The organism is Pseudoalteromonas sp. C2R02 (genome assembly GCF_018860845.1).
In the GTDB taxonomy this organism is placed as follows: Bacteria; Pseudomonadota; Gammaproteobacteria; order Enterobacterales; family Alteromonadaceae; genus Pseudoalteromonas.
In genome coordinates, this window is record NZ_JAHKQC010000057.1 from 1 (window position 1) to 49,271 (window position 49,271).

A 49,271-nucleotide genomic window follows, 5' to 3' on the forward strand; every position below is an offset into this window, starting at 1 on the left:
ATAATCAAAAGATTTTGCTTGGTGACAATAGCGTTTTGGACCCACCTGATCCCATGCCGAACTCAGAAGTGAAACGAAACAGCGCCGATGATAGTGTGGGGTTTCCCATGTGAAAGTAGGACATCGCCAGGCTCCTAATTAGTAGAAATCCCAACTCAATGAGTTGGGCTTTTTGCGTTTTGGAGTTTAATATTATTCAGACTAAAGATGCCAATACATCAGGCTCCACTCTCATAATCACAAGAAAGCCGATACAGAAATGTATCGGCTTTTTTGTGTTTATAGGTTTTATATAATCAAGCACTAGACAGTCAGCAAGGGGGAATACTCGCTTACGTTTATATCTCACCAGCAGGCTATGCTCTATATAATTAGCAAAAACCTGATACAGAAATCTCTCAGTGCTATGTTTATAACTAGAAATTGTTTGTACACCTATTTTTATTGATAAGTTATTAATAATAAAAATAGGTGATTGAGAGTATAATGTAGAATGGAATTCGGGGACTTGCTTATAAAAGCTTAAACATAGTGATAGATCATAAAGAAATGAGAGGCTGCGCCTCCTATTACAAATAAATGCCATATAGCATGATTAAAAGGTATTTTCTTTTGCACATAAAATATAACACCTAAGCAGTAAATTAAGCCGCCTAATGCGAGTAGTGTTATCCCTTCACTAGCTAGGTTACTTTGTAATTGTGGTAGTACAGCAAGAGAAATAAACCCCATTCCTAAATAGGTAGATAGAGAAAGCCATTTAAATCGACTGCCAAATTTAACTTTGAAAATAATTCCTGCCAGTGCAATTAACCAAATGAGTGCTGTCATGACGTAACCAAGTGCACCATTCAAAGTTACTAACATTAGCGGAGTATAAGAGCCGGCTATTAATAAATATATAGCGCAATGATCTAATAGCTTAAATACCTGTTTCACTTTTTCATCACTAAAAGCATGGTACAAAGTTGATGCTAAAAACAAAATAATGAGGCTTGAACCATAAATGCTAAAGCTCATGATCTTAGTTATATTCTGTTGTTCAATCGCATTTATTAATAATAAAGTTAATCCAGCAACACTCAGTAGTGCGCCTATCCCATGGCTAACAGAGTTAGCCACTTCTTCTTTAATACTATAAGTTGCTATGACGTTCATACTTTTCCAAATAAATTTAGTACTTAAAAGTAGAGTTTTTTAATTTGAGTGTACAAGTGTACGCTCAAATTGTATTTAATGAAAGCTGAATATATTTTAAGTTTATTTAATTAAAAATAATTAGATGAATTTATTAAATGAGAGCTATTGAATGAATGTAATTTTCGTTTTTTATTAAATGCTGAATTGATTATCTATTTTATGGGAGTGCGCTGATTTATACGAAAAATTGACTGAATTAAAGTATAGACACTAAAACCCATAAGGGGTACATTTGTAATCACTGGATTACAGTTAAGTTAGTGAATAATTAACAAAGGAAGTTTATGATCTCTACAGCAACAATAAATACAGCTTGTATTGTTACATCAGATGAGACTCTGCATAGCAGCTCTCATAAGGTAGCTTTAACTAGCTTTATCGGTTTAATAGCAACCTGTTCAAATAAGGTCCTTAAACACAATAAGAGTGTTGATAATCAGCTTAATAAAATTGATGGAATATATTTTATTGATTTATTTGACTGTAATTGGATCAACAAAATACCTGATGATATTTTACAGTTAGCACAAAGGTCAAAAATTGTTTTATTTAATGTCCAAAATGACCAGTTATGTGAAAAACATTTATTGTTAGCGGGTTTTGAAGGTATTTTTTACCTTTCAGATAGACCCGATATTATATTAAGAGGGTTAAACCAAATTAAAAATAATGAACGTTGGTTTAAACGCTCATCAATGAATCATGCTTTTTCATATTTACTCAAGTCAAATAAAGCTTCAATATCACCTTCCAATAGCATTACAGGAAAATCTGTATTTCCAACGCTTACCAAACGTGAAAATACAATTATTAAATTAGTGACAAAAGGGTCTCAAAATCAAGAAATAGCTGATCAACTAAATATAAGTACAAATACGGTTAAAACCCATATTTATAGTATTTTTAGAAAGACCAAATCACGAAATCGTATTGAATTAATTACTTGGTCTTTACAATCATCAGGCCATTTAGACGCAGCCATTAATTAATTTTAAAAGTAGCAATTAAATGCTACTTTTAATCTCGGTTATTTATATTGGGTATGTTGTAATTATGAAACAGTAGTATCTTGTGCTTTCCATACACGTTTATCTAATCCTTTTTTAACTAATTCTGTAATTGCTTTTTCTAAGGCTTGTTTTACACAGATATGCATAGGTTCGTTGCTAGTATAGCCTGCCTCCGCTTCTGCTAAACGTTTAAAGCTGACATAACGAAAGAATCCAGCTCTTGCTTCAGTGCTCAGTACTGTCTTGCTGGTTGATACAGAAACAAGTACTTGCCCTGTTCTGACGTCAATAGCACGCATATATACTGAGATGACATCTTCTCTATATAACTCAGAAGCACCTATGCCAAAATATTCTGCACCAAATCCGCCCGTTTTAGTGTTTGAATCATAGCTTATAATTCCGCCTTCTAATAAGATTTTTGCTGTCGTCAGAGGCGGTAATTCAACTTGTTTATTATTTTTATTTGAAGCCCGAGTAATTTTTCGCTCAGTTAAAATATTTTGTAAACCTTCTCTTTCAACGGGTAAAAACCAATCAGAGTCACTGAGGGCTTGCATCAAAATAGAGGTTGCGCCTTGTGTTACTGCTGTTGAAAATGAACTTACATTTGCTTGCGGTTTATATTGGCCTGTTTGATCTCTAAACGCATATACTGATACAGGAATTGCGCCTTTAGGTTTAGGTAAAGACTTCAGTTCTTTAAAAGTTTCCGACTCTTCAATTTTTATTGCTGTCGTTATGTCAGGTGGTACAAGATTACTTAAACTACTGCAGCCAGATAATATTAAAGTAAGTGATAGTATGATTGTTTTCATTTTTATTCCCCATACCTAGGTATTTCGATAACTGTCACTTCACCCGTTATTGTATTTGTGATTTGTACAGTTATAGCATCGGTATTACTTGTCAGTACTAAAATTTCATAATCACCACTACTAAAAATAGAATCTTCTCCAAATAAACTACTATCACTCTCTTCACCAAATGCAAGATCTGTAATTTCTCTTACCATTTTACTGATATAAGCACGCTCAAGAGACTCTTGAAATTTTTCAGCGTATGACTTTTTGGCTACAGGTGCTTTGTGTTTATTTTGTGCACTTGCTTTTCCTAATAAAAAGCTGCCATTAAGAGGGTTACCACCAAAACTGGGGTTGATTGGTTTGTAAACTAATTCAGATGCCTTTGAATAAGGAGACGCTAAAAGAAGTATTATAACTAATGCTAAATATACCTGATTGATAATGAATTTTTTCATAACTACCATCCATTTGTTGCTAAGTCAGGATTACTTTGACTTAATTGGGATTGTGCCATTGCTTCTATTAGAATTAATACAGCCTGTTCTACGCGATCTTTAATTGGACTTTGTCGTCTACCAAGATGTGTCACAAATATATTTTTATTATTTAAAGTGACAGTTAAGCGGGTACCAGATCGTGGGATCACAATTTCTTTTATTACAACAACATGACCGTTAGTATTTGGTACATCTTGCCAAAGTTGACTAAAAGAAGTGAAAAACTCATGACCTTGACGGCTTCTTGTATTGTCTAATAGTAATCCGCCTATTTCTACTTCACTTGAAAGTACTGTTAAGGGATTAAAAAGAAGTATTAAAATAAATAATTTTTTCATAAGAGCAATAATTTAAAGGGGATTTCTCCCCTTTATTAAGATTTAATATTACTGTTGGATAATTGTAGCGCTATTCCAATCACCTACTTGAGTAATTGAAACACTACCAGAGGCACTAATAATAGAACCTTCAACGACATTACCTAAGCCTGTTTGGCTGATGTTTAATGTAATATCAGCGCCACCAATTAACATAGCATCACCATTACTACCGATAACTAAGTTTTCATCGCCAGCTTGTGCAATATCAATACTATGGCCACTACCTTCAACTAAAATATCAAGTGCGTTTAAATCACCGTCTTGTGCAACATTGATAGTATTATCATTGCTATCTAAGATTGTGCTCATATTAATAACGGCATCATTCATGTCTCCAGCTTGGCTTACAGTGATATCATTATTGTCAGCAGTTAACGCATTGTTATCAGCAGAAGCTTGAACAACAGCTACATTTTCATCACCGGCTTGGATAACATCAATATCGTTGCTATCGCCATTAAAGTTAACAATATGGCCTTCATTTAAATCACCAGCTTGCGTAACTGAAAAGCTATTATCTTGGCCTAAACCACCAATATATGCCGTATTTTCCATGCCAGCTTGTGTGAAGCTAAAGTTATTTTCATCACCTATTACATCAAATGTTGCTACATTATCATCACCAGTTTGATTTACAGAAACTTCATTGTCGGTGCCAGTGAAGATATTAGATGTAACTTCATTGTAATTACCGTCTTGGTCAATTTCGATTTCGTTTTCATCACCAGTTACTTCAGCAATCGTAATTCGATTGCGGTCGCCATCTTGTACAAAGTCTAACTCATTTGTATTGCCTTGAATATCTGTGACTTGAGTGACATTCCAATATCCGTCTTGTTCAACTTCAATCGTATTATCATCGCCAGCAACACTATCTAAATAGGTTTCATTCCATTGGCCTGATTGTTTTGTTTCAATTGTATTAGCATTACCATTCAGATTACTATTATATGACCAATGACCACCATCGCCTTGTTCCATGGTAATTTCATTATCATTACCTGTGATAGTGTTAATAGATTTATTACCTAGACCTAAATAGCCTTCACCTGCTTGAGTTAGTGTTAACGTATTTTCACTGCCCTCAATAGTTGTTTGTAATTGGTTATTGATACCTTCTTGGTTTATTATCTGTGTATTGCTTTTACCTAAAGCTGAGCTAATTGCAATATTATCAGACCCAATCTGAACTACTTCAGTTGTATTGTTTTCACCGTTAATCGTTGCACTTATGCCATTTAGATCACCTTCTTGTACTAAGGTAACGTCATTGCCAAAAACTGCTCCAGTATCTGATGTTTGCGATAAGATAATTACATTGCCAGCTGCATTTGCCATTAATTGTGTGTTTATTGGGTTAGCTGTTTTTTTTGTTTCTTTTTCTGCAGCGGTTGCTGAATGACTTGCACTTAATGCTACAAGTACAGCAGCTGTTATAATTGATTTTTGTAATTTCACCGTATTCTCCGTTCTAGTTTTAATATTGTGTAATATTGACTAGCATTTCATTGCCAATTTGATGAACGATAAAAGTTTGTTCACCTGTTTGTTTTATGTTGGCGATATTGGCGTCACCTTCTTGGATAACATCTACTAAATTACCGTCACCTTGTTGCAAGAGGTTGACTGTATTATTAGCGCCCGATTGGACTACGTTAGCCTTATTGTGCATACCGTTTTGAATAATGTTTATATCGTTAACCATATCCGCCGCTTGATTAACCATTACTTGGTTTTTTATTCCATATTGATTAATTACTAAGTGTTGAACACTGTTATTAATCGTTACTGCTAAGCTAGTTGTAAGGCTTAATGACAAAGGAGAGTCTTGTAAATCAGTACCAGAGATAAGGTCGTTTGCATGACAAAAAAATGAATTTATAAGAAGTAAAGGTGCCGTAATTAAAGCGATATTAGATTGCTTATAATGTATTTTACGATTGTTATTATTTTTACTTATTAGTTTCATTTTTCTTACCATCAAGTACTTCAGTTCGCTAAAAACTGTAATATCTTATATTCATTTTGAATATCACCTAAATTTTGTATTTATATTTTTTTGAATAATATTAATGGCTTGCATTGTTATAAATTTAAAGTGGATATTATTATCATAAAAAAGGGTGATATTTGTATTTTGAATTTACTTGGATATTTGGTACTAAAAAAGTGCTAAAAAACAACAGTCGGGAAATTATTTTATACCAGAAAAGTTGTGTTTTTAGTTTTTAGTCTAGATTTGTAAACTTGAATATGATTAAAGTGTAAGGGTTGCTCAATTCCATATATTTAAGTTTGTAAGTTTTAATGTGAAGGATCTGTTTAATAGTCCGTTAACTGGACAATATTATTATGGATTTAAACATGAAATATAAATTATCAGCGCTAACTTTAGCGTTAATTCCTGCATTAGCAAACGCTTCTGTTGAGATCAGTGCATCAAATCAAGACGCATACAAACATGATTCTTTAATCGTTGTTTATAAAAAAGAAGCGACAGCATCTAATCGCCGAGCTGTAAGAAATTTAGTATTAGCTAAAATTTCAGACATCAATAATGATGAAGTTGATGATAAATACAGTAATATTTTAAATGGTCGTATGGCTAACTATGAGCTAGATAAAATGTCTGTTAAAGATGCACTAGCTAAAGTTCGTAAAGATCCTGCAGTACTTTATGCAGAGCCTGATTACATTGTTAAAGCTAATGTTATGCCTGACGATAGCAGCTTTTCAGAGTTATGGGGTATGCATAATACTGGACAAACTGGTGGTGTAGATGATGCCGATATTGATGCTCCAGAAGCATGGGATATTTCTACAGGTGATAGCAGTATTGTTGTTGGTGTCATTGATACTGGTGTTGATCATACTCACCCTGATTTAATTGCTAATGCATGGGTTAATCCTGGCGAGATTGCAGGTGACGGCATTGATAATGATGGTAATGGCTATGTAGATGATGTACATGGTATTAATGCTATCACAAATGCAGGTGATCCTATGGATGATAATGGCCATGGTACACATGTCGCTGGAACAATTGGTGCATCAGGTAATAATGGCTTAGGTGTTGTAGGTGTTAACCATGAAGTTGCAATCACAGGTTGTAAGTTCTTAGATGCTTCTGGCTCTGGTTCTTCATCAGATGCTATTAAATGTATCGACTATATGGTTGATTTAAAAAATAGTGGTGTAAACCTTCGCGTACTGAATAATAGTTGGGGCGGTGGTGGTTTTAGCCAAGCTTTATCTGATGCAATTACCGCATCTGAGCAAGCAGATATCTTATTTGTAGCAGCTGCAGGTAATAGTGCTGTCGATAATGACGTAAATGATTCATACCCATCAGGTTATTCTCATGAAAGCATTTTAGCGGTAGCAAGTACGACTTCTAGCGATTCTATGTCTGGTTTTTCTCAATGGGGTTTAACAACAGTTGATATGGGTGCACCTGGTTCTGCTATTTTATCAACTGTGCCAGGCGGCGGTTATGATTCTTTCTCTGGTACATCTATGGCAACACCTCATGTTGCTGGTGCTGCTGCACTTGTACTATCAGTTAATCCAGACTTAACAACGAATGAGCTTAAGTCATTATTAATGAATAGCGGTGATGATAATGCTGCTTTAACAGGTAAGACTGTTTCTGGTAAACGTTTGAATGTTCATACAGCGTTATTAGATGCTGATCCGACTCCTGGATTTAAGCTATCAGTAACACCTGCTAACGTTAATTTAACGGCTGGTGAAACAGCAACTTATACGTTTGATGTTGGTTCAATTGCAGAGTGGGAAGGTGTTGTTTCATTAGCTCTGACTGGTAATTTAGAAGGTGCTGTGCTTTCTTCAACAACAGTGAGCCCAGGCGAAAGTTTCCAAGTAACAGTACCAACGACAGCTGATACACAATGGGGTGCTTATGAGTTTGAAGTGACTGCAACCAGTGGTGAGTTAGTAAAATCTAAAACATTAGGTTTATATGTTAACCCTCAAGGTTTAAATGATTTCACTTATACAAATGATACACCTGCTGCGATCCCAGATAATGCACCTGAAGGTGTCTCATCTGTATTAACAATTGCAGATGATTTAACGATATTTGATTCAAGTACATACCTAAACATTAGCCATACATATATAGCTGATTTAGTTGTTACTTTAACTTCGCCAGCTGGCACAACTGCAACATTACACAATAAAGCGGGCGGCAGTGCAGATGATATTAATCAAAGCTTCACTTCTTCGGCGTTTAATGGTGAGTCGACATTAGGTGATTGGACATTACATATTGTTGATACTTATGCAGAAGATACGGGTAGTTTAAATAATTGGTCAGTGTCTTTTTCTGCTTTAGGTGAAGTTGGCCCAGCAGCACCAAATGCTGATTTTGATGCGGCAGTTAACTACTTGAGCGTTAGCTTTACAGATACAAGTTACGATGCAAATAATGACATTGTAAGCTGGGGTTGGAATTTTGGTGATGCAAATACATCAACAGAGCAAAATCCAATGCATACATACGCTCAAGCGGGTACATATGACGTGACACTGACTACTACTGATGCTGAAGGCATGAGTGATAGTAAAACAATGTCAGTTGTTGTTTCTGATGTAGATATTGAGTTAGCTGTTAAGCGCGCTTATAAATCTCGTTTAGGCAACTTACGTGTTGATATTACTTACCAAGGAAGCCCTGCTGAGATGGTTGATGTTTACCGTAATGGTGAAAAAATTGCGACTGTAGCAAATAACGGTATTTACCGAGATAGAGAGCGTCGTGTTGAAGGTTCACAATTCATTTATAAGATTTGTGATGCTTCAAGCGCATGTTCTAATGAAGTAACTGTAAACTTCTAAATATAAATATATCAAGTTTCCCCAAAGGCCAGGTTATCCTGGCTTTTTTTGTTTTCAATTAGCGCTTAACTGGCATTTTTTATTGCTGATATAAGCTGATCAATATCATTTTCATCATTATAAATATGGGGTGAAATACGAATTCCTAAACTTCTACTATCAACACTAATATTGTTATTGTGCAGTGCAAGCAGAATGCTTTCTTGTCTATCTTTAAAATCTAAAATGAGCGTACCACTGCGTTTACTCTGATCTTTTGGTGATACAAATTCGCTATCAAACTCCTTTGCTACAAGATCTATCAATTTTTGATTATGTTTTCGTGATGTTAAAGCGCCTATATCTGAAAAATACTCAATGCTATGAGTTGCAATTGCAAATGGTGTAATAGAGGGGGTGCCGCCCCAAAATTTTAATGCACTATTGTGGTAATCAAAGTGATGAATATCAAATTCAAACGGATTCTCATGAGAAAACCAACCAACATCTTTAGGTTTGCACTCTTCTAAACGTTTTGGGTTAACCCATAAATAGGCTGCGCCAGGACCACCACATAACCACTTGACGCTAGAGCCAAGCATAAAATCGGGTCTTTGTTTTTGTAAATCTAATGGGAGTATACCCGCTGATTGTGCAATATCTAGAATTGTTAATATATTTAAATTTTGACACCGTGATAATATGTCATCTAGAGGGGCTTGCTCTCCTGTATTGGAATACGCATGACTAATAAACGCTAAATCAACATCTTCTGATAGATGAGATTGCCAAACATCTATATCGGTTATATCGCACTCTTTTGCTATAAACCTGAGTTCACAATGCTCAAGTAATGTTTTTTTAAAAGCAAAACCCATACTAGGGAAGTCGCTTTCGCTTAATAAAATAACAACAGATTTTTTTTGTAATACCTCTAGTGACATTAATACTTTTGTTAAAGCGCTAGAGAGGTTTACTTGTGGACAAAATTCAGTCATTGGCGCATTAAACATTTTTCCTAAAGCGTTACGAAAGTCGTCAATAATTGTTAGCCATGCACCCCAAGGTTCACGGCCACTATTTTGCCAAGGATCTAAAAAAGCATCTTGAAAAGCACTTTGTGCTGTTATTAAAGGGCGGCCAACCGAATGATTGAGTAAGTAATTAGTATTACTGAGTATAAAGTCATTTTTAAAATTCATGATTTAGTCTATACCGTATTTAAAGTTGCTTTAAGCCTTTGAATATCTGCATAACAGGTTCTTATATCTGTGCGGTTAAAGGCTGCGCGTTTATCTCGTAAATTTTCTAAGGTATTAAGCAGTACAGTTAACGGAGGTCCGCTGGCAGTCACCTTATCCATATGTTGCTGCTCCATGGTGATAGCGGGGTTGGAAATGTACTTATTAACCAATTGATCATGATGTTGAATCGCTGTTTGTCCATGTCTATCACATACTTTTAAGAATAGTTTAAGGTTCTCTTGATACCAACTTGCTTGATGATGTTGTGATTGCGCTAAAAAATCATCCATTAAACTCGTTTTACACATACACTCACGTAAAATACGCTGATCTTCTGGCATCATATATAAAAACTTATCTACTAACATTTGTGAGTAATCAGGATCATTGGCAAAACATAAACCTAATGACATATCTATTACATTTATACCTGCAAAATCACCTGCGTTAGCGCCTCGATATACTTGAGAGCCGACACGGTAAGGTTTGTAATATGGCCTTACTTGATAAAAAAACTCTTCTGTATCAAGTTTATTGAATAATGTTTTATTTGAATTAATAACGTCTTGCAGCGCTGTTTTTGCTACGTTTAATAAATCAAAAGTAATAGGATGAGAAATGCCCAAAGGTTGAATTTTTAGTAAGGCATCGGATGCACGTTTGTAGGCTAAAATAGATTTGGTATTGTAATCAACAAACAGTTTTTCACAGGCTAGGTCGGTAAAGCGTTTATAAATGCCATTAATAGATTTATTGTGAGTTGTTAAGTGCGCGGTTGCAAATCTAGGTGTGACTCCAATTGATGCACCTATATGCATCGCTAAAGCTGATGCTTCTATTAATGGGGAGCTTCGCTCTCTACTTGGTTCTGTTATTTCATGACGGCGACATGCGGCCATATATAAACCAACGTTACCTAATAAATCAAAAGCATTATCAAAACCTTCATCGGTATTGCCTTCTTTTAAAAGGGTTTTTATTAAAGCTTTGCCTTCTTGCTCCAGTGCATTTTTTTCACTTTTTCCTATACCTTCAATATTCGCTTTATCTTGTTGCTGCCAATATTGCGATTCTAGTGCGGAATTTAAAGTAACAAATCGTGTTCTAATCCAGTTATCGAAAGCTTGTGTATTATTGGTCATATTAGACTCTTTTTTATAAGCGGTGACTTATTAAAAGATAGCATGGCTACAAAATAGCATTTCATTAAAAATCACTTTTATTTTGCTTAAAAAGAGTGAAATAAGGTATAAATATTATATTAATTATCGAAATCCACTAAGAATAAAAATGAAAGCTGATTTAGATAAAACAGATTTAAGTATTTTGCGGATTTTACAAAAAAAAGGGCGTATTGCGATTTCACAGCTTGGTGAAAAAATCGGTTTGTCCGATACACCATGTCTAAGGCGAATTCGTAAATTAGAAAAAATAGGAGTGATCACTGGTTATGGTGTCCAATTAAACCCACAATCTGTTGGTTTAGATGTATTGGTTTATGCTGCCGTTAAATTAGCCGAAAGTTCAGATGTTTATGCACAAGGGTTTGAAGGTGCCATACTTGAATTTAATGAAGTAATTGAATGTTCAATTGTCTCTGGTGCCCATGATTATATTTTAAAGATAGTCGCGTCAGATTTGCATAGTTACGAAGTGTTTGTTAAAAAATCCTTAGGTAGTTTAAAGTATGTATCAAGTATTGAGTCAACAATTGTTCTAAAACAAACGTTAATGAGAAGAGAGCTTCCTTTGTGATTTGTGAAGTTATTTAGACATAACACTTTAGTTCTATATTTTTATTATTAGGTTTATATATTATTTATGAAGCATTTATCTTCGATTGCTCTGTGTTCATTATTGATTATTCTTATGCCTTTTCAGGCTGTGGCTACGCCTACATTTTGGGAATTCTTCAATAAACATAACTCAATTATGCTTTTAATTGATCCCAGAAATGGAGATATTAGACATGCTAATAACGCGGCTGTGCAGTTTTATGGCTATAGTCAAAAACAATTACAATCAATGTCTATTCAACAAATAAATACCCTGACTGCAAAGCAAGTTTCTGATGAAAGGTTACTAGCGGAAAAAGAAGGACGTAATTTTTTTATATTCAGGCATAGATTAGCAAATTTAGAAATTAAAACCGTTGAAGTGTATTCTGTGCCACTCAATTTTGATGGTAAAACTTTACTTTATTCTATTATCAGAGATATTTCTAAAGAAAGAGGATTAGAAACCGATCTGTGGCATTATCAAACTCAGCTTGAAAAAATGGTTGAAGTACAAACTACAGAAATTAAAAATCAAAATGAGCTCCTAATTTTAATTTTTTCCGCCGCTACAATATTTCTATTATCTTTAATTGTAGTGCTCATAATTGCATTACGTCATGTTAATTCATCTAGAAAAACACTGATACAAAATGAAAAAGAATTAAGACTTGCTGCAGGTGTATTTGAAACTGCAAATGAAGCTGTGATGATCACTAATACACACAATAAAATTATAAAAGTGAATAGTGCTTTTAGTGACATAACAGGCTATTTGGCAAGTGAGGTGATTAATCAAAATTTAACTCAATTTAAATTTACCTCGGAAGATGAAAGCTATTTAAAAAATATTTTTACCATATTAAAGAATCAAGGAAGTTGGCAAGGAGAACTTTGTAGCGAGCAAAAAAATGGTGAAAAATACTTACAATGGTTAGCTATATCAACGATGAAAGACCCTAATAATCGCGTTGAAGGATATGTTTTTTTATTTAGCGATATCACGCAAAGAAAAGCGGATGAGCAACGTATCTGGAAGCAAGCTAATTTTGATTCTTTAACAGGACTTGCAAATAGAGGTTTATTTATCGAGCATTTTTCTCGCAGTATTGAACGAGCCAAAAGAAAAAATAAGCTGGTGGCTTTACTTTTTATCGACTTAGATAGATTTAAATATGTAAATGATACCTTTGGTCATGCTGCCGGTGATTTATTATTAATTGAAGCTGGAAATCGAATTAATAAAAACCTCAGAAAATCCGATACAGTGGCAAGGTTGGGCGGTGATGAATTTGCTTTAGTATTACCTGATATAGATGAATTACATAGTGTCGAATCTGTCGTTAATAAGCTTTTAGCTTCCTTATCTCAACCATATGACTTAGAAGGTAAAAATGCTTTCATATCAGCAAGTATTGGTATAACAATTTACCCTGAAAATGGCACTGATACGGAAACTTTATTAAGAAATGCAGACAGTGCGATGTATAAAGCGAAAGAAAAAGGGCGTAATGCCAGTTACTTTTTTACCCATGAAATGGATGTTGATGCGCAGCGTAGAAGAGCGTTAGAGCAAGCCTTGCACTATGCACTAAAAAATAATGAATTGTTTTTAAATTTTCAACCTATTATTAATTTCGAAACAGGTGAAGTTACCAGTTGTGAAGCGCTGATACGCTGGAAAAATAGCGAGTTTGGCTTTATCTCACCGGATGAGTTTATTCCGTTAGCTGAAGATGTCGGTTTAATAATTCCCATCGGTGAGTGGGTATTAAAGGAAGCATGTAAAGTCGCTATGACTTGGGTTACAACTAGACAGGAAACCGCGCCATCGATTTCGGTCAATTTATCTAGTTACCAATTTAAAAAACAAGATATTACTCAGTTAGTAAAACAAACTTTATTTGAAACAGGATTGCCAGCCTCAAGACTCACATTAGAAATCACAGAAAGCTTATTAGTTAATGATGATGAATCAACATTGAGCCAGTTAGAACAATTAAGGGCGTTGGGGGTTTCATTATCTATAGATGATTTTGGTACAGGTTACTCATCATTAAGTTATTTGAAAAAATTTCCAATTAATTATTTGAAAATAGATAAGTCTTTTGTGATGGATCTCGTATTAGATAAGGAAAGTAGGGCCTTGATAGAAGGTATTTTATCTATGGCTAAAAGCTTACAATTAGAGGTGATTGCTGAAGGTGTAGAAACTCAAGCTCAAGCAGTGTTTTTGAAGTCGCGAAGCTGTCCATACGGTCAAGGTTATTTATATAGTAAACCTTTAGTAGACATCGCATTTCAGCAATATTTAGATCAAAATTAAGGTATAAGTTATGAGTCAAATATTAGATGATTTATTATCATTATTGGATTTAGAAACCATAGAGGAAGGGCTTTACCGTGGTGATAGCCAAGATTTAGGTTTTAAAGCTGTTTTTGGCGGACAAGTCATGGGGCAGGCTTTATCAGCTGCAAAGGAAACAGTTGTTGAAGAAAGGTTGGTACATTCACTTCATTCCTATTTTTTACGCCCTGGTGATGCCGCTAAACCTATCGTATATGATGTCGAAAATATTAGAGATGGTAAAAGCTTTAGCACGCGAAGAGTAAAAGCGATTCAAAATGGTAAACCGATATTTTATATGACAGTCTCATTTCATAATGAAGAGCCTGGAGTAACGCATCAAGCATCTATGCCTAATGTACCAGGACCCGAAAACTTACGTTCATCATTAGAGTTTTATCGCGAAAATGCCAATTTGATCCCTGAGAAAATAAGAGACAAAGTATTATGTGATAAACCGATTGAAATGAGGCCTGTTAATTTTCAAAGTCCATTTAAACCCGAAGTCACTTTAGCAAATAGGTATGTGTGGTTTAAAGCGAATGGTGAAATGCCAAATGATCCTCGCATTCATAAATACTTATTAGCGTATGCGTCGGATTTTGAGTTTTTACCAACCGCATTGCAACCACATGGATTGTCTTTTATGCAGCCAAATATGCAAGTTGCGACTATAGATCATGCGATGTGGTTTCATAGAGAGTTTAGAATGGATGAATGGATCTTATATGCAGTTGATAGCCCTTCAGCGAGTGGTGGCAGAGGGTTAGTAAGAGGTCAGTTTTTTAATCAGGATGGCGTATTAATAGCGTCAACTATGCAGGAAGGCTTGATACGTCAAAGGTAACTATCAGAATTGATATTGAAATATAAATAAAAATAGGGCAAATAAGCCCTATATTTATCAAATGCTACTTAATGAGTTAGTTAGCCTATGCACTTATCGTTATGTTGAGATGTAGTCAGTTCTATTGACTGTAAAACATTTGGTGAAAGTAAATGTGTAACAGCATCATAAAGCGCAAATAATTTAGTACCCGATTGAAAATCATTATTATGATCAACTTCTAATAATTCATTTTCTTTTAAGCCTAAAATAAAACTACTTAAAACCTTTTTATCAAAGAATTCAGGTGTTTTAATGCCATGTAACAAACTGAGCCTTTGCGCTAAGTTTTGACTACTGGTTTCTAATTTAGCTCGACTAATGCCAGATGATTTTGGAATTAAACCTAATACAACTGCGTATCTTTGCAAAGTGCAGTCAATAATACGGCTTAATAAATCTAACTGAAAATAGGCACTGCTAGAATCACTAATAAGAGATATACCGTTCCCAATGACTTCAATTAATCCTTGCGCATTTAAGTTATTTAAAATTGTTTCAACATAGTCATCGGCGAGTGGTTTTAAGAACCATTCAGCAGAAAATAAAGGATATAGTTTTTCTACTAGCGCTTTACAGCTTTGAATATCCGTTTTTTGTTGTTGCAAAATAAAACGCGCTAATAAGCTAGGTACACAAAACAAATGGATTACGTTGTTTCTGTAGTAGTTTAATAAGACTTTTTCTTTATCTTTAATCGCAACAATATCACCAAATGAATCTTGTAATAAGTTGAGCTTGTTTAATTTAAGTGCATGCTCAAGTAGCGCATGTGCATCTTCATTAGGTTGCGTTACTCTGTCTGTATAAGGTGCATTAGCTTGTAGGTTTAAATACAACTTTAATTGAGTAATCACTTCTGGTTTACTTAAAGCATGTTTATCGCTATTTAATAATATTAAAGCTAATAAATTGATAGAATTTAATGCCGCAGCGTTATTAATGTTCACCATGATTTCTTGTGATAAATCGCTTACTTGGCTCCCTAACCATTGCGGTTTGATTGAATCATCATCGCTAATTGAATCTCGCCAATTAGGTTGGTTATCATTTAAAAATTGATTCACATTGATAGGTTCAGCAAAATTTACATAACCTCGGCCATAATTTTTAAGGTTTTTAATGGCCTTAAAAATACCAAATACAGATTCGTTCTTTTTATTGTCACCAGCAAGTTCTTTTAGGTAAGTGCTTACTTCCATAACATGCTCATAACCGATATAAACAGGCACGATAGAAACCGGTCTATCTAAGTCTCTAAGCATAGCTTGTATCGTCATAGCTAACATGCCGGTTTTAGGTGCTAGTAACCTGCCTGTTCTACTGCGACCGCCTTCAGTGTAAAATTTAACTGAATGACCTTTGTTAAATAACTGGAAAAGGTATTCTTTAAAAATACTAGAATAAAGTTTATTACCTTTAAATGAACGACGAATAAAAAAGGCGCCACATCGTCTAAATATAGGTCCTGCAGGCCAAAAGTTAAGGTTAACACCTGCTGCGATATGTGGTGGTACTAACCCTTGTTGGTAGATCGCATGGGTTAATAATAAATAATCCATATGACTTCGATGGCAAGGGACATAAATTATTTCGTGACCTTTTTGCGTTAACTCATTAACTTGCTCAATATTTCTAACGTCAATGCCATTATAAAGTTTGTTCCATAACCAAGTTAATATTCTGGCAAAAACGCGTATCACTGCATCGTTATAATTGGCTGCAATTTCATTGAGTTGCTTTAAAGCGTTTTCTTGTGCTTTTTCATTACTGATATTCTTACTTTTAGCTTCATCTGCAATGGCTTTTTTGATGTTCTTTGAGGCTAAAAGGCCTCTAAATAGCTTATCTTTAGAAGGAAGCTTAGGGCCTGTTGCAGCAAGCTTTTGACGTTGAAAATGTGCACGTGCAACACGAATTAATTTATGAGGTAAATCATCGGTAGCATGTTTTTTATTGAGTAACTCTCTTGCATCAACAGCTTGGCTAAAGCGAATCATGTTATCTCTACCAGAAAATATTACAACGAGTAACTTTCTTAGCCAGCTAGGACTTAAAGAGTGCGATAATAAAGTACCTAAACCTGGCTTTTCTTTACCTGGATCTCTGCCCCATAATATGGTGACTGGAATAATTTGCACCGTTTGTTCTGGGTTTTCTCGCAAAGCTTTAAATATTATTTCACCTTGCTCTAACGCATTTGTTTTTTTTCTTTTTGAGCCAAATAAAGGCGCCGGATTTGATAATGGGATTAAGCTTGGCAGCGAGTAGTCACCTAAGATCTGATTTTTTCTTGGGTTAGGTAAACCTAGCTTTTTACATTGATGACCTAACGCAGCTAAATCGCTGTGAGAATTAAGTCTTGTAATGTAAAAGGTCGGCAAATTGGTTTTAAGGCCTAATTGTGAGCAAGGGTCTTCAGGAAGTAATTTGCTTTTTACAAAAATGCTATTTGTTAACTTTGCTAGAAAGTTAAATCCTGTATTTATAAAAGAAAAAAACGCCATTGGTCCACCTAAGAAAAAAGTTTGCGCAAGGATATCAGTAATTCAACATTTATTATAGAACTGGACAGACCATTAAGCTTTATCAAGAGTAAAATATCTTTTAAATACTTGTTTGCCATTTCAAAATAACTGTATATACTCACAGTAACATGTACTGTATGGAAACCCAGTTGTATGCGACCGTTAACAAAACGACAAACACAAATTTTAGAACTAATTAAGGTATTTATCAAAGATACCGGTATGCCTCCTACAAGGGCTGAAATAGCGCAATCTCTCGGGTTTCGTAGTGCAAATGCAGCTGAAGAGCATTTAAAAGCTTTAGCTAAAAAAGGTGTTATTGAAATGGTGCCAGGTGCTAGCCGAGGTATTCGCGTAGTTGAAGAAGAACAACCTGAGCAACTTGGTTTACCTTTAATAGGTCAGGTCGCTGCTGGTTCACCGATACTTGCACAAGAGCATGTTGAAAGCCATTATGAAGTTTCAGCTGAATTATTTAAACCTGCGGCTGACTTTTTATTACGTGTAAATGGCATGAGTATGCGGGATATCGGCATAATGGATGGCGATTTATTAGCGGTTCATAAAACCCAAGTTGCCAATAATGGACAGGTTGTTGTTGCTCGTGTAGGCGATGACGTAACCGTTAAACGCTTTGAAAAAAAGGGCAGCCAAGTACTTTTGCATCCTGAAAACGAAGACTTTTCTGATATTGTAGTTGATTTAGAGAGTGAGTCTTTTGACATTGAAGGTTTAGCGGTGGGTGTTATAAGAACAGCCGATTGGATGTAATATAAATTTACACTAACTCATTAACGCTAATATTATTGAATAAATGAATATTAGCGTTTTTTATTATTTTTAAAATCATATTGTTACAAACAAAACTCTTCAAATACAATTAATGCTAATAAAAATCAATTAAACACTGTTTTGCAATAATTAATATGCCTTTTTTAGGCTGTATCCCTTACATTTATGGCTTTCCACTAAAGCCCTCTTCTTGAATTTTTCTAATTAACTTACTGATTTAACAAATTTATCAAAAATATCTTTGTTATTTTTTTGTTAAAACTTGCACAAATAACAATCATGGACTATTTGGTTATAGAGCTGTTTAAAATAAAATTTATTTAAAGCGGTAATAAAAAATATATCAAAATAAATACCAATAATAATAGTGAAATGGCAAAAAGCATTTGAAGTTTAATTTAATTACCTGGTCTGAGGTGGTTTTATTCGATTGATATCTTAGCCATTTCTTTGCTTTAAGCATAAAAGGAGATGTCACATGGGTGTCGTGCGCTTTACCTTGTGGCTTATATTGCTTATCCCTCAATTAAGTTTTGCAAATAGCTCGCTTAATATGAGAACTGGAGTAACCGATATAAGTGAAAACGTTTATCAACTGCATATGATCATTTTTATGATTTGTTGTGTGATAGGCATAATTGTCTTTGGCCTGATGTTTTGGGCTATATTCCGTCATAGAAAATCAAAAGGGGCAAAGCCAGCCCAATTTCATGAAAGTACAAAAATAGAAATATTATGGACTGCAATTCCTTTTATTATATTAATAGGCATGGCAGTACCGGCTACTAAAGCATTGATTGCTATGGAGGATACTTCAAAAGCAGATCTGACCATAAAAATAACCGGATCTCAGTGGAAGTGGCACTATGAATACCTGACTTATGAAGGTAAAAAGGGAGATGTGGATTTCTATTCCATTATGTCTACTTCACAAGATCAAATTACCAATAAAGAAACTAAAGGCGAACATTATTTACTTGAAGTAGATAAACCTTTAGTGATCCCAACAGATAAAAAAGTACGTTTTTTAATGACTTCAGATGATGTGATCCACTCATGGTGGGTACCTGATTTTGCAGTAAAAAAAGATGCTAATCCCGGATTTATTAATGAAGCTTGGACCCGTGTAAATACCCCAGGTACATATAGAGGTCAGTGTGCAGAGCTATGTGGTAAAGACCATGGCTTTATGCCTGTTGTTGTTGTTGCTAAAGCGCCAGCTGAATTTGATGCCTGGTTAAGTGACAGTCAGAAAGAAAAACAAAATGCAGCTCAAGCTGATCAAGCTTTATTATCTCAAACTTTATCAAAAGAAGAATTAATGACTTTAGGTCAACAGGTTTATATGTCTAGCTGTGCCGCATGTCATCAGCCTACTGGGTTAGGGATTCCAGGTGTATTCCCAGGATTAAAAGCAAGCCCAATCGCTTTAGGCGATGTAAATGCACATATCGATGTGGTTTTACATGGTACGCCTGGGACGGCAATGCAAGCATTTGCGAAACAACTTACTTTAAAACAGTTAGCTGCAATTGTAACTTATGAGCGTAATGCTTGGGGTAATGATACGGGTGATTTAGTACAACCTAGCCAAATTAAAGCCAGATTAGGGGGTGATGAATAATGAACTCAATTACTCAAGATCAAAAAGATTCTCAAGAGCAAACAAATGCGCATGAAGGAGTGATCATATCAGATCATGATGATGCTCACGCAGAGGATCATCATGGTCCTGCTAAAGGATTTAAACGTTGGTTATATACAACAAACCATAAAGATATAGGATCAATGTATTTGATCTTTTCATTGGTTATGTTTTTAGTGGGTGGCACCATGGCTATGGTGATCCGGGCTGAGTTATTTCAGCCTGGTTTACAATTAGTCGATCCCCACTTCTTTAATCAAATGACAACTGTGCATGGTCTTATTATGGTGTTTGGTGCCGTCATGCCTGCTTTTGTTGGTCTAGCTAACTGGATGGTGCCTTTAATGATAGGTGCGCCAGATATGGCACTACCAAGAATGAATAACTGGAGCTTTTGGATTTTACCATTTGCCTTTGCTATTTTACTTGGATCATTATTTATGGAAGGCGGTGGCCCTGCTTTTGGTTGGACTTTTTACGCACCACTTTCAACAACATATAGTAATGATAATACCGCTTTATTCGTATTTGCAGTGCATATAATGGGTATAAGTTCAATAATGGGCGCAATTAATGTGATTGTTACCATAGTGAATATGCGTGCTCCGGGCATGACTTGGATGAAGCTGCCATTATTTGTTTGGACTTGGCTAATAACCGCATTTTTATTAATAGCAGTTATGCCGGTACTTGCTGGTGTTGTTACTATGGTTTTGACCGATAAATATTTTGGTACTAGCTTCTTTAATGCCATGGGCGGTGGCGACCCCGTTATGTTCCAGCATATATTTTGGTTCTTTGGTCACCCTGAAGTTTATATTATGATTTTACCTGCATTTGGTATCGTCTCTTCAATTATTCCTGCGTTTTCTCGTAAAAAACTTTTTGGTTATGCCTCTATGGTATATGCCACAGCCTCTATCGCATTTTTATCATTTATCGTTTGGGCACATCATATGTTCACAACGGGCATGCCGTTAGCGGGTGAGTTATTTTTCATGTATACCACTATGTTGATCTCGGTTCCTACTGGGGTGAAAGTCTTTAACTGGGTGGCAACTATGTGGCGAGGCTCTTTAACTTTTGAAGTGCCCATGTTGTTTGCGATTGCGTTTGTGGTGTTATTCACTATAGGGGGGTTTTCAGGGTTAATGTTGGCAATTACGCCCGCCGACTTTCAATACCATGATACCTATTTTGTGGTGGCACATTTCCATTATGTATTAGTGACTGGGGCAATATTCTCCATTATGGCAGGAGTATATTATTGGCTGCCAAAATGGACTGGCAATATGTTTAATATTGCACTGGCAAAATGGCATTTCTGGCTTTCTTTAGTATCAGTAAATGTATTGTTTTTCCCTATGCACTTTGTTGGTTTAGCGGGAATGCCGCGTCGTGTACCAGATTATGCGCTGCAGTTTGCTGATTTTAACGCCATTATTAGTATAGGTGGTTTTGCATTTGGTTTATCACAATTACTATTTGTAGCTGTGGTTTATAAGTGCATTAAAGGTGGCGATAAAGTACCTGCAAAAGTATGGGAAGGTGCTGAAGGGCTAGAGTGGGAGGTTGATTCTCCCGCACCATATCATACTTTTGAAACACCACCAAGAATAAAGGATTAGCCAATGACGAGTCAGGGGAAATTAATCCGAAAATTAGCTTTTGCCTGTATTGGTATGTTTGGTTTTGCTTTTGCATTAGTGCCGCTATATGACGTGTTTTGTGATATCACTGGGCTCAATGGTAAACCTAGTTTAGAGCAAGCTAATGTGAGCGGTACTATAGATGAAAGCCGTATTGTTGATGTGGGGTTTATTACTCATATTCAAAACCAAGCACCTTTTAAGGTATCTGCTGATAAAGCTATTATTTCAGTGCAACCTGGCGCGATGCATAAGGTCGTGTTTAAAGCTAAAAATGAAAGTGATGTAAGCCGCATGATGCAGGCTGTACCGTCTGTATCACCAGGGCTTGCTGCCAAATACATGCATAAAATTGAATGTTTTTGTTTTAATCAGCAAGCATTAGAAGCTGGTGAAGAGGCTGATTTGGCTTTGATGTTTTATATAGACACAGCACTACCTTTAGAATTTGAAGAATTAACTTTGTCCTACACCGTATTTGATATTACAAAAAGCGGTCAAATGGGGTCTTCCCAAGGAGCAAGTAAATGAAAGAACAATATGAAAAGTATTATGTACCAGCACAAAGTCCGTGGCCATTTGTAGGCGCAGTTGGCTTATTTTTTATTGCGGTTGGTGCAGGTTTAACCGTTATGCAAATGGGTAAAGAGGCAAGCTCAGGGCAATACATATTATTAGTTGGGGTTGCGGTTATCCTTTATATGTTATTTGGTTGGTTTAAAAATGTGATAGATGAATCTATGGCAGGTTTATATTCTAAGCAATTAGATATTTCTTTTAGGCAGGGAATGGCTTGGTTTATTTTGTCGGAAGTCATGTTCTTTTTTGCCTTTTTTGGAGCATTATTTTATGCCCGAATGTTATCAATACCTTGGTTAGGCGGTGCTGATAATAATGCAATGACCAATGAAGTATTATGGAACGGCTTTGAAGCTGCTTGGCCACTATTAACAACACCTTCTGGTGAAACAACTCAGGCGATGGGTTGGCAAGGTTTGCCATTAATAAATACCTTAATTCTATTAACTTCATCAATCACAATTCATTTTGCTCATGTCGCGTTAGAGAAAAATAAACGAGGACAACTTAAAGTATTTATGATGCTAACAGTATTACTAGGCGTAGGGTTTTTATTCTTACAAGTAGAAGAATATATACATGCATATAATGATTTAGGTTTAACTTTAGAGTCGGGTATTTATGGTAATACCTTTTTCATGTTAACTGGCTTTCATGGCATGCATGTTACTTTAGGCACAATTATGTTGTTTATCGTGATGCTTAGAATATTTAAAGGGCATTTTAGTGCTAAAAATCATTTCATGTTTTTAGCTGCTGCTTGGTATTGGCATTTTGTAGATGTTGTGTGGTTAATTTTGTTTATGTTTGTATATGTTATTTAAGTTTTTGGCAGACGGGGCGTTAGCCGCGCTATTTTAGCTTTTATAAAAGTGCGAATAAATTCCCGCCCACGAGAAATAAATTCTGACGGCGGGAGTCTTAACTGCGTAATTAAAAGGGGCTTGAATTGGGGGTGATCCACCCAAGCATAATAGCCATAACAATACATACCATAGCTAAAGCAGAAAACATCACCCTGCGGCCAAGTAGTTGAGATATAGAAGGGCCATTAGGGTCATTTTTTAACATAACAAATAACGCCTTAAAAAGGTTAAATACGATAAAAACTAATAATAAAACAATAATAATTTTAACTAACATCTTATTCTCCGGAAGTGTCTATGTTGATTAGTTTAAGAAATAAACAATATCAGTTTTCATTTATATCACTAATTTTGGTGATATTGGTAGTATCTTTATGTTTCTATTTAGCTGAATGGCAAATGCAAAGAGCTGAAAATAAACAACAAAGACTAGATTATATTGCAGTGATGCAAAATAAAGGTGAACTTGACTGGGCTAAATTGAATAATTTGCCTGCAACCTTTAATAAAACGGGTTTACAGTTAAAAACAACTGGCAAACTAGATAGTCATAAGTATTGGTTATTGGATAACAGAACATTAAATGGTCGTGCTGGCTATGACGTGATCACCATTTTTTATCCTTCAATTTCTAACTCCTTACCTTTTAACCCAGTAAACAAGCAGCAAGCTTTATTAGTTAATTTTGGCTGGATACCGCAAGGTGAAAGCCGAAACCAGCTACCTAAAATTCAATTACCCAAACAAGAAATTACGATCAATGTACAACTTAAACAGGGTGACTTAGCGGGATTTTATTTAAGTGATGCAGGGCTTACAGCGCAAGGTTGGCCCAAGCAAATTCAATTTATTGATATTCACATGCAAACTGAGCAAAGCAGCCAGCAACTCGTTAGTTATATGGCTTATGCTATGGATAAAAACCCGTTGGCTCAACCACATTATCAAAGTGTGGTGATGCCGCCAGAAAAACATCACGCTTATGCATTGCAATGGTTACTCATAGGATTTGCAGCCTTAGGTATTTTCATATTTGCAGTACGTAGTCAAAATAACAATCAAAAAAACACACAAAAAGCGTTAAATAAACAGATCCCTATAGGAGAAGTAAATGACAAATAAAAAAACCATTATTATTTTCATTGTCAGTTTTATCGTGCCATTAGTTTTGGCTTATACAGTATTAAAACTTGAATTAATTCCAACAAATACAGTTAACCAGGGAGAGTTTTTATCGCAGGAAGTAAAGTTAGATTCTTGGGCTGAAATAGAACCAAAGGCTTGGTCTATTGCTTACATTGCAGCAAAACAATGTAATGAAAAGTGTATAAGTCGTAGAGCTGAATTAAAAAACCTTCACTTAGCCTTAGGTAAAAATCAAGGCAAAGTAGATTTAGTACTATTAGGTAAAGATGAACTGACAGAGGATGGCTTTAAAAACTATGTTTATAACAATAACCAATTAAAGCAAGACGCTTTATATTTAGTTGACCATATGGGGTTAGTGGTATTGGTTTATCCAATAACCGATGATGAGCAAATAAATAGAATGACCAATAAAGGTTTGATGAAAGACCTTAAAAAACTGTTAAATTATGCCCGCAGTTCTTAGTGAAACAATAAAGGAATAATCACAACGATTTAAAAATAAAAACAATGATATTAAGTAGTTGAAGGATTAATAACAATGAATAAAAAAGTATCTCAATATTTTAAAAATAAATATCAGGCTTTAGTTTTATTTAGCTGTTTATTTGCAGTAGTGGTAGTTGGTTTAGGTGCTTATACCAGATTAAGTGATGCCGGTTTAGGTTGCCCTGATTGGCCTGGATGTTATGGTTTTTTAACAGTACCTAAGCATTTAAGTGACATGTCTTTAGTTGAACAAAACTTCCCTGGTGCTGTTGTAGAATCAGGCAAAGCTTGGAAAGAAATGATCCATAGATATTTTGCTGGTACTTTAGGTTTAATGCTATTAGCTATCATGCTGTATTCACTTTACCTTTTTAAAAATCAGTCTTTAAATTCAGCGAAGTTAAAAAAACATATCACTCCACTTAAATTACCCATATTTCTAGTTCTACTGGTAATTTTTCAAGCGATATTAGGTATGTTAACTGTGACTATGGCCTTACAGCCTTTAATTGTAATGGGTCATTTATTGGGTGGTTTTGCCATCTTAACCCTATCCAGTTTGTTATATTTTCGTATAACCAGTAAACCTATAACAGGAGAAAAGGCCTCAATAATAGGTCATTTTTCTTGGTGTCTATTTGCTTTGGTTGTATTGCTGATTCAAATTGCTTTGGGGGGGTGGTTGGCTGCAAACTACGCTGCGCCTTATTGTGTTGGTTTACCTTTATGTTCAGGTAATTGGCAGCAAACATTTTCCTTGTTGGATGTATTTCAACTTCCATCTTCGGCAAGCAATTATGAATTTGGTGTTTTATCGTCAGAGGCACGTCAATCCATTCATTTAGTCCATAGATTTTGGGCCATAGTCACAGCAACTGTGATTGTATTTGTTGCCATTCGTATTTGGCTGCAAGCTCTAACTAGTAAAATTAAAAATGCTGCTGTACTTGTTGTTATTGCAGTAATTTGCCAAATTTTATTAGGGGGTATTTTAATATATTGGCATTTTCCTATTAGCATCGCATTAGCCCATAACTTAATGGCTGCTATGTTATTAATAAGCTTGATTCGATTAAGTTATTTCATACATAAAGTAAAAAGTGATTTGTAGATGGTGCTTTCGCCGTGTGATTTATAAGTAAGAATTAAAGAATTAAAGAATTAAAGAATTAAAGAATTAAAGAATTAAAGAATTAAAGAATAATAAAAATCCGTCCCTAATGTTTAGGAGAAATAAAATGGAAAATACATTAGTACAAAAAACACATTTAAAAAGAGCTGTTAAATCAGCAAGCATCATAGATTATTTAGAGCTATGTAAAATCAAAGTGGTTGCATTATTAGTGCTTACTGCGTTGGTGGGTTTAGCATTGGCGCCAGATATGGGGCGAAGTCTATTATTACAGAGCTTGAGCTTAATAGGCATAGGGCTATTAGCGAGTAGTGCGGCTGTTATCAACCACATTGTAGATCATGAAATTGATGCAAAAATGGCGCGTACTAAAAATAGGCCTGTTGTGAAAGGACGCGTATCACGTAAACAAGCACTTATGTTTTCAGCATCCATTGCTGTGATTGGTTTTGTATGTTTGGTATTGGCAGCTAACTGGTTAACCGCAGGGTTAACCTTATTTGCTTTGGTAGGTTATGCCTTTATCTATACCTTATATTTAAAGCGTGCTACACCACAAAATATTGTAATTGGAGGGTTAGCAGGTGCTATGCCGCCATTATTAGGTTGGGTATCTGAAACTGGTCAATTGGCTGCTGAGCCTTGGCTATTAGTAATGATAATATTTACTTGGACGCCACCACATTTTTGGGCTTTAGCGATACATAGAAGAGAAGATTACAAAAAAGCAAATATTCCTATGTTACCTGTTACCCATGGCATCACATTTACTAAAACGTGTGTATTGCTATATAGCTTATTATTAGCTTTAGTATGTATTTTACCCTATTTGATAGGTATGTCAGGTTACTTTTATTTAGCTGCCGCCATTGTTTTAAACGGCGTATTTATTTATAAAGCTGTAAAACTAAAGCTATCAAAAACATCAGAGGGTGCAATGGATTTATTTAAGTTTTCTATTATTCAATTAATGTTACTCTTTATCGCACTATTCATAGATAAAGCAATTATTGCATAAGAAAATGATGATAAGAGTATTATTGATTTTATTAATTGGTTGCACTGTTAGTGGGTGTTTTGAAGTGCAACCACCCGAGACTAAGGCGCTTGTTTATTCAGAAGCCAGAGAACTTAAACCTTTTGTTTTAGAAGAGCAAAATGGGAAACAAATTACCAATGAAGCACTAAAAGGCCAATGGAATTTATTGTTTTTAGGTTATACCCATTGCCCAGATATTTGTCCAATGACACTCGCTAAGTTAAATCAGGTTTATAAGCGCCTTACTATAGAGCATAAATTAAAGGTGTGGTTTATTTCAGTAGACCCAGCCCGAGATTTAGTTGAAAAAAGAAAGCAGTATATAGAGTACTTTAATCCCGACTTTATTGGCGCTACAGGGCCGCATACTCAACTATTTCCTTTTGTTAGAGACTTAGGTCTAATCTACGCCATTACAGATGGAGAAGCAGGACAAGCGTACTCGGTAGATCATAGTGCATCAATTGCTTTAGTTGATGATCAAGGCAAGTTAAGAGCTATTTTTAAACCTGAGTTTATAAAAGGTCAGCCGCCATTGGTAAATACAGAGCAGCTTATTACGGATTTTAAATTGATTACCCAATTCTATTAGTTTGAAGTATGTAATAAATACTCCCTACTTTTACTGTGATTTTTTATCCTAAATACAGGTGTTTCTATTAAATAGATTCACCTTTATTTGTCTGCTATCTAGCTTAGTCACACGTTAAATTCATAAGCCAAGATATTTATTCAATAACAATAATCATTCCACCATGTATCAACTCACTTAATTACCTTATTTTATAAATATCTCTATTAAATTTAATTAATTATCAATTTTTTGTGGAAAATTAAAGATCACCGTCTAAGCTTTTAACTAAAGATAAACAAGGATTGATCATTAATGTTTCAGTTGCCAGAAGAGCTTCAAATAAACAATGTTGCTACATTACATCAAAGCTTAATTGAGCTACTTGATGAAGGTAAAGAAATCGAGATAGATATCAACCAAGTCGTACAAGCCGATACTGCATCAGTGCAATTATTATGCGCCTTACAAAAACACTTACTATCAACACAACTCAAAATTCAATGGCATGGTAAAAGCGATGCCTTGATTGCCTCAGCTAAATCGCTTGGGGTATTAACATTTTTAGAAATCGAACAATCATAATAAGAGGTCATTATGAAAAAAATCTTGGCTGTAGATGATTCTGCATCTATGAGACAAATGGTTAGTTTCACCCTAAAAAAAGCAGGCTTTGATGTTACAGATGCTAAAGACGGTAGTGAAGCGCTAGGGATTGCAAAACTAGGTACTTTTGATGCGGTTATTTCTGATGTAAATATGCCAATTATGGATGGCATTACCTTGATCAGAGAATTAAGAGCATTACCTGAATATAAATTTACACCTATGTTAATGCTAACAACTGAATCCGGATTAGATAAAAAAACGGAAGGTAAAGCTGCAGGCGCAACTGGCTGGATAGTTAAGCCATTTAACCCTGAACAATTACTAGCTGTGATTAAAAAAGTAATACGTTAAGCAATATGTAATAGGGAGGTTATATGAGCATCGATCTTAGTCAGTTTTTTGAAGTGTTTTTTGAAGAAAGCTTTGAAGGCTTAGATGCAATGGAAGCTGAATTACTAAATTTAGAACCAGGAGATCTTGACTCAGAAACCATCAATACTATTTTTAGAGCGGCTCACTCAATTAAAGGTGGCAGTGGTACATTTGGTTTTAACTCAGTTGCAGATTTTACCCATGTTTTAGAAACCTTATTAGACCAAATAAGAAATGGTGAGCGAAACCTCGAAACGGTTCATGTAAATCTATTATTAAAATCGGTTGATTGTTTAAGAGAAATGCTTGGAGCCTTACAGTCAGAACAAGAACCTGATTTAACAGATTCAAATGTATTAAAAGCGGAATTTGAAGCAATATTAAATATTGAGCATGACGATTCTCAAGCTTCAGGCGCTAGCGTTAATGCCAAATCATTAGACACCTATCAAGTTGATTTCAAACCTCTACATCATTTATTTAAAACTGGTAATGAGCCTTTATATCTTTTCAGTGAATTAGCTGACCTAGGTGAATGCTCAGTTTCTTCTGATTTATCTGAATTACCAGATATTCACGATATTCAGCCAGATGAATGTTATTTAGCTTGGACATTTTTTGTAGAAACCCATGAAGATGATAAAAAAATTAAAGAAATTTTTGAATGGGTGGAAGATGATGCAAAGATTGACATTACACTTTGTGGAGGGTTATTTGAAGATGATGAAGCAACGCCAGAAGCGACTGCAACACCTGAACCAGAAAAAGCAGCTGTAGAAACCTCCCCCGAACCTGATGTCGTAAAAGCACCAACAAAAGAGGCTTCTAATGAGCCTGCCAAAAAAACAACTAAAACCAGTGGTGAATCAACTTCAATACGCGTAGGCATAGATAAAGTCGATTCCCTGATTAATATGGTTGGTGAGTTAGTGATCACCCAAGCCATGCTAACTCAGCTTGGTGAAGGAGATATGACCGAAAACAAACAAATGGCACTCAAAGAAGGCTTAGCACAACTTGCTCATAATACCCGAGACCTTCAAGAAAGCGTAATGCGTATACGCATGATGCCAATTAGCTTTGTATTTAGTCGTTTTCCGCGTTTAGTACGTGATATCTCCCAAAAATTAAATAAAGAAGTTGAGCTAAAACTCATAGGTGAAACAACCGAATTAGATAAAACCGTGATGGAAAAAATATCTGATCCTATGGTGCATTTAGTGCGGAACTCTCTAGATCATGGATTAGAAACACCAGAACACAGAATAGAAGCAGGTAAAGACCCGATAGGCAAAGTCACCCTAAATGCATTTCATCAAGGTGGCAATATTGTTATTGAAATAATGGATGATGGCAATGGCCTAAATACTGACAAAATAAAATCTAAAGCAATAGAGAAAGGTTTGATCAGTGAAAATGAAAACCTAACCGATGATGAGATAAATGAATTAATTTTCATGCCCGGTTTTTCAACCGCAGATGCTGTAAGTGATTTATCTGGTCGTGGTGTGGGCATGGATGTAGTTAAACGAAATATTCATGCACTTAATGGTTCTATTGATGTTACCTCTGAACGCGGCGTAGGTTCTACTTTCACAATTCGATTGCCGCTAACTTTAGCCATACTTGATGGCCAATTAGTCACATTAGGCAAGCATACTTATATCGTGCCTTTAATTTCAATTGTTGAATCATTACAAGTTGATTTAAAACAAGTTAACTGTGTAGGTGGTGGCGTAGACGTACTTAGGTTAAGAGATGAGTACATCCCTATATTAAGGTTATTCCAAATATTTAATCATACAGGTGCGATAGAAGAGTTAGATAAAGGTTTATTGGTCATAGTTGAAAGTGATAATCAAAAAGTAGGTTTATTGGTTGATGATTTATTGGCACAACAACAAGTTGTTATAAAAAGCTTAGAAGCTAATTACCAAAAAGTAGATGGCGTATCAGGCGCAACAATTTTAGGTGATGGTCGTGTATCTCTGATTGTAGATATTAGCGGGCTAATAAAGTTGGCGGGGCTGAAAAAAGCAGGCAGTCAAAAACTGGCAATTGATAACTCTGTGTTAGAGCCAGGGTAAAGATTAAGTCAGTTCATCAATTAGTTGAAATTAAAAAATTTTACAAGTAACCAAAGAGTAGTAAAAATCATGTTGGGGTAGGTTAGATGGAACAAACACAACAGCAGTCGCAGCAGCAAAATGAGCTACATTCACCAAGTGTAAATCAAGAAGATGTTCAGCAATTTTTAACTTTCATTATGGATGAAGAAGAATACGGTGTAGATATTTTAACGGTACAAGAAATTAGAGGTTGGGAAGAAATTACCGCGATTCCCAATGCACCGGTTTTTGTAAAAGGTGCTATTAACTTAAGAGGCACCATAGTGCCAATAATAGATTTACGTTTAAGGTTTGGTTTAACCTCAGTCAAATATGGGCCATTAACCGTAATAATAGTGGTTAAGGTTGAATTAAAAGTAGGTTCTAAAATTATGGGGTTAGTGGTAGATGCCGTATCCGATGTGTACAGCATAGGTCAGCAACAAGCTACAGATGTACCCGATATAAGTAAAAGTGACAATGCCGAATTTGTGCATGGTTTAGTCAATGTAGGAGAAAAAATGGTGGTACTTTTACATTTAGAAAGAGTTTTAAATTTATTACAAGAAACAGATCACGATTTATTAGCAGGTTAACTATTCAAAACATTCAAATTTAAATTATTAAGTCAGGAAATTCCTTGCGCAAGGGGGCGAAATGGAAAAAGTTAGTGTAAGAGCAAAACTCGTGAATAAGCTGCTAATAGTGGCTGTGATTATTCTGATATCCTTTATTATTAGCCTGCAAATTGCGGGTGTTAACTTCGAACAACAAACCATGATGGCCATAGTGATATTTGCCCTGGCTACAAGTGGCGCCTTATTTTATTTGCATCAAACACTAGATGTACTAGCTGCCAAGCTCGACTTAATAGATTCCAGCTTACCTTTCTTAAAAGATAATGATCAATATGGTTTTGATAACCTAAATCAAGATGCTTATCCTGCTTTTTTTAGAAGTGTATCTAATTTATTTACAATTGAGGTTGAAGCTCCTGAAGAAGTTAAACCCGATAAATTAGATGTTTCTAAATTAAAAGCATTAGATGTATGTCAGGGTAATGTAATGATGGCTGATGCAGATTGTAATATTACTTATGTTAATACTTCAGTGACTGCCATGTTACAAAAAAATGAAGTAGCATTGCGCACCCTGCTACCTAATTTTAATGTTGCGACGCTTATAGGCACTAATGTAGATGTTTTCCATAAAAACCCAAGTCATCAACGCTCATTATTACAATCACTAAACCAACCATATAGCACTAGACTTGAATTAGGCGATTTAACCTTTAGCTTGATCGCCTCTCCTTTATTTGATGAAAAAGGTAAACGTTTAGGTACTGTAGTTGAATGGGAAGATATGTCTGAGCGCTTAAATGCAGAAAAAGCAGCAGAAGATATTGCAAATGCCAACCAAAGAACAACAAGTGCATTAGATGTGTGTCAGGCAAATGTGATGATGGCGGATGCAGATTATAATATTGTATATGTAAATAAGGCTGTAACAGCCATGTTAGCAAATAATGAGCAGCAGTTAAGAACCGCATTGCCTCAGTTTAACGTTGCTAATTTAATTGGTACTAATATAGATACCTTCCATGTTAACCCTGCACATCAAAGAGGTATGCTAGACAATCTAAAATCTACGTACAAAACTAATTTAGAACTTGCGGGCTTTACCTTTGGTTTAATCGCTACACCAGTATTTAATGATGACAATGAGCGTATTGGCACGGTAGTAGAGTGGGAAGATAAAACAGAACGTTTAGCGGCAGAGCTTGAAGCAGCTGAAATAGCCAATGTAAATGCCAGAACATCTAATGCGCTGAAAGTATGTCAGGCGAATGTAATGATGGCAGATGCTGACTTAAACATTGTATACGTGAATGATGCAGTTAAAGGCATGCTTCGTAACAGAGAAAAACAACTGCAAGCGTTATTACCAAACTTTAGAGTTGATAAGTTAATAGGCACTTGTGTTGATGATTTCCATAAAGACCCAGCTCATCAGCGAGGCATGTTAGATAAGTTAAGAGATGTGTATAAAACTGACCTTAATTTAGGCGAAATGATCTTTGGTTTAATAGCTACACCAGTATTTAATGATGATGGTGAGCGTGTAGGCACAGTCGTTGAATGGGAAGATAAAACAGAGCGTTTAGCTGCAGAGCGTGAAGCAGCTGAAATAGCTAATGCCAATTCAAGAACCACAAGTGCATTAGATGTTTGTCAGGCAAATATTATGATGGCAGATGCAGATTATAACATTGTATATGTTAATGAAGCTGTTGTGGCTATGTTAAGTATGAATGAGCAGCAGTTAAGGACTGTATTACCTAAGTTTGATGTTGCTAGTTTAATTGGTACTAATATAGATACTTTCCATAAAAATCCGGCACATCAACGCGGCATGTTAGATAAATTAACATCAACTTATCAAACAGATTTAGAACTAGCTGGCTTTACCTTTGGCTTAATAGCGACACCAGTATTTAATGATGAAAATGAACGCTTAGGCACAGTTGTAGAATGGGAAGATAAAACTGAGCGTTTAGCACGTGAACGAGCTGAACGCGCAGAAGCTGCCGAAAATTTACGTATAAAACAAGCGCTTGATAATGTATCAGCCAATGCCATGATAGCCGATGCAGGTAATAACATTGTATTTATGAATGAAGCAGTGCAAGGCATGATGCGTGATGCTGAGGCTGATATTCGTACTGATTTACCTAACTTTAATAGTAATAGCCTGATCGGCCAAAATGTGGATGTATTCCATAAAAATCCAGCTCATCAACAAAATATGCTTAAAAGCTTAGCCAGTACTTATAAAACAGAAATTGTTGTTGGTGGCCGTACATTCTCATTAATCGCGAATCCGATTAATTCAGATGATGGCGAGCGAGTTGGAACAGTTGTTGAGTGGAATGATAGAACCGCAGAAGTGGCAATCGAAAAAGAGATTGATGGCATTATTGCTTCAGCTGGTCGAGGGGAACTAGATGCGAGACTTGAAGAAGGTGATAAATCAGGGTTCTTCCTTAACTTAACGCAAGGGCTTAATACTTTAGTTGAAATAGTTGATGATGCTGTTGCAGAAACGGGCTCTATGTTAGATGCCATGGCTCATGGTGATTTGACTAAGCGCATAGATAAAGATTATGAAGGTTCGTTTGATAAATTAAAACGAGATGCTAATACCACAGCAGAAAAATTAACCGAAGTAATAGATCAAATTAATACTTCAGCAACACTTGTAGCAAGCGGTGCGGAAGAGATATCACAAGGAAATGCTGATTTAAGTCAAAGAACCGAAGAGCAGGCTTCTTCATTAGAAGAAACAGCATCGAGTATGGAGGAGATGACAAGCACAGTAAGACAAAATGCCGATAATGCTAAGGTTGCCAATGAACTTGCCGCTAATACGCAAGATCAAGCATCTCAAGGTGGCCAAGTCGTACAACGTGCAGTAACTAGCATGGCTGAAATTAATGATTCAAGTAAAAAAATCTCTGACATCATAGGTGTGATTGATGAAATTGCTTTCCAAACTAACTTACTTGCATTAAACGCAGCGGTAGAAGCTGCCAGAGCTGGTGAGCAAGGTCGAGGTTTTGCGGTGGTTGCTGGTGAAGTAAGAAACTTAGCACAACGCTCCGCAGCGGCAGCGAAAGAGATAAAAGAGCTAATTAGAGACAGTGTAAGCAAAGTAGAAGATGGTACATTGCTTGTTAATGAGTCGGGTACTACGTTGCAGAAAATTGTATTGTCGGTGCAAAAAGTAACAGAAATGATAGCTGATATTACCGTTGCATCTGAAGAGCAAAGCTCAGGAATCGAGCAGGTAAATAAAGCCATTACACAAATGGATGAAATGACACAACAAAATGCTGCATTGGTAGAGGAGGCATCTGCTGCGGGTGAATCTATGGCTGAACAAGCCAATGGTATGCGTCAGTTATTAACATTCTTTAAATCTAATGCTGGTGGTCATAACGCTGCCTTACCGGCTCCTACTAGTCATAAACCAGCGGCTCCAAAAGCAAGTAGAGCCCAAAGGTTAGCGAGTCCTTCAACTGGAGATGACTTTGTTGATTCAGCAGATGAATGGGAAGAGTTTTAAACCCATAAATAAGTAGAGATAACGACTTATTTGGCAAGCTATGTTAGAGCAATTATTGATTTATAACATAGTTTGTTTTCATCTGAAAAGATAAGGGAATAACTGTGAGCAAAGAGTTTTTACTTACCGATAGTGAGTTTTCTCATATTGTTGATTTAGTTTATAAGGCATGTGGCATTGTGCTTGGTGAACATAAGCGAGAAATGGTTTATTCAAGACTTGCTAGGCGTATTCGCAGCTTAAAACTAAGTAATTTTGAGCAGTACTTAGATTATTTAGAGCTGAATAAAGATAAAGAGTTTAGTAACTTTATTAATGCAATCACAACAAATTTAACCTCTTTTTTTCGTGAAAAGCATCATTTTGAATTTTTAAAAAAAACCTTAGTGCCAAAACTTTTAAAAGAGAATCGAGCGACTAAGCGGGTAAGAATTTGGTCAGCTGGATGTTCTACAGGAGAAGAGCCTTATTCTATCGCTATGACTCTAGCTGATATGTTTCCAATTGGTTGGGACGTAAAAATACTGGCTACAGATTTAGATTCAAACGTATTAGAAAAGGCCAACTCAGGTGAGTATTCAGCGAATTCAACTACGGGTTTAGAGCCTGAGATTTTAAAAAAATGGTTTTTTAAAGATAAACAAGGTGAAAATTATAAAGTAAAACCTGCATTAAAAAAAATGATCCACTTTAAGCGGCTAAACCTATTGCAAAAGTGGCCTATGAAAGGCACGTTTGATTTGATTTTTTGTCGTAATGTAGTGATTTATTTTGATAAAGAAACCAAAGAAGGCTTATTTAATAATTACGCTAATATTTTAATACCCCAAGGCCATTTATTTTTAGGTCACTCAGAAAGTATGAGTAAAGAGCAAAAAAACTTTAATAGTTTAGGCAAAACCATGTATCAAAAAATTAAGTAACAATGATTGGATTACCGCAGTTACAGGATGTTCAAAGTTGAAAGTGAGTGAAACTTGTTTTTAGCACTAATATATAAGGTTGTATTTTGCAGCATGAATTTAAGCCCGTTTATCCGGGATTTGAGAACATTAAAAGATACTGGGACCGCAGTAGGAAAATTGTGGTAGCAAAAATATTACCTGGTGAATTTTATGTTACTAAGCAAAGGGAAGTGATCTCAACCGTATTAGGTTCGTGTATCTCTGCGTGTGTTTATGATGAGGTTATGGGCATAGGAGGCATGAATCACTTTATGCTACCTATTAATAAAGCTGCATCCCTTGGTACAGTAGAAGACCAACTTAGCTGTCGTTATGGTAACTGGGCGATGGAGTTTTTAATTAATGAAGTGATTAAAAATGGCGGCAACAGAAAAAACTTAAAAGTAAAACTCTTTGGTGGCGGCCAAATAATCCAATCTATGACAGATGTCGGTGAAGGCAATATTAAGTTTGCTTCTGCTTACTTGAAGCAAGAGGGACTGAGTGTTGATTCTCATGATGTTGGTGGTCCATGGCCTCGTAAGGTATTGTTTTACCCTGAGACAGGTAAAGCGCAAGTGAAAAAATTACGCAGTATGCATAACGATACAATTCAACAACGTGAGAACAGGTACTTACATGAAATTGAAGTGCAGGATACGCATACCGATATTGAATTGTTTTAATTTAGGTAATTTAAGAGTAATCACCTAAAGAGAGGTGTTATATGATAAAAGTTTTAGTTGTTGATGATTCCCCATTAATTAGGGCTTTGTTAACAGAAGTGCTGCAATTAGCAAATGATATTCAGGTGATAGGTTCAGCTGAAGATCCATTTGATGCCAGAGAAAAAATAAAAACATTAAACCCTGATGTCTTAACCCTTGATATTGAAATGCCAAAAATGGATGGCATTAGCTTTTTAAAAAATTTAATGCGTTTAAGACCTATGCCCGTTGTGATGATTTCTACTTTAACACAGCAAGGTGCGCCAGCAACTTTAGAGTCATTAGAGTTAGGTGCAATAGACTTTATTGCGAAACCGACTAAAAATGTAGCGAAAGAGTTAAGAGATTACACTGATATTTTGCATGATAAAATACGCGCAGCAGCAAGTGCAAGGGTAAGGCCTTTTTTACCTTTAAAAGAAAATAAACATGCAAAAATAGCTAACCCTGAAACTGTTAGGTTTAAAGTGAATCATTTATCTGTTATTGGCGCTTCAACAGGAGGCACAGAGGCAATTAAAGAGGTGTTAACCCGTTTACCTACACATTTTCCTGCTGTTGTTATTACACAGCATATTCCACCTGTATTTAGCACCTCTTTTGCTGAGCGTATGGATCGCACATCAGCTATGACTGTTAAAGAGCCAAAAGATGGTGAGATCATAGAAACCGGTACTGTGTATATCGCGCCTGGAGATCATCATTTAAGTATTAAGCGTAAAGGTAGTGACTTAGTGTGTTCTTTATCTCAAAGTGAGCCTGTGAATCGTCACCGGCCTGCTGTAGATGTATTATTTGATTCTGTCGCTAAATTAGGGTTAAAGAGTTTAACAGCATGTATTTTAACTGGCATGGGCTCTGATGGCGCGAAAGGGTTATTAAACCTAAAAGAAGCGGGGGCTAAAACTTTTGTGCAAGATGAAAAAAGCTGTGTGGTATTTGGTATGCCAAAAGCAGCATTTGAATTGGGAGCTGCCAGCAAGCAAGTTCCGTTAGAACAAGTTGCTGACGTATTAATGCGCTTAGCGATAAAGCGTTAAGTTATAGGGAGTAAATCTCGGTAGTCAGTTATTGCAGGGAACTGGTTAATAGTATTAACTGGTTTTTTGCTATCAGGATTAGCAACTGCCAGTAAGTGCCCTATACCAAAAGTTTGAGCCGATTTAAGAATAGTTAAACTATCATCTACAAATAGCGTTCGGTTTTTATCAAATTTTAACCTTTGCTCTAACTGCTGCCATAACGATTGATGCTCTTTACTGACACCAAACTCATGAGTAGAAATTATCTCATCTAAGTATTCATCTATTTGAGTACGTTCTATTTTTAAAGATAGACTTTCTGGATGTGCATTAGTTAATAAAACCAGCGTTTTTCCTGAAGCTTTAAGTGCTTTTAAAAACTCAGGCACATCTTCTCGGATTGCTATTAAATGTTGTATTTCACGCTTTAGCGCTACGATAGGTAAAGAAAGTTCTTTTTGCCAATAATCTAAGCAATACCACTGAATTTTTCCTTCTACAGCTTGATATCTAGATACTAAATCAGCCTTGGCTTCATCAAAGGTAATGTTTTGCTTTTGTGCCATTTTTGTAGGTACTAGCTCTAACCAAAAATGGTTGTCGAAATGAAGATCTAAAAGGGTGCCATCCATGTCGAGTAATACAGTATCAATATTAGGCCAATTTAACATAGTTTTTAATCGCAAAGTTTATATGTGTCATTGTCAGCTATGATAACAAAAAAACATTAGTTTTAAAGTTCAACACACTCTAGGTTTTTTATAATAAAACAATTATGATTCACATATTATTTATTCAATTCAAAGTGATGGTATGGCACAGAAAAAGGAGCATCAGTTGCCGGATATTTTAGCAACTGACATAGTCGCTAAAAGTAGATTATTCACTATAGAATCGTTAGATTTAGCATTTTCAAATGGTGAACAACGTCAATATGAGCGTATTAAAGGTGGCGGGCGAGGCGCAGTGATGATAGTGCCCCTTCTTGACGATGATACGCTATTATTAGTAAGAGAATATTGTGCGGGTACGCATGATTATCAATTAGGTTTCCCTAAAGGTCTTATAGACCCAGGCGAAGATGCAATGCAAGCTGGTAATCGTGAATTAAAAGAAGAAGCAGGTTTTGGTGCTAAAAAATTAGTAGAGCTAAAGCAGGTGAGTTTGGCACCAAGCTACTTTAACGCAAAAATGCATATTATACTTGCTGAGCAACTATTCGCTGAATCATTATTAGGTGATGAACCTGAACCGCTAGAAGTTGTACGTTGGCCAATAAGCCAATGGCAAGCGCTATTAACTCAAAAAGACTTTACTGAAGCCAGAAGTGTGGCTGCATTATTTTTAGCCAAAGAGCACTTAGCCAGTAGAGCAAAATAAACAGGATCTAATTATGCAGTCTTTCCTTGAACCCTGTATTGAAATAGCAAAAAAAGCTGGCCAAGCGATCATGGATATTTATGATCAAGAAGATATTGGTCAGCAGCAAAAAAGTGATGATACGCCTGTTACTAAAGCAGATTTGGCTGCCAATAAGATTATCATTGATGGCTTAATGAAATTAACGCCTGATATTCCGATTATGTCTGAAGAAACGGCCATTCCACCTTTAAATGAAAGAAAAGATTGGACACGTTACTGGTTGCTCGACCCTATGGATGGCACCGGTGAGTTTATTTTAAAAAGTGGTGACTTTGCTGTAAATATTGCTTTGATTGAAAATAATAAACCTGTATTAGGCATTATTCATTGGCCTATTAAAGATGCGACTTATTTTGCCGCCAAAGATTTTGGTGCTTTTAAACGTGAACACACAATAACTGCTGATAGTAATCAAGATACTAAGCTTGAAGTGGTGAAGCATCATAAATTAACCCTAGCGGTCAGTCGCAGGCAAAAAATAGAAGCTGTAAGCTGCTATTTAGATCGTGATTTTGACACTATTGCGGTAGGTTCTTGTTCTTTAAAGGCTTGCATGATTGCAGAAGGTAAAGCTGATTGTTTTTTACGTGTTGGCCCAACAGGTGAGTGGGATACAGGTGCGTCACAAATTATAGTTGAGCAAGCTGGTGGTCAAATTCTAAGTGCTGAATTTAATCCTATCTCCTATAATCAAAGAGAGATCACTGAAAATCCTGATTTCATTATTATGGGGCACAATGACTGGCCTTGGCAAAAGATGATTACGCCACACCGCAGAACTGAACTTTTATAGTTTTGCTGTAAAATTCAGCATTTTTTAGTTAATTTTGCACTAAGTACAATCTTATTGAATTTAGTGCTTGCATTAACGTAATAAAACTATATTATGGCGCTCTTGTTAACGAGGGCTCACGCTCTTAGCTAGCAAATACAGGCGCGGGATGGAGCAGCTTGGTAGCTCGTCGGGCTCATAACCCGAAGGTCGTCGGTTCAAATCCGGCTCCCGCAACCATTTTCTAAAAGGTTTTCTTTGGTTGAAAAATGGTTGTCGCCTAAAGTCGTTAGTGTAATCGACTTAAAACACATGCACAATTCAGGCGCGGGATGGAGCAGCCTGGTAGCTCGTCGGGCTCATAACCCGAAGGTCGTCGGTTCAAATCCGGCTCCCGCAACCATTTTCTAAAAGGTTTTCCTTGGTTGAAAAATGGTTACAACCTAAAGTCATTAGTGTAATCGACTTAAAATACATACACAATTCAGGCGCGGGATGGAGCAGCCTGGTAGCTCGTCGGGCTCATAACCCGAAGGTCGTCGGTTCAAATCCGGCTCCCGCAACCATTTTCTAAAAGGCTTTTCTTGGTTGAAAAATGGTTACAACCTAAAGTCGTTAGTGTAATCGACTTAAAATACATACACAATTCAGGCGCGGGATGGAGCAGCCTGGTAGCTCGTCGGGCTCATAACCCGAAGGTCGTCGGTTCAAATCCGGCTCCCGCAACCACTTTCTTAAACTAAGAAATTGGACGCCAAAAATTCAAGATTCAAGTCATTAGCAAAATCCTTAGTTATATTATTAATATTAAAATCGTCAGTTACAGTTTAAATTCAGCTTTTAAATCTTTTTTTATTAATGTCAGCTTTTCATATTTCATTCACTTGTATAAAAGCAAGTCAGTTACAATTCGATTTAATGAATTGTTGTTTTTATATGCAAAAACGTAATTAAATCTCACGCTTAAAGATAGAATTTAACCATATCGACCTTGAATGGCTCAATTACAAAACACATACAAATATGCGCGTTTTATATACTAAAACTGTGTGGCAATGCTATTCAGAGATAGATTGTCGGCAGCTTAAATTAATAAAACGCTATTAAGTTCGTATTCAGTTTATATAACGTACACTTTTGCTATTAAATTGAAGTTGTTTTTATAAGATTGATTATTTAGGTGGAGTCATGATGAATGAAATTTTGAATCAAGAAGAAATTGATTTTATTTTAGATGTTTGTTCAGAAAATGATGAGGCCTTAGAGCAAAGTTTAGATTATTCTTCTAGTTCTAGCTTTACGAGTAATTATCAACGATTCTTAAAGAATAGTTTTACAGTACTATTATTTTTCAAGGGTGGGTTATGATTGGCTGACAGTGAGGGGTAATAAATATTTATCATTGCCATTAAGCCAGAATTCAGTTAAATCAGTCTATAGTACACATATTCCCTTTGGAATTCCCTTGTAGCATTCGTTGTTGAATGCATTAAAGCCAGCTTTTATTAGTTGGCTTTTTTTTGCTTAAAATTTAGTTTTTAGCGGCATACTTTTCTACTTGCTGCCAAACTCGTAATAAATTTCCACTTAATATTTTTTTGATGTCTTTATCTGAATAACCATGCTCAATTAACCCTTGCACTAAGTTTGGATAGTCAGATACATCTTTTAAACCGATAGGTAAAGAATCACCTACGCCATCAAAATCAGAACCGATACCAACATGGTTTATGCCTATTAATTTAACAACATGATTGATATGTTCAATAACCTGTTCTGTCGTAGCAAAAGGATAAGGATTTTTTACAGCAAATGCTTTTTTAAAGTCTTTTACTTGTGAACTATTTTTACCATGTTTACTTTGTGCTTGGCTGCGTTTAGCTTTCATTTGTTTGCTCCAAGCGCCTGCGGCAGAGGTGACAAAGCTAGAACCAAAATTAATTTGAATCACGCCGTTATTTTCTTTTAGCGCTAATAACATTTTATCATCCATATTACGTTCAAAACCTGGCGTATATTTACGTAATGATGAATGAGATGCGATCACTGGCACTTTTGAAATATCCATAACTTGGTAAAAAGCATCATCAGATATATGTGAAACATCTATCATCATACCTAACTTATTCATTTCAAACACTAACTCTTTACCAAATTGACTTAACCCATTCCATTGTCGACGTAAGTCATATGAAGAATCAGAAATATGATTCGTTTGCGAATGGGTTAAAGTGATATATCTCACTCCGCGATCAAAGAAATGGTTTAAATTTTCAAGTTTTCCTTCAATAGGAGAACCGTTTTCCATGCCCATAGCTAAAGACATTTTTCCTTGTTCAAATTGCTTTGTAATATCAGCAACAGAATCAGCAATGGCAAACTTATTGGGGGCACGTCCTACTAAAGCTTCCATAGAATCTATCAGTCTATTTGCCATTTCATAACTGCCGCCCGTTTTTTCTAGGTGGGCAGGAATATAAATAGACATAAAAGGCGCATTTAATCCGCCTTCAACAGCTCTTGGGTAATCAAAGTCACCACCTGCCGCTTTAGTTACATCTTGCCACTTTTTTTCTAAGCGGTAAGGTACATCTATATGCGTATCTATAATGAGGTTTTCTTGACTTAATTTGATCGCATGTTTAGATGCTGTGTATGATTTAGCTGAAACATTAGCAGTGATAGCTAATGCAAGTAGCCCTAGAGTTGTGATGTGATTCATTTGGATTTACTTATTATTATTGTGAAGTAAATCCATTGTGTTGCTGTATTAATAAATAAACAAGATTTATGCGTTGAAAACAATCAATAATAGGTTCGCGATTATTTCTTTTATGCTACAGCGAGATTAAATTTTTAGAGTATTATCACTCAAATTCATTTTGATTTTGCTGAAAAGTCGCTTTTGGCATGATGTTGATACTTTCATGTAATTCAGAGTAAACAATGACAACATCACCTTGGTTTAACTGGGTTTTGATATGTGAAATTTTATCATTTAAGCTAAAGTCATCTTCTCCATAATCTGTGCCTTCTCGTAATATAAAGCTTTCGATTAGGTTGTTTAATGTTTCAATAGGTAGCTCTTTAAAGGGGATTATCATTTTATATTTAACTGCTTTTTAAAATATTCAGGGATACGCTGTTCCAACCAAAAAATGGGCTTGAATGGATTTTTTCCACTAATAAAACCAACATGGCCGCCTTTTTCTGTGATCTCAAGATTAACATGTTTGCTTACATGGGAGCTATCGGGAACAGACTTGATTGATAACATAGGGTCATCAACTGAATGTATGATTAAAGTTGGTGTTGTTATATCTATTAAATAAGCTTTACTGCTCGCTTTATTATAATAATCTTTTGCATTTTTAAAGCCGTGTAAAGGCGCAGTTACTTTGTCATCAAACTCCCATAAACACGGAATATTTTTAATATCTTGTTTACTTAGACCCAATAAAGGTTGAATTAAAGACTCTTTTCGGCCAGTTGAGTGCTTTAATCTATCAAGTAAGTATTTTTGATAAATCTTACCTAAACTTTGTTGGATCACTTGGCAAGATGACGCTAAATCAAACGGTGCGGATACCACAGCAGCTGCATCTAAGTGACTATCGTTTTGATATTCACCTAAATATTTACTGAGCATATTACCGCCCAACGAAAACCCCACGGCAACTATTTTTTTATTTGGAAATTGTTCTTTTAAGTGTGTTATTAAAAACCTTGCGTCAGATGTTTCGCCGCTATGATAAGCGCGTGCAGTTTTATTTGGCGCAGCTGAGCAATTTCTAAAGTGCATGAGTACGGTATCAAACCCGTTATCTTGCATGGCTTTCATCATGCCTTTAGCATAAAAGCTATGAATATTACCTTCAAGTCCATGAAAGATGATAGCTAATGGTTTGGTATCATTTTTTGTAATAGGGCAGCCCCAAGCAAGTTCAATAAAATCTTGATCAGGTGTGCTAAGCGATTCTAATTGATAAGTAAGTTTGAGTTTTGGGCGAAAAAAACGCGGTAAAATAGTTTGTGCGTGTTTATTTACCATCCACCAAGCTGGACGAAAGTGACTGCTCATTATGTTTTAAATAATATTAATAAAATACGTAATTAGTTTAACTGGTAACCATAAAGATATAAAGGACCAATCCAAGTAAACTTGAAATGGCCCTTTAGTGCGTCGTGCTTAATTATTTACCTGTTATCCACTATTGTGAGGATAACTGGAGTATCACTGGGGTGAAGCTTCATTTATTTTCTTCATAAAAAAGAATGCAAAGAAAATACAAATTCCGATTACAGTAGCAAGAAAACCGAAAGACAAAAATAGAACTGGGTTGCTAAAAAAATCTCTAAAAAAAACTGACATGGTTATTCTCCTAATCTGTGAACAAACTTAGATTAAGGCATTAGGGCTAAGTAAAATATGATATAGATCAAATTCTATTAGCATTGAATTAAGTGTGGGAGCAGACTTTGATTTAGATCAGTTTTTCATCGGTAGTAAGGGGGCTTAACGAATTTTAATTTGTATTACGCCATATTAAAATTTAGGTAAAGTTGCAGGTTATCAATGTCTTTTGTTGGTGAGGTTTCATAATTATTAAGGGAATTTATTAATTGAGATTGTTGATGTTGTTCCATCAACAGTTCAGATTCGAGCAATGTCTTTCGCATTTTTGCGTAGAGTGAAATATTTGATTCTTGTGCTTTTAGTCTTAATCTTAATGCCCTTAAAGGAAATAAGTAACTATTTTCAAAATCAGTTATTGTTGATATTAATTTACTCAGGATCTCTAGGTTAATTGAAATGTTTAGATTATCTAAATACAGCATTAATAAGCATATATTGACATTTTTATTAAATTTATTTTGTAGTTCGAGTAATGAGTATGCTTGACCATCTTTAAGATACAATTCATTTTTACTGTAAAGCTCACAAGAGAAGCGCCAAAAATCTTCAGCACTTATTTTGAGTGTTTTTTTATTGTTAGAGTGATTCATTAAAAGTGGATTCTTTTTCTTCTAATAACTCTAATTGTTCTAATAATTGTTCTTCTACATCATTAAGCATAGGCACGCATTTAGCCTGTTGCTCTAGGTACTTATTTAGTTTAGCTTTGTTTTCTTCTTGGTATAAGTCGTTATTAGCAAGCGCGCTTTCGATTTCTTCTTGCTCGATAGTGAGTTTATCTAGCTTTTTCTCTAAAGAGGTTATTAGCTTTTTAATTGGTTGAACTGATTTTCTAAATTCAGCTTCTAAACGTTTTTGTTCTTTACGGTTTACCGTTTTATTTTCGGTTTCGTCTAGCGTGTTTATATCTTCAGTGACAGAATCTTTTTTGGCATTCATTAACCATTGGTAATACGCTTCAACCTCATAACCAAATGGTGTTACCGTACCTTGATCTACTAGGTAAAATTCATCAGCTGTATTTTTAAGTAAGTGGCGATCATGGGATACAGTTACCATCGCACCTTCAAAACCTTGTAGTGCCATAACTAAAGCATGACGCATTTCTAAATCAAGATGGTTTGTTGGTTCATCTAGTAATAGTAAGTTAGGTTTTTGATACACTAGCATAGCTAATACTAAACGTGCTTTTTCACCACCAGAGAAAGGAGCTACAGGACAAGTAGCTTGATCACCTATAAATGCAAAACCGCCTAAAAAGTCGCGTAAGCTTTGCTCTGTTGCTCTAGGGTTTAAGCGTTGTAAATGCAAAATTGCACTGGCGTTTAAATCTAAAGACTCTAATTGATGCTGAGCAAAGTAGCCAATATTGAGTCCTTTATGTTGAAATACCTCGCCGCTTTGTGGATTTAAATCACCAGATAATAATTTAATTAGAGTAGATTTACCTGCGCCATTTCGGCCTAATAATGCGATTCTGCTACCAGGCACTAAATTTAACTTAATGTTATTTAAGATTGTAACATCACCATAACCGGCTTTTGCTTTATCTAATGTTAATAGTGGATTAGGTAATGCTGTTGGCTCTGCAAACTCAAAATTAAATGGTGAATCTACATGTGCTGGAGCGAGCTTCTCCATACGCTCAATAGCTTTAACACGGCTTTGTGCTTGTTTTGCTTTGGTTGCTTTTGCTTTAAAGCGCGTGATGAATTTTTCTAAATGCGCAATTTGTTCTTGTTGTTTTTCATAACTGGCTTGCTGTTGTGCTAATCGTTCGGCTTTTTGGCGCTCAAACTGAGAATAATGGCCTTTATAAACATTTATTTTTTGATTTGAAATTTGCCAAATTTCATCGATTACGGCATCAAGAAACTCTCTATCATGAGATATTAAAACTAAAGTGCCTGTATATACTTTTAAGAATCGCTCTAACCAGTAAACAGCATCTAAGTCTAAATGGTTTGTCGGTTCATCTAGTAGTAATAAATCAGATGGGTGGATCAAGGCTTGAGCTAAGTTAAGTCGCATTCTCCAACCACCAGAAAATGAACTAACAGGTGATGTAAGTTGTTCATTAGTAAAGCCTAAACCATGTAATAACTCACCGGCTTTAGATTCAATGCCATAACCACCTACAATTTCAAGTTGTAAGTGTATTTTGGCTTGCGCTTCACCATCGCCATTTTTTTCGGCTAAAGCTAAGGCTTCATGTAATACATAATACTTTTTATGTCCTTGTAAAACATATTCTAAGGCGGATATTTCTAGAGCGGGAGTTTCTTGTTTAACAGAAGATATTTCCCAGTCTTTAGGTATGAAGCAATCACCAGAGTCTGCATGTAATTTACCTTGTAATAAGGCAAATAAACTAGATTTACCACAACCATTAGCGCCTACTAGGCCGACTTTATGTTTAGGATATAAAGTGGCGTTGGCATCTTTTAATAGGCTTTTACCGCCTCGTAGTAGCTCTAGTTGGGTAATTTGGATCATGTTGCAGTAATAACTCTTAATAAAGCATAAAAATGGCTGCTGAGTATATCAGACTTATGAAATAAGGAGTAAAATACCAACAGTTAAATATGAGAGTAAATTAAAATGAAACAGAAAAAACGTTTTATTGCTGGAGCCACCTGTCCAGAATGTAATTCTATGGACACTATGATGTTGTATAAAGAAAATGATGTTGAAAAAGTTGAGTGTGTGCAATGTCATCATATAATGACACAGCCAAAAGAGGCGGTTCAAGCTTCAACACGCCAATTCGAGCAAGTAATTGGCGTATTTAATCCCGAGTAACTCTGCTACGCAGCCTTTCTAAAAGCGACTTCGTAGCAAAAACTAAATATGTTAGGTTATGAACATCCTGCATTTAGTTAGAAAAATTTATTTATAAATATGTCACGTAGTGATCTTAGATAATTATACGAAGCATAATTATCTAGTAATGCGGTGGTGGTGGCTCTATTTGTTGTTCTGAGCCTGCATCGGCATTTTGTGTCTCTTTCACTTTTTCTGCAAGTAGCTCTGTTTGTCTTTGTATTTTAGCGATTAACTGCTGATGCATTTTTAATTCATCATTTAATATATCAATTGTGTCATCTTGAAAGGCTATTTTAGCTTCCAATTCATTTACTCTATCTTCTAATGCGCTCATAGTTCAAAACTGCTCATTTTAGGTTGTTAGGTATGGTCCAGGTTTCAGCTAAACCACTTGAACTTTCGGTGATAAGAGACTGGCCATCTTGCGTAAAAGCGACATCATACACGACTGCAGATTTAGGGCGAGAACCTTTTCGTGGACTGACTTGCCATTTTTTTAATTGTTCGCCAGTTTTGACATCCCATAAAGCGAGTTTTCGTGAGGGAGCACCGGTTGCAAGTAAATTGCCATCTTCACTAAATCGAACTGCGCTAAAGATTTGTTGTCGACTTAAAAACTGTAAATTAGAGATCATATCACCGGTTTGTAAATCCCAAATGCGTGCTTGTTTTTTACTATCCGCTGTAAAAGCATAGCGACCTTTAGGGTCTAATTTTACTTGGGTAACGCGACTTGGGTGGTTAAACCTATGGATCACTTGACCTGTACGGGTATCCCATAAATATGCTGCATAGTCATTAGAGCCTGTTAATGCAAAATAGCCATTGGGTGATAAATCTACCGCATTTATTTTTTCTTGATGACCTAGAAACTCAATGCGTTTACCGCTGATCACATTTATATGAACAGCTATACCATTGCTTTTACCATATAAAATATAGCGGCCTTGGTTACTTAATGCGATATCTCTAATATTTGAATCTTTTACTTTCCAAAACCCAATGTTTTTACCTGTTTTAATGCTCCAAAGGGCAAAGTTTTCTTTATCAGCAGTGACTGCAATTTTACTATCGAATGAGATATCGGTAGTGAGCACTAAGTTGCCTGAGTTATCTTGCGCAAGCCACTCATCTAAATTGGAATTGGCATTGAGCTTTTGATTGTCATTATCATTAAGGTGATTCCATTGATATTTTAAAGCATTTTCTTTTAAATCCCATAACGCAAGACCATGATGCATTGAGGAAATAACGCTGTAATTGGCATCGTTAGAGATACTTGCAGCATAGGCGCCTTCTATGGCATGTTCGATCGCATTATCAGGTAGCTTTTCTTCTGAGCTACACGAAGTAAGTAAAAATACGTAAAGTAAGTGAAATAAAGCTCGATTTATGGTCATATTAAGTATGTTTTTCCTTAACTCTTGCTGTGCAAGAGGTTAGACTAAGGAGCGATTTGGCTTTAGGCTACTTGCACAATGTATTTATAAAACTCATTGTGCAAGCAGCTTCGTTTCTCGTCAATTGAATTATTCAGATGAGAAATGACTTTTGTATATTCAATATCATCAGATTTGAAGTTCGTGCTTTCAAATGCGTAAAATATATTGGTTAGCCTTTATTTTAAATTAGTTAAGTTCTATGAAAATGGCAACTTTCATTTGCCGGAGACAATAATGAAAAAAACAATGAAATTATCACTACTTGCAGCCTCTATTTTGGCGCTTACAGCTTGTAATCAAGAAGCTGCTCAAAAAACAGAAGTTGTTGCTGAAGTTAAATTAGAAACGCCAGCACAACAACAAGCATACGGTATTGGTGCATCAGTAGGCGTATTTTTAAATAAAGACTTAGCGGATAAAAATGAGCTAGGTTTTGCTTTAGAACAAGAGCTTTTAATTCAAGGTTTTAGAGATGCACTTGCTGGAAACTCTAAACTTGATGAAGCTAAGATCAGAGAAGTTTTAACTGAACTTGATAAGTCAGTTAACGAGAAAAAAGCTGAGGCAGCTAAATTAGCCGCTGAAGCAAGCAAAGCTGAAGGCATTAAATTTTTAGCTGATAACGCTAAAGTTGAAGGTGTAACAACAACTGAGTCAGGCCTACAATACCAAGTAATCACAACTGGTGAAGGTGATAAACCTGCACAAACTGATATTGTTAAAGTGCATTACAAAGGTACTTTAATTGACGGTACTGAGTTCGATAGTTCTTACAAGCGTAATGAACCTGCAACTTTCCCACTAAACCAAGTGATCAAAGGTTGGACTGAAGGCGTTCAGTTAATGAGTGTTGGTTCTAAATTTAAATTTACGATCCCTTCAGAGCTTGCTTATGGCGAACGTGATTTAGGTAAAATCCCTGCTAATTCAACTTTAGTATTTGAAGTTGAGTTATTGGAAATAGAGCAACCTGAAACAGCTAAAACTGAATCAGCTAGCGAATAGTTTTAGTAAAATAAAGTAACTGTTTAAGGCCGTTACTTTATCAGACATAAAAAAAGCGA

Annotated in this window: 47 protein-coding genes, 4 tRNA genes and 1 rRNA gene; 33 read left to right on the forward strand and 19 right to left on the reverse strand. The window is 35.6% G+C overall.

The features are described 5' to 3' along the window. Nucleotides 1–17: 17 nt before the first annotated feature. Nucleotides 18–132: ribosomal RNA gene (rrf, locus tag KO527_RS25430) — 5S ribosomal RNA — on the forward strand. Nucleotides 133–522: 390 nt separating this feature from the next. On the opposite strand, the gene KO527_RS25435 is transcribed toward rrf, so the two are convergent. Continuing rightward, complete coding sequence (locus KO527_RS25435) at nucleotides 523–1,158, reverse strand: hemolysin III family protein (RefSeq protein ID WP_216043046.1); 636 nt, start codon at nucleotides 1,156–1,158, stop codon at nucleotides 523–525. 326 nt (nucleotides 1,159–1,484) lie between these two features. Between KO527_RS25435 and KO527_RS25440 the strand changes: the two genes are divergently transcribed. Beyond that, a complete protein-coding gene (locus tag KO527_RS25440) occupies nucleotides 1,485–2,189 on the forward strand; it encodes a response regulator transcription factor (RefSeq protein ID WP_216043047.1) in 705 nt (234 codons plus the stop codon). A gap of 62 nt (nucleotides 2,190–2,251) precedes the next feature. Here the strand turns inward: KO527_RS25440 and KO527_RS25445 are convergent, their stop codons facing one another. From KO527_RS25445 to KO527_RS25465, 5 genes are read right to left on the reverse strand one after another with little or no spacing between them, the layout of a single operon-like run. Next, on the reverse strand, nucleotides 2,252–3,028 hold the full coding sequence (locus KO527_RS25445; RefSeq protein WP_216043048.1) for a CsgG/HfaB family protein: 777 nt from the start codon (nucleotides 3,026–3,028) through the stop codon (nucleotides 2,252–2,254). A 2-nt stretch (nucleotides 3,029–3,030) separates the two neighbouring features. Next, nucleotides 3,031–3,480: a curli assembly protein CsgF gene (locus tag KO527_RS25450; RefSeq protein WP_216043049.1), complete on the reverse strand. Its 450-nt coding sequence runs from the start codon at nucleotides 3,478–3,480 to the stop codon at nucleotides 3,031–3,033. Next, nucleotides 3,474–3,851: a curli production assembly/transport protein CsgE gene (locus KO527_RS25455; RefSeq protein WP_216043050.1), complete on the reverse strand. Its 378-nt coding sequence runs from the start codon at nucleotides 3,849–3,851 to the stop codon at nucleotides 3,474–3,476. Before KO527_RS25455 ends, KO527_RS25450 begins: the two co-directional genes overlap by 7 nt. Nucleotides 3,852–3,899: 48 nt before the next feature. Then, a complete protein-coding gene (locus KO527_RS25460; protein ID WP_216043051.1) occupies nucleotides 3,900–5,351 on the reverse strand; it encodes a curlin in 1,452 nt (483 codons plus the stop codon). A 19-nt stretch (nucleotides 5,352–5,370) separates the two neighbouring features. Beyond that, nucleotides 5,371–5,862, reverse strand: coding sequence for a curlin subunit CsgB (locus KO527_RS25465; protein WP_216043052.1), 492 nt, complete (start codon nucleotides 5,860–5,862; stop codon nucleotides 5,371–5,373). Between the two features lie 395 nt (nucleotides 5,863–6,257). On the opposite strand from KO527_RS25465, the gene KO527_RS25470 reads away from it, so the two are divergent. Then, nucleotides 6,258–8,753, forward strand: coding sequence for a S8 family serine peptidase (locus KO527_RS25470; RefSeq protein WP_216043053.1), 2,496 nt, complete (start codon nucleotides 6,258–6,260; stop codon nucleotides 8,751–8,753). A 65-nt stretch (nucleotides 8,754–8,818) separates the two neighbouring features. On the opposite strand, the gene KO527_RS25475 is transcribed toward KO527_RS25470, so the two are convergent. Both KO527_RS25475 and KO527_RS25480 read right to left on the reverse strand, forming a co-directional pair. Next, a complete protein-coding gene (locus tag KO527_RS25475; protein WP_216043054.1) occupies nucleotides 8,819–9,934 on the reverse strand; it encodes an aminotransferase class V-fold PLP-dependent enzyme in 1,116 nt (371 codons plus the stop codon). An 8-nt stretch (nucleotides 9,935–9,942) separates the two neighbouring features. After that, nucleotides 9,943–11,118, reverse strand: a complete 1,176-nt coding sequence (locus KO527_RS25480) for a monodechloroaminopyrrolnitrin synthase PrnB family protein (RefSeq protein WP_216043055.1) — start codon at nucleotides 11,116–11,118, stop codon at nucleotides 9,943–9,945. Between the two features lie 148 nt (nucleotides 11,119–11,266). Between KO527_RS25480 and KO527_RS25485 the strand changes: the two genes are divergently transcribed. From KO527_RS25485 to tesB, 3 genes are all read left to right on the forward strand, one after another. Continuing rightward, nucleotides 11,267–11,731 (forward strand): Lrp/AsnC family transcriptional regulator, encoded by a 465-nt coding sequence (locus tag KO527_RS25485; protein WP_216043056.1) that lies wholly within the window; start codon nucleotides 11,267–11,269, stop codon nucleotides 11,729–11,731. Nucleotides 11,732–11,797: 66 nt separating this feature from the next. Next, nucleotides 11,798–14,077: an EAL domain-containing protein gene (locus tag KO527_RS25490; protein ID WP_252734125.1), complete on the forward strand. Its 2,280-nt coding sequence runs from the start codon at nucleotides 11,798–11,800 to the stop codon at nucleotides 14,075–14,077. Nucleotides 14,078–14,087: 10 nt separating this feature from the next. Continuing rightward, nucleotides 14,088–14,945 (forward strand): acyl-CoA thioesterase II, encoded by an 858-nt coding sequence (gene tesB, locus KO527_RS25495; protein ID WP_216043057.1) that lies wholly within the window; start codon nucleotides 14,088–14,090, stop codon nucleotides 14,943–14,945. An 80-nt stretch (nucleotides 14,946–15,025) separates the two neighbouring features. Here tesB and plsB read toward each other — a convergent pair whose 3' ends face one another. Next, nucleotides 15,026–17,491: a glycerol-3-phosphate 1-O-acyltransferase PlsB gene (gene plsB, locus KO527_RS25500; protein WP_216043058.1), complete on the reverse strand. Its 2,466-nt coding sequence runs from the start codon at nucleotides 17,489–17,491 to the stop codon at nucleotides 15,026–15,028. A 174-nt stretch (nucleotides 17,492–17,665) separates the two neighbouring features. Here plsB and lexA point away from each other — a divergent pair, with 174 nt between their 5' ends. From lexA to KO527_RS25525, 5 genes are all read left to right on the forward strand, one after another. After that, nucleotides 17,666–18,283 (forward strand): transcriptional repressor LexA, encoded by a 618-nt coding sequence (gene lexA, locus KO527_RS25505; RefSeq protein WP_216043059.1) that lies wholly within the window; start codon nucleotides 17,666–17,668, stop codon nucleotides 18,281–18,283. A 499-nt stretch (nucleotides 18,284–18,782) separates the two neighbouring features. After that, complete coding sequence (gene coxB / locus KO527_RS25510; protein ID WP_216043060.1) at nucleotides 18,783–19,928, forward strand: cytochrome c oxidase subunit II; 1,146 nt, start codon at nucleotides 18,783–18,785, stop codon at nucleotides 19,926–19,928. Beyond that, the gene (gene ctaD, locus KO527_RS25515; protein WP_252734126.1) at nucleotides 19,928–21,577 is read left to right on the forward strand and encodes a cytochrome c oxidase subunit I; all 1,650 of its coding nucleotides are present in this window, start codon (nucleotides 19,928–19,930) and stop codon (nucleotides 21,575–21,577) included. Before coxB ends, ctaD begins: the two co-directional genes overlap by 1 nt. Nucleotides 21,578–21,580: 3 nt before the next feature. Then, nucleotides 21,581–22,129 (forward strand): cytochrome c oxidase assembly protein, encoded by a 549-nt coding sequence (locus KO527_RS25520; RefSeq protein WP_216043061.1) that lies wholly within the window; start codon nucleotides 21,581–21,583, stop codon nucleotides 22,127–22,129. Then, complete coding sequence (locus tag KO527_RS25525) at nucleotides 22,126–23,001, forward strand: cytochrome c oxidase subunit 3 (RefSeq protein ID WP_216043062.1); 876 nt, start codon at nucleotides 22,126–22,128, stop codon at nucleotides 22,999–23,001. Before KO527_RS25520 ends, KO527_RS25525 begins: the two co-directional genes overlap by 4 nt. 109 nt (nucleotides 23,002–23,110) lie before the next feature. Here KO527_RS25525 and KO527_RS25530 read toward each other — a convergent pair whose 3' ends face one another. After that, on the reverse strand, nucleotides 23,111–23,320 hold the full coding sequence (locus KO527_RS25530) for a DUF2909 domain-containing protein (RefSeq protein ID WP_216043063.1): 210 nt from the start codon (nucleotides 23,318–23,320) through the stop codon (nucleotides 23,111–23,113). Between the two features lie 20 nt (nucleotides 23,321–23,340). Between KO527_RS25530 and KO527_RS25535 the strand changes: the two genes are divergently transcribed. The 13 genes from KO527_RS25535 to KO527_RS25595 all read left to right on the forward strand — a co-directional run bounded on the left by KO527_RS25535 (nucleotide 23,341) and on the right by KO527_RS25595 (nucleotide 37,346). Further along, nucleotides 23,341–24,165: an SURF1 family protein gene (locus KO527_RS25535; RefSeq protein WP_216043064.1), complete on the forward strand. Its 825-nt coding sequence runs from the start codon at nucleotides 23,341–23,343 to the stop codon at nucleotides 24,163–24,165. After that, nucleotides 24,155–24,655 (forward strand): transmembrane cytochrome oxidase associated protein, encoded by a 501-nt coding sequence (locus KO527_RS25540; RefSeq protein WP_216043065.1) that lies wholly within the window; start codon nucleotides 24,155–24,157, stop codon nucleotides 24,653–24,655. Before KO527_RS25535 ends, KO527_RS25540 begins: the two co-directional genes overlap by 11 nt. A gap of 75 nt (nucleotides 24,656–24,730) precedes the next feature. After that, nucleotides 24,731–25,789 carry a COX15/CtaA family protein gene (locus KO527_RS25545; RefSeq protein WP_216043066.1) on the forward strand — a complete coding sequence of 353 codons (1,059 nt, stop codon included), beginning with the start codon at nucleotides 24,731–24,733 and terminating at the stop codon, nucleotides 25,787–25,789. A 127-nt stretch (nucleotides 25,790–25,916) separates the two neighbouring features. Continuing rightward, nucleotides 25,917–26,828: a heme o synthase gene (gene cyoE, locus KO527_RS25550; protein WP_216043067.1), complete on the forward strand. Its 912-nt coding sequence runs from the start codon at nucleotides 25,917–25,919 to the stop codon at nucleotides 26,826–26,828. A gap of 7 nt (nucleotides 26,829–26,835) precedes the next feature. Then, nucleotides 26,836–27,441, forward strand: coding sequence for an SCO family protein (locus KO527_RS25555; RefSeq protein WP_216043099.1), 606 nt, complete (start codon nucleotides 26,836–26,838; stop codon nucleotides 27,439–27,441). Between the two features lie 294 nt (nucleotides 27,442–27,735). Further along, nucleotides 27,736–28,005 carry an STAS domain-containing protein gene (locus KO527_RS25560; protein ID WP_216043068.1) on the forward strand — a complete coding sequence of 90 codons (270 nt, stop codon included), beginning with the start codon at nucleotides 27,736–27,738 and terminating at the stop codon, nucleotides 28,003–28,005. A gap of 12 nt (nucleotides 28,006–28,017) precedes the next feature. After that, nucleotides 28,018–28,380, forward strand: coding sequence for a response regulator (locus KO527_RS25565; RefSeq protein WP_216043069.1), 363 nt, complete (start codon nucleotides 28,018–28,020; stop codon nucleotides 28,378–28,380). Between the two features lie 23 nt (nucleotides 28,381–28,403). Then, nucleotides 28,404–30,488: a chemotaxis protein CheA gene (locus KO527_RS25570; RefSeq protein ID WP_216043070.1), complete on the forward strand. Its 2,085-nt coding sequence runs from the start codon at nucleotides 28,404–28,406 to the stop codon at nucleotides 30,486–30,488. An 86-nt stretch (nucleotides 30,489–30,574) separates the two neighbouring features. Beyond that, nucleotides 30,575–31,105 (forward strand): chemotaxis protein CheW, encoded by a 531-nt coding sequence (locus tag KO527_RS25575; RefSeq protein WP_216043071.1) that lies wholly within the window; start codon nucleotides 30,575–30,577, stop codon nucleotides 31,103–31,105. A gap of 61 nt (nucleotides 31,106–31,166) precedes the next feature. Beyond that, nucleotides 31,167–34,634 (forward strand): methyl-accepting chemotaxis protein, encoded by a 3,468-nt coding sequence (locus tag KO527_RS25580; protein WP_216043072.1) that lies wholly within the window; start codon nucleotides 31,167–31,169, stop codon nucleotides 34,632–34,634. 104 nt (nucleotides 34,635–34,738) lie between these two features. Next, nucleotides 34,739–35,557: a protein-glutamate O-methyltransferase gene (locus KO527_RS25585; RefSeq protein WP_216043073.1), complete on the forward strand. Its 819-nt coding sequence runs from the start codon at nucleotides 34,739–34,741 to the stop codon at nucleotides 35,555–35,557. A gap of 86 nt (nucleotides 35,558–35,643) precedes the next feature. Further along, complete coding sequence (gene cheD / locus KO527_RS25590; protein WP_216043074.1) at nucleotides 35,644–36,264, forward strand: chemoreceptor glutamine deamidase CheD; 621 nt, start codon at nucleotides 35,644–35,646, stop codon at nucleotides 36,262–36,264. 41 nt (nucleotides 36,265–36,305) lie between these two features. Beyond that, nucleotides 36,306–37,346 (forward strand): chemotaxis response regulator protein-glutamate methylesterase, encoded by a 1,041-nt coding sequence (locus KO527_RS25595; RefSeq protein WP_216043075.1) that lies wholly within the window; start codon nucleotides 36,306–36,308, stop codon nucleotides 37,344–37,346. Here KO527_RS25595 and yrfG read toward each other — a convergent pair. After that, a complete protein-coding gene (gene yrfG, locus KO527_RS25600; RefSeq protein ID WP_216043076.1) occupies nucleotides 37,343–37,999 on the reverse strand; it encodes a GMP/IMP nucleotidase in 657 nt (218 codons plus the stop codon). The genes KO527_RS25595 and yrfG overlap by 4 nt on opposite strands. 142 nt (nucleotides 38,000–38,141) lie before the next feature. Here yrfG and nudE point away from each other — a divergent pair, with 142 nt between their 5' ends. From nudE to KO527_RS25635, 7 genes are all read left to right on the forward strand, one after another. Beyond that, nucleotides 38,142–38,708, forward strand: coding sequence for an ADP compounds hydrolase NudE (nudE, locus tag KO527_RS25605; RefSeq protein ID WP_216043077.1), 567 nt, complete (start codon nucleotides 38,142–38,144; stop codon nucleotides 38,706–38,708). 13 nt (nucleotides 38,709–38,721) lie between these two features. Beyond that, the gene (gene cysQ / locus KO527_RS25610; RefSeq protein ID WP_216043078.1) at nucleotides 38,722–39,543 is read left to right on the forward strand and encodes a 3'(2'),5'-bisphosphate nucleotidase CysQ; all 822 of its coding nucleotides are present in this window, start codon (nucleotides 38,722–38,724) and stop codon (nucleotides 39,541–39,543) included. 142 nt (nucleotides 39,544–39,685) lie between these two features. Then, nucleotides 39,686–39,762, forward strand: a tRNA-Met gene (locus KO527_RS25615). Nucleotides 39,763–39,848: 86 nt separating this feature from the next. Next, nucleotides 39,849–39,925, forward strand: a tRNA-Met gene (locus KO527_RS25620). A gap of 86 nt (nucleotides 39,926–40,011) precedes the next feature. Continuing rightward, nucleotides 40,012–40,088: transfer RNA gene (locus tag KO527_RS25625), tRNA-Met, on the forward strand. 86 nt (nucleotides 40,089–40,174) lie between these two features. Beyond that, nucleotides 40,175–40,251 (forward strand) — tRNA-Met (locus tag KO527_RS25630). A gap of 459 nt (nucleotides 40,252–40,710) precedes the next feature. Next, the gene (locus KO527_RS25635; protein ID WP_216043079.1) at nucleotides 40,711–40,890 is read left to right on the forward strand and encodes a hypothetical protein; all 180 of its coding nucleotides are present in this window, start codon (nucleotides 40,711–40,713) and stop codon (nucleotides 40,888–40,890) included. 163 nt (nucleotides 40,891–41,053) lie between these two features. On the opposite strand, the gene KO527_RS25640 is transcribed toward KO527_RS25635, so the two are convergent. From KO527_RS25640 to KO527_RS25660, 6 genes are all read right to left on the reverse strand, one after another. Continuing rightward, nucleotides 41,054–42,244 (reverse strand): dipeptidase, encoded by a 1,191-nt coding sequence (locus KO527_RS25640; RefSeq protein ID WP_216043080.1) that lies wholly within the window; start codon nucleotides 42,242–42,244, stop codon nucleotides 41,054–41,056. Nucleotides 42,245–42,389: 145 nt separating this feature from the next. After that, nucleotides 42,390–42,626, reverse strand: coding sequence for a YheU family protein (locus KO527_RS25645; protein ID WP_216043081.1), 237 nt, complete (start codon nucleotides 42,624–42,626; stop codon nucleotides 42,390–42,392). After that, nucleotides 42,623–43,603 (reverse strand): hydrolase, encoded by a 981-nt coding sequence (locus tag KO527_RS25650; protein ID WP_216043082.1) that lies wholly within the window; start codon nucleotides 43,601–43,603, stop codon nucleotides 42,623–42,625. Before KO527_RS25650 ends, KO527_RS25645 begins: the two co-directional genes overlap by 4 nt. A gap of 153 nt (nucleotides 43,604–43,756) precedes the next feature. Next, nucleotides 43,757–43,894 (reverse strand): DUF3149 domain-containing protein, encoded by a 138-nt coding sequence (locus tag KO527_RS26515; protein ID WP_354668664.1) that lies wholly within the window; start codon nucleotides 43,892–43,894, stop codon nucleotides 43,757–43,759. Nucleotides 43,895–44,058: 164 nt separating this feature from the next. Then, nucleotides 44,059–44,529 carry a TIGR02444 family protein gene (locus KO527_RS25655; RefSeq protein WP_216043083.1) on the reverse strand — a complete coding sequence of 157 codons (471 nt, stop codon included), beginning with the start codon at nucleotides 44,527–44,529 and terminating at the stop codon, nucleotides 44,059–44,061. Beyond that, the gene (locus KO527_RS25660) at nucleotides 44,516–46,435 is read right to left on the reverse strand and encodes an ATP-binding cassette domain-containing protein (RefSeq protein WP_216043084.1); all 1,920 of its coding nucleotides are present in this window, start codon (nucleotides 46,433–46,435) and stop codon (nucleotides 44,516–44,518) included. Before KO527_RS25660 ends, KO527_RS25655 begins: the two co-directional genes overlap by 14 nt. A 105-nt stretch (nucleotides 46,436–46,540) precedes the next feature. On the opposite strand from KO527_RS25660, the gene KO527_RS25665 reads away from it, so the two are divergent. Beyond that, a complete protein-coding gene (locus tag KO527_RS25665) occupies nucleotides 46,541–46,741 on the forward strand; it encodes a YheV family putative zinc ribbon protein (RefSeq protein ID WP_042151457.1) in 201 nt (66 codons plus the stop codon). Between the two features lie 142 nt (nucleotides 46,742–46,883). Here KO527_RS25665 and KO527_RS25670 read toward each other — a convergent pair whose 3' ends face one another. Then, the gene (locus KO527_RS25670) at nucleotides 46,884–47,099 is read right to left on the reverse strand and encodes a SlyX family protein (protein WP_216043085.1); all 216 of its coding nucleotides are present in this window, start codon (nucleotides 47,097–47,099) and stop codon (nucleotides 46,884–46,886) included. A 13-nt stretch (nucleotides 47,100–47,112) separates the two neighbouring features. Then, entirely contained in the window at nucleotides 47,113–48,165 is a 1,053-nt protein-coding gene (locus KO527_RS25675; protein ID WP_216043086.1) for a hypothetical protein, read from the reverse strand. Nucleotides 48,166–48,441: 276 nt separating this feature from the next. Here KO527_RS25675 and fkpA point away from each other — a divergent pair, with 276 nt between their 5' ends. Then, on the forward strand, nucleotides 48,442–49,212 hold the full coding sequence (gene fkpA, locus KO527_RS25680; RefSeq protein WP_216043087.1) for an FKBP-type peptidyl-prolyl cis-trans isomerase: 771 nt from the start codon (nucleotides 48,442–48,444) through the stop codon (nucleotides 49,210–49,212). Nucleotides 49,213–49,271: the final 59 nt, after the last annotated feature.

Coding starts and splice junctions, on each gene's coding strand:
- KO527_RS25535 (WP_216043064.1), top strand. CDS start 23,341: ATGTTGATTAGTTTAAGAAATAAACAATATCAGTTTTCATTTATATCA.
- tesB (WP_216043057.1), top strand. CDS start 14,088: ATGAGTCAAATATTAGATGATTTATTATCATTATTGGATTTAGAAACC.
- KO527_RS25470 (WP_216043053.1), top strand. CDS start 6,258: ATGAAATATAAATTATCAGCGCTAACTTTAGCGTTAATTCCTGCATTA.
- KO527_RS25570 (WP_216043070.1), top strand. CDS start 28,404: ATGAGCATCGATCTTAGTCAGTTTTTTGAAGTGTTTTTTGAAGAAAGC.
- KO527_RS25555 (WP_216043099.1), top strand. CDS start 26,836: ATGATAAGAGTATTATTGATTTTATTAATTGGTTGCACTGTTAGTGGG.
- KO527_RS25565 (WP_216043069.1), top strand. CDS start 28,018: ATGAAAAAAATCTTGGCTGTAGATGATTCTGCATCTATGAGACAAATG.
- KO527_RS25435 (WP_216043046.1), bottom strand. CDS start 1,158: ATGAACGTCATAGCAACTTATAGTATTAAAGAAGAAGTGGCTAACTCT.
- KO527_RS25465 (WP_216043052.1), bottom strand. CDS start 5,862: ATGAAACTAATAAGTAAAAATAATAACAATCGTAAAATACATTATAAG.
- KO527_RS25640 (WP_216043080.1), bottom strand. CDS start 42,244: ATGAATCACATCACAACTCTAGGGCTACTTGCATTAGCTATCACTGCT.
- KO527_RS25520 (WP_216043061.1), top strand. CDS start 21,581: ATGACGAGTCAGGGGAAATTAATCCGAAAATTAGCTTTTGCCTGTATT.
- cysQ (WP_216043078.1), top strand. CDS start 38,722: ATGCAGTCTTTCCTTGAACCCTGTATTGAAATAGCAAAAAAAGCTGGC.
- KO527_RS25580 (WP_216043072.1), top strand. CDS start 31,167: ATGGAAAAAGTTAGTGTAAGAGCAAAACTCGTGAATAAGCTGCTAATA.
- KO527_RS25650 (WP_216043082.1), bottom strand. CDS start 43,603: ATGAGCAGTCACTTTCGTCCAGCTTGGTGGATGGTAAATAAACACGCA.
- ctaD (WP_252734126.1), top strand. CDS start 19,928: ATGAACTCAATTACTCAAGATCAAAAAGATTCTCAAGAGCAAACAAAT.
- nudE (WP_216043077.1), top strand. CDS start 38,142: ATGGCACAGAAAAAGGAGCATCAGTTGCCGGATATTTTAGCAACTGAC.
- cyoE (WP_216043067.1), top strand. CDS start 25,917: ATGGAAAATACATTAGTACAAAAAACACATTTAAAAAGAGCTGTTAAA.
- KO527_RS25530 (WP_216043063.1), bottom strand. CDS start 23,320: ATGTTAGTTAAAATTATTATTGTTTTATTATTAGTTTTTATCGTATTT.
- lexA (WP_216043059.1), top strand. CDS start 17,666: ATGCGACCGTTAACAAAACGACAAACACAAATTTTAGAACTAATTAAG.
- KO527_RS25595 (WP_216043075.1), top strand. CDS start 36,306: ATGATAAAAGTTTTAGTTGTTGATGATTCCCCATTAATTAGGGCTTTG.
- KO527_RS25475 (WP_216043054.1), bottom strand. CDS start 9,934: ATGAATTTTAAAAATGACTTTATACTCAGTAATACTAATTACTTACTC.
- KO527_RS26515 (WP_354668664.1), bottom strand. CDS start 43,894: ATGTCAGTTTTTTTTAGAGATTTTTTTAGCAACCCAGTTCTATTTTTG.
- KO527_RS25540 (WP_216043065.1), top strand. CDS start 24,155: ATGACAAATAAAAAAACCATTATTATTTTCATTGTCAGTTTTATCGTG.
- KO527_RS25655 (WP_216043083.1), bottom strand. CDS start 44,529: ATGAATCACTCTAACAATAAAAAAACACTCAAAATAAGTGCTGAAGAT.
- fkpA (WP_216043087.1), top strand. CDS start 48,442: ATGAAAAAAACAATGAAATTATCACTACTTGCAGCCTCTATTTTGGCG.
- KO527_RS25490 (WP_252734125.1), top strand. CDS start 11,798: ATGAAGCATTTATCTTCGATTGCTCTGTGTTCATTATTGATTATTCTT.
- KO527_RS25480 (WP_216043055.1), bottom strand. CDS start 11,118: ATGACCAATAATACACAAGCTTTCGATAACTGGATTAGAACACGATTT.
- yrfG (WP_216043076.1), bottom strand. CDS start 37,999: ATGTTAAATTGGCCTAATATTGATACTGTATTACTCGACATGGATGGC.
- KO527_RS25525 (WP_216043062.1), top strand. CDS start 22,126: ATGAAAGAACAATATGAAAAGTATTATGTACCAGCACAAAGTCCGTGG.
- KO527_RS25560 (WP_216043068.1), top strand. CDS start 27,736: ATGTTTCAGTTGCCAGAAGAGCTTCAAATAAACAATGTTGCTACATTA.
- plsB (WP_216043058.1), bottom strand. CDS start 17,491: ATGGCGTTTTTTTCTTTTATAAATACAGGATTTAACTTTCTAGCAAAG.
- KO527_RS25545 (WP_216043066.1), top strand. CDS start 24,731: ATGAATAAAAAAGTATCTCAATATTTTAAAAATAAATATCAGGCTTTA.
- KO527_RS25635 (WP_216043079.1), top strand. CDS start 40,711: ATGATGAATGAAATTTTGAATCAAGAAGAAATTGATTTTATTTTAGAT.
- coxB (WP_216043060.1), top strand. CDS start 18,783: ATGGGTGTCGTGCGCTTTACCTTGTGGCTTATATTGCTTATCCCTCAA.
- KO527_RS25455 (WP_216043050.1), bottom strand. CDS start 3,851: ATGAAAAAATTATTTATTTTAATACTTCTTTTTAATCCCTTAACAGTA.
- KO527_RS25575 (WP_216043071.1), top strand. CDS start 30,575: ATGGAACAAACACAACAGCAGTCGCAGCAGCAAAATGAGCTACATTCA.
- KO527_RS25645 (WP_216043081.1), bottom strand. CDS start 42,626: ATGATAATCCCCTTTAAAGAGCTACCTATTGAAACATTAAACAACCTA.
- KO527_RS25665 (WP_042151457.1), top strand. CDS start 46,541: ATGAAACAGAAAAAACGTTTTATTGCTGGAGCCACCTGTCCAGAATGT.
- KO527_RS25485 (WP_216043056.1), top strand. CDS start 11,267: ATGAAAGCTGATTTAGATAAAACAGATTTAAGTATTTTGCGGATTTTA.
- KO527_RS25440 (WP_216043047.1), top strand. CDS start 1,485: ATGATCTCTACAGCAACAATAAATACAGCTTGTATTGTTACATCAGAT.
- KO527_RS25445 (WP_216043048.1), bottom strand. CDS start 3,028: ATGAAAACAATCATACTATCACTTACTTTAATATTATCTGGCTGCAGT.
- KO527_RS25675 (WP_216043086.1), bottom strand. CDS start 48,165: ATGACCATAAATCGAGCTTTATTTCACTTACTTTACGTATTTTTACTT.
- KO527_RS25670 (WP_216043085.1), bottom strand. CDS start 47,099: ATGAGCGCATTAGAAGATAGAGTAAATGAATTGGAAGCTAAAATAGCC.
- KO527_RS25660 (WP_216043084.1), bottom strand. CDS start 46,435: ATGATCCAAATTACCCAACTAGAGCTACTACGAGGCGGTAAAAGCCTA.
- KO527_RS25450 (WP_216043049.1), bottom strand. CDS start 3,480: ATGGTAGTTATGAAAAAATTCATTATCAATCAGGTATATTTAGCATTA.